We start from the raw sequence: 57,671 nt of genomic DNA, 5'->3' as shown, positions 1-57,671 counted from the left end.
GTGATCTTATTGAAGTGCCTGCAGGAAAAACCTTGACTCTTACAAATATTGAGATAGATGGAAATAAGGCAAATACTGATGCGGCAGGTACAGTAGTAACAGGTGCTCTACTTAAAGTTGACGGTCAGCTAAATTTAAAGACTGATACCACCCTTACAGGTAATAAAGTTCAAAATACTGCTTCCTCTTCCGCTATAAATGTGGGAAGTACAGGAAAAGTAGCGGCAAATGCCGGAACAGGAAGCATAAATATTACAGGAAATGAGTCTACAAATAAGGTCTCAGCGGTAAGTCTTAAGGATGCCATGGCAATTACAGGTTCCACACCTACAGCATATCCTTTCACATTAAACGGTAATGTAAATGTAACGGGAAACACTACGACTGACACGGTTACAAACACTACAACAGATGCAAATATCGGTCTTGGTGCAAATTATTTGTACATACCGAAGGGACCGAAGTTTACAGGTACTATCGGTGTAAACGAGGTTGATGAATCAAGACTTCCTACAGCAAATACCGAGGGAAGTACAGTACTTGATTTTGCAGGAAGAGGCAGCATTGCTTTACCGTATTCGATTGGAAGTATAAAGGCTGATAAAGCCGGACAAACTATTGCACCGGGAAATGTTTCACAACAGGTAAGAACAGGCACAACAATAAATGCTGAAGCTAATCAGATTCAAAATGTTGCCTATCTTAAAGCTCCTGTTTACAGCATAAATATTAACTATGTGGATGAGGACGGAAACAGTATACCGTTTTCAGATATGAATTTCGGAAGCATACCTGTCACAGAACATGTAAATGCAAATCCTTTTACAAAGACATTCCCTGCAGGTGCGGGTATAAAGTATAAATTACCTACTCTTACAGGAACATATACAGGCTTTGTACTGGACAGAGTGGATGTACCAAGTACTGTAACTACAGTTCTTGCAGAGAAGGATGCTTCAAATATTCCTACAGGAAATATTATAGGTACTATGGGAACAACTCCTGTAAATATTACGGTTTACTTTAAAAAGAATGTTGTTCGTTATCATTTTGATACCAAGGGCGGAAATAATATAGCCGTTATGGAAGAGGGTGTAAGCAGCAGTGCTACTGCCACAACTCTTGGGGTAATACCGACTCCTGCAAAATACGGTTATAATTTTGCAGGTTGGACAACATATATAGATACAGATGGTGATGGAGAATATTTGGCAGGCACAGATACTGACGGAACAGCATTTACCGGTGTAGGAGCTCCTGCAACATTCCCGGCACCTACAACTTCAGGAGATGTATATTTATATGCAAACTGGACACCTGATACCACATTACATAATTTTACGGTAACACATAAGAATTCAAATATGACTCTGCCGATAGATTTTGGAACGGAACCACCTGTTACATACAGCTTTACTCAACCGATAACAAAGGATCCGCTTACATCCATTGCAGGATATACCTTTAATACAGGAGTACTTAATCCTTATGCGGCGGGAAATGTAAATCCTACTACAGGTCGTGTTGCCGCCACTATGAATACGGTTGGCGTTGATTTGACATACCACTATAAAGTTGATCCGGGCATTACATTTAACTACACTGTTCATCACCGTGACAGTGCGGGAAATACTTTGGCAGCCGATCAAAGCGGAGCGCTAAATGCTGAACAGATTTTTTCAAGTCAGCCTGATACATCAATTACAGGATATGATTACACATCCTTTAACATAATTAGAGGTGAACATGAAGATTTGACATATCCGAATTATAAAACAGGACTTAACAGTACAGGTTTTATAACATTAAATGATCAGACAAGCGGTAATTTCACTGCACATATGCCTAATCAGGATGTTGAGATAACTTATCTGTATACGGCTGATTCATCAAATAATCTTGTTCGTAGATTTTTTGACAGAGAAGTACCTAACAGTGTACTTGCAAGCAGTGTTGACGGTATAGCACCGGGTTCTGTAATAACAAATATGCAAATACCTGCTATTGGAACTACAGTCGGTGATAAGCTTTACGGATATATTTGGGATGCAAATTCAATTGCCGATATAAATCCGGCAGGATTCACATGGGGAATGGTAAATCCTGCAGACGGAGCATTAAACGGAGCAATGCCGATATCCACTACAGGTCCTATAAGTGTAGACTATAAACTCAGTCGAGATCCGAGTAAGTGGAGAGCTATAAACTTTATGGTTGCGGATACTCCAAATAATGAAGGGAGTATAAGTGCACTTTTACCCGGAGTTCCAACCACATATCTTGGAAGTGACTCAACTGCACTTGGTGATGCGAAGGCGGATACATTTAATAAGCTTAATGCACAAGGAAGTATACCCGCTACAGTAGCAAACAGATATTATAAATTTGACGGTTGGTATATGGATGCAGCGGCTACAATACCTGTCGGACCGACAGATCCTCTGCCAATCGGAAGTACGCCGCTTACATTATTTGCAAAATTTGTAGAAGATCCGGATATGTGGATCGATATAAACTTTGCCGCAAATGAAAATGGAAGTGTTACTACACCGACTACATTGCATAAACCTTTTGATTATAAATGGGGGCAGATACAAAATGATTTACCGAGCACTATTCCTGTAGCAAACTATAATTTCGCATCATGGAGTGACAGTGCGAACAATATAATGACTGTAAATTCCTCCCTGACAAATCATGCTACATACTATGCTAACTTCTCAAAAGATCCGGTTATATGGGGACTTACCATAGGTTCCATAATTCCAAGCGGTCATCTTGGAAGTGACGGAAGCGGTGAGATAAGAATAAATGGTACTAAACCGGGAAATGTATATGTAATAAGCGATAAGAACGGAAAGATTGTTGCAGTTGTGACAGGAAATTCCGTAGGAAGTATTACCAATGTTTCTGATTTGATCCCCGGAGCACATTATGATGTACAGGAGGGTACACCTGATACCATTGCAACAGTCGGAAATCAGACATCAACTATTACAGGAAGCTCTATTTCATCACCTATAGATACATATATTCCTACAGTGGAGAATAATTACAGCATAGGTTATGATCCTGATAATGAGGGAATGGCTCAGATTGTAATAAATCCCGCCGACACGGATGCGGATTATGCTCTTATTGATGAAAAAGGAAATGTATTAAATTATCAGGGAAGTGATAACGGATGGATAGGTTCATCAGGAAATCCTTCTATAGTTACATTTAATAATCTAAACCCTAATGAAACATATACTGTTGTGGCAAGGAAAAAGGGAGATACATCTATTTCCAATCCGCTTAGTAAATTACCTGATGGAAATACTATTATTGCAAATCCCGGAGATATGGCAGATGCGCCTAAATATATTGTAGAGGCTATAAATGGTGAAGTTGTAATGGTCGGAGCAAATACGGTTAAATCAGAAAGCTTTAGTGAGGCAAGGGCGGGAGATCTTGTAAATCTTCATGCCGATCCTGTAAATGCTTCAGGGTATAACTTTAAATACTGGCAGGTTCTTGCAGGAAGAGCTGTAGGAGTTACCGGAAAGATAGTTTCCAATGATTATTCATTTACACTTTCAAATTCAAATATTGTATTTAAGGCAGTATATGATTTACCTAAAGTAGCAGCTGATGATGCGGATGCCGATGAGGAGATAAGAGGCGGCGCGGTAGGAGAGTTCGGACTTAATCCGAATCAGATACCGGCACTTGCACATGAGTTTACAACACCTCAGGATCAATCTTTAATCGGCATAAACGGTGCAAAGGTTGATTACAGAGTAATATTCTCAAAAAGAGAAGCAAGTAATGCAGAAAGTAACTTGGTAAAACCTGTTTCTGTTTCGGGAACGGATCATCCTGATGCTTATACAGCAGCTTATGCACTTGATATAGAGCTTGAGCGCTATGTGGACGGAAGAAAGGTCGGAAGAGCTACAGCATCCAATGCAAGCATTGATGTAGTCGGACAGCTTCCGGCAGCGGATACGGATCAGCTTGATTACGAAATCTTTGATGTAACCACAGGAACACCTGTTTTAGTAAGCTATGTCGGAGACCTTGACAATAATGCCGGACTGTTTAAGTTTAATGCTAATTTAAATCATACCTATATAGTTGTTTACTCAAAGATATTTAAGGTAGTATTTGTAGACAATAAGCCTGTACTTGATTATCAATATTTGAATGATACAAGCAGGAATTTCTATCACAGATTTAAAGTAAGAAGAAAAGAAGCTGTAGAGGATACATATTATTCGCTTGATTACTCTCTTATACAAGCTTATGCTGACGGAGAAAATGCCGGAAATCTTGTAACACCTTTTGAGGATATTTACGGTGTTGAATATAATTATAAAAACTGGTCAAAGAAAGAGAGTTCATTCTCAGTATTTAAACCTGATACAGCCATTACAAAGGCAACTACGGTATATGCTTACTATGAGAATAATAAGCCTAAGGTAGATAAAGCGAGAGTGGATCTTGGAAATACAATTGAGACTGCAAAAACCTTACTTGATGATCCGTATTTGAAGCTGGGAGAAGCAGATGAGATCAAAGCTAAGATATTGGAAGCTATGGATATACTGGCTTGGGCAAGAGATATACCGGATAAAGACGGTGTTGACCACAGAAGAATGGCAAACTATGAAGAATTACAAAAGGCTATAGACGGCTTGCTTGAGATAATAAATAAGTATAGAGATGTTTCTTTTGGAAGAGCTGCCGACAGAGTAAGAAGAACCGGAGGTTCAAGCGGAGGCGGAAATTCTTCAGCAGGTAGAGGTTCAATCCTTCTGACGCCGGGAGAGAAAAATACTGCAAAGAACAAGGCATCACTGGAAGGAAGTAATGTGACAAGCTTTGTGCTTGGAACTGACGGCAAATGGGAGATTAATCCTGTGACAGGAGGTTGGAGCTTTGTGCTAAATGGCGGACTCCCGCTTAACTCTTCATGGGGTAAGATACAGATACCTGATAAAAACGGAAATCTTGTCAGCAGATGGTATTTCTTTGATTCAAAGTCAACAATGGTTACCGGATGGCTACAGGATCCTTCTACAAAGAACTGGTACTATATGAATACGGCAAAAGGTGAATTCGAAGGTCAGATGGTTCACGGATGGGTATTGGATGGCAATACAAATCTATGGTATTACATGGATGAAAACAATGGTGCATTGACAAAGGGATGGCACAGGGATTCACAGGATGGAAGATGGTATTATCTGGATAATTCCGGTGCAATGCTTACCGGATGGCAAAATATTTCCGGAAAGAACTATTTTTTTAATCAGGATGTAGTAAATCCTACATATGAGTGGAATGCCGCTGATATGAGATGGGATTATATAATTACATCTTCCAGACCATATGGCTCAATGTATGAAAATGAAAAAACACCTGACGGCTTTTTGGTAAATGCCAATGGTGAAAGGATTCAGTGATATCGGAGAGAAATATGAAAAGAATACAAAGAAAAATTGCTTCCCTGTTGACGGGAACAATGATAGTAACTCAGCTGGCAACATTGCCGGCATGGGCTGCTACCACGACTCATATTAAATTTAATTTTACGGACTTAAATCCTTCTATAAAAAATATTGTTTCAAATGTGGATATTACAGGTGGTGCATCAAACACTTTAATAGATGACGGAAGCGGGAACTTCCACGGTATGGTGGTGGATACAAGCAATCATTTTGTATATCTGCCATTTGTAAATCCTGTTACCGGCAATCCAAATAACGGAACATTTGATAATACAAAGACATTGGACGGCAAGACATGGGATGTAATGGGGCTTGACGGATATGTTATAAACAGCTGGAGCAGTGCAAAAGAAAACGGATTTGATCTATGGAGGATGGACAGTGTCAATTTTCCTCAGACTGAAAGAACATATTATGCAAAGCTGGGTGCAGATCCTTTAAAGACCTATGATTTAAAAGTAGAGTATAAGTCGGCAACAGGTGTTTATGTACCCGGTATTCCTGCCGATACAACCACATCACAGCATGTACTTGACAGTATTCCTCAGTCACCTGTTATTCCTGAGGGATTTAAGATAACAAATACAAATGTAGATGATACCGTTAAATTCTTTGATCATGGAACTACAACAGCTTTTACAGGTTTTAATGCAAGTGCTGCAGGTTTTTCTATGGATGCAGACTTTAATGTAAGCGGAACCATGGTTAATAAGGACACGAATATTACATTTAATTATGAGGTAAATCGTGATATAAAAAAGACATTGCAGGTAGTGGATGAGATATATCAGGATAATGCTTTGACTACTTTATCAAAAAGAATGAACAGAGCGGGAGGAACATATACCGAGTATGCATTGTTTGATGTAGAGACAAAAAATATAAATCCTAATCAGAATTTACTTGATGCTTCAAGCGGTGCAGCCAGATATATTTTAAAAGAAGTAAAAATAAACTATATTGACAGTGAGAGAAATATTGCAGCCGGAAATGCCGCAGCAAATGATACATTGTTAACAAATGATATTACCACTTCAGCGGGAACATATACAAGGATTAATGCAAATCCTGTAAATGCGGCTACCGATCCGGGTAAGATAAAGGGTAATATGCCGAACCAGGATGTAAAGATAACATATAAGTATTATATTAATCCGACATTTGAAACCACATTAAGGGTGAAGTATGTGGATGACAGAGGTAATGATATTACCGATAAAATAGTTTCAGGTCTGGAAAACGGTACAGCATATCCTACATCATCAACAGGTTTGAATAATGGTGATATTTACAAAGAGGTGGATGGAGCAGGAAAGGCAATATATCTTGATATAAAGGCAGGGTATAATGCAGGTCAGTATGATATTCATATACCTGTACCTGAGGTTCCAAATTACAGATATGGTGCAACAGATCATCCGAAAGCACAATTAAACGGCGGTACAGCTACATGGGGAAGTTCATATCAGACAGCCATAGCAAGTATTGATTCAAGCTGGACAAGTGCAAATCCGTTTTTTGATCTTACAACGGTGGCAACAGGTCCTATAGAATCAAAGGAAATTGTTGTAACATATTCCGTTGATCCTACCGCTGTAGTTCAACTTATACCGATAAACGGAGCAGGTGGAAGCATCAGAGTGGCGAATAATCCGTCAGCTGCAACTTATGATGTAAATACGGATACTGCAATCAATCTGTCAAGAATAAATACAGTCGGAAGCAGCACATATGATGTCAATATAGATCCTTCCGATATGATTTATTATCCTGTTCCAAATGCCGGATATAAATTTGATCATTGGGAAACAGGTGCAGACCTCGGTACTCAGAGGGTAAATTTGAATATCGGAACAACACAGACTCTCACAGGTATACCAAACAGTAAGAATACGATAACATTAAAAGCGGTATTTGAAAAAGAACCTAATAAGTTTAATCATTATCATTTTAATATCGGAAGTCATATAAGTCCTCTTCCGCTAGGTCAGGATGCGGAGATAGCAAATGTGGATGCAAGCGGAAATCCTGTTGCACTCACATTCGGATCACTCAGTGCATATACTGCCGTTACTCCGGATGCAGGATACACAATACAGTGGTATGACGGTACATTTAATCCTATAGATGCCACAACGCCTATCAACAGTTTAAACGGGCAGACTTTCACAGCATTTGCACAGCCTGTAAGTGCACTTGCGGCAAATACACCTGTATCAAGCGGACAGCTTCATCCGGGAAATGCTACACCTTCAATACAGATAGATCCGTCAACTATTGATACAAGACTAAGATATGTGGTGGTAGATCCTGCTACAGGAAATGTAGTCTGTGAGACAAATGGTGCAAATCTGGTTTCAACAGGTGGTGAAATAAATGATCCTGCATTGACACCCGGACAAAACTATCAGGTATATACGGCATTACCTACTGCGGTTATATCAGTAGGAAACCCTATTCCAAGCACTGATGTTTCAGCACCTGCAAGTGCAACTATACCGACCACCGTAAATCCTTTGGTTGAGGTGGATCCAAGCAACAGAGGAAAGGCAAAAATTACTATAGAACCACTGTCTGCAAATACAGATTATGCACTTATAGGTCCGGGTGGAGTGGTATATCCGTTTACAACACCTACAGGAAGCAATCTTGTGTTTGATAATCTTGATCCGGATGTGAATTTCCAAATAGTTGCAAGACCTACCGGAACAAATACTGATCCTTTAACAAGACAGGCGGATACAGTACCTACAGTTGTAAGTACCGCAAATTTAGCTATAAGAAATTCAAACAATGATATTACATTGATATCAGATGCCACTCCACAGTACAGTTTCCTTCGTTTTAACGGAAATAATGTTACAGGAGCAAATCCTCTACAGGGAGTAGCAGAGGGAACACATGTTGAAATAAAGGCTGCACCTTTAGATAATAACAGTAATATATTCCAAGCATGGAATGTGGTAAGAGGTATCAGAAACTACACAATACTTGGTGACAGAATTTCATTTAATATGCCTAATGTTCCGGTTACCATACAAAGTGTATTTGCTTCACCTACAGGAAATACCTGGGCTAAGGATTATATTGACAATTTGAATTCAAATCAGGATGTCGGTGTCATATACCCTATGGTAAATGACAGTGGTGAATTCAGAATTCAGATTATAAAGTCAAGTATGCCTACAGCTACAAGAAATGAAATTGCAGCAGAAACTGATGACAGCTTCAGACCTGTATTTTTAATAACATTTAATATTCAAAAGAAAAATCCGGCTACAGGTATATGGGAGAATTATACAGATCCAAGCGGAGCGAATATAAGCTTTGATGTAAATATCGAAACAGGAGCACTTTTAAGTAATAGAAATTATGCCTTCTATGAACTTGGAGGAAGTTTTGCTTCACCTTCAAATGCAGGCAGCTCGGTGATAAATCTTTACACAGGAGTGGACTTTACGTCAACCTCATATACAGGTGATTTTACACTTACTGTTTTAAACGGTTCAACATACGGATTCGGATATACTCTTCCTGATGATGTGAAAACGGTCATTGTAAGAGATGCAAGAGATAATCGTCTTGTTTCTACACTTCATATTGCATCTACAAAGGTGATAGAAGATTATTCGGCTTTATACACAGCAAATCTTACAAGAGAGTATGTAGATAATAATGGTATTACATGGCATTATGAAGGCATAAGTGATGACAGAAATTCCTTTGTACCTACCGACACAACTGCAAGAGTACTTGCAGATGCCACAGTTTATTTGTATTTTTCAAATGACAGAGCGGACAGAAGCAAGGCTGTTGATGATTTGGAGAAACTTATACAAAAAGCAAATATTGAGCTACCGGGAGTTGCAAACACAGATATGCTTCAAACTGCAATAGATGCTGCAAGAGCGGTTCTTGCACAAATAAACAGAAAAGCTTCTACAGCCGAATTAAAAGCTGCCTATGATGCACTGGAGCTTGCATTAAAAAATACAGGTAAAAAGAGCGGTGATAATCCTTCACCAAGTGCACCAAGTAATTCAAATAGAGGCAGCTCAGGCAGAGGAGGAAGTAGCTCCGGAGGCTCAGGCGGAGGAAGAAGCAAATCCAATTCATTGTCTACAACAGCACCTGTAGTTGTAGGAAGCAGTGGAAACTGGGAGCTTATAAATCCTGAAGAGGCTTCAAGTAATCTTGACAATTCTAAATGGATATTTAAGTTAAACAATGGTGAGAGAGTAAAGGGATGGCAAAAACTCAGCTATACTTATGAAGGTAAAACCAAGGAAGAATGGTACCATTTTGAAGAAGACGGTATTATGAACAGCGGATGGTTTCTTGATAAAAATACTGATAAATGGTATTATCTTTCAATGGATCATAACGGATTTTTCGGTGAGATGGTTAAGGGCTGGCATTATGATTCACAGGATGCAAGATGGTATTTCCTTGATAAAAATGACGGACATATGTTTATTTCATGGAATAAGATAGATGGAAAGTGGTATTTCTTTAATCCTACCCCTCCTGCTCAGACATGGTTCTTTGACAGTGTAACAGGTCATTGGAATTATGGTGAGAAGGGAGTGAGATCCCTCGGCTCTATGTACATAAATGAGAGTACGCCTGACGGATATAATGTAAATGCCGAAGGAGTATGGCAATAAAAGCTTTAAAAGCTCAAGCTGATAAGGTTAATCACAAACGCCCCGTCCACGGGGCGTTTTTTATAAGGAGAGTAAGTATTATATGAAGAAGATTTTAGTAATAGGTACAGGCGGAACTATTGCGTCAAAGCAGATGGGAGAGGGATTATCTCCTGCGCTTTCGGCACCTGAGATTTTAACCTTTGTGCCTGAAGTAAAAAAATATTGTGAGATAGATGTACTTCAGGTTTGCAATATAGACTCGACCAATATAACTCCTGCAGTATGGCAGGATATAGCAAGAACAATAGAAAAAAATTACGATTCCTATGACGGGTTTGTTATACTTCATGGAACGGATACCATGGCATATACCTCAGCGGCACTTAGTTATATGATACAAAATTCCAGAAAGCCTATAGTTATCACGGGAGCACAAAAGCCAATAAATATAGACGGTACGGATGCAAAGGTAAATCTAAGAGACAGTATTCTTTATGCATGTGATGATTACTCTCAAAATATTGTTCTGGTCTTTGACGGTAATGTAATCGCCGGTACAAGAGCAAAAAAGATGATGGCAAGATCCTTTAATGCATTTCACAGTGTAAACTTTCCTGTACTTGCAAGAATACAGGAGGAACATATAATCAGATATATACCATATATACCTATGAGGGAAAGAGTCAGATTTTTCATAGAACTCAGTGATTCGGTATGTGTATTAAAGATGATTCCGGGTATGAAGGAGGATATGCTTGCATATCTGTTTGAAAACTATGATTGCATTATTATAGAGAGTTTCGGTGTGGGTGGAATTCCTGAAAATATGCTGGATAAGTTTTACGGGGAGATGGAAAAATGGCAGGAGATGGGAAAATTTATAGTTATGGCGACTCAGGTGGTAAATGAGGGATCAAATATGGAGATTTATCAGGTCGGACAAAAGATAAAAAAGGATTTCAATCTTATAGAAGCTTATGATATGACCTTGGAAGCCACCATTACAAAGCTGATGGTTTTACTGAAAAGATATTCCTCATACCCTGACCTTAGAAGAGCTTTCTATGAGGAAATAAATTATGATATACTATGTGCTTTTGAGAGATTATAGGTTTTAATTCAGCTTTGCAAAAAATATTGAAACTTGGTAAATTTTATGTTTATAGTTGTTAGCCAGAAGTGTTTTTGTAAATATTTTAAATAAAACAATTGACAAACATATAGAAAGCTGATAATATAAACAATGTTGAAAGAAAGCAGGTTCGCCTCACCTTAGCACAGGAGTGACTTTGGTTCATATAAACATTTTTGTTAGACATTTTGTTTTTGATTAAAATGCTTATTTGGCGGATAGTTTTCTATCTGCCTTTTTATATTGGTAAAGAAAATGGAGGTATAAAGGTATTAGCGAACAATTGATTAACGAACAGATTAAGGTTAAAGAAGTTCGTCTTATTTCATCAGAGGGTGAACAGTTAGGTGTAGTTTCAATAAATGAGGCAAGGGAAAAAGCAGAGGAAGCAGGTTTAGATTTGGTTCTTATTGCTCCAACAGCAAAACCCCCTGTTTGTAAAATTATTGATTATGGTAAATTCAGATATGAGATTGCCAGAAAAGATAAGGAAGCAAAGAAAAAACAAAAGACAATAGAAATAAAAGAGGTTCGTTTATCTCCAAATATTGACACTAATGATCTTAATACTAAAGTCAGTTCTGCAAGAAAGTTTCTTGAAAAGGGTAATAAGGTTAAGGTTACACTAAGATTTAGAGGTAGAGAAATGGCAAGAATGTTTAAATCCAAGTATATATTGGATGATTTTGCCGAAGCTCTTTCAGAAGTGGCAACAATTGACAAACCTTCTAAGGCGGAAGGAAGAAGTTTGGTAATGTTTTTATCAGCAAAGAAGGCTTAGAGATATTGTAATAAAAGGAGGATTCATCATGCCAAAGCTAAAGACAAGTAGAGCAGCAGCTAAGCGTTTTAAGAAAACAGGAACAGGTAAGCTTGTAAGAAATAAAGCTTATAAGTCACATATCTTAACTAAGAAGTCAACAAAGAGAAAAAGAAATCTTAGAAAAGATATCGTAACAGATGCAACAAATGCAAAAGTTATGAAGAAAATTTTACCATATCTATAAGTTGACGAAAGGTTAGGAGGTTTTTAAATGGCAAGAGTTAAAGGTGCTTTAAATGCAAAAAAAAGACATAATAGAGTTTTAAAACTTGCAAAGGGATATAGAGGAGCTCGTTCAAAGCAGTACAGAATTGCAAAGCAGTCTGTAATGAGAGCTTTAGCAAGTGCTTATGCAGGTAGAAAAGAGAGAAAGAGACAGTTCAGACAGCTTTGGATCGCTCGTATCAATGCAGCTGCCAGAATCAACGGACTTTCATATTCAAAGCTTATGCATGGACTTAAGCTTGCAGGTGTTGATATGAACAGAAAGATCCTTGCAGATTTAGCTGTAAATGATGCGACAGGATTTTCAAAAATTGCAGAACTTGCAAAATCTAAGCTTGCATAATATTAAATATTGTATTATACTTGCCACGTAAGAAAATTTATGTGGCAAATGAGCAGAAATGGCGGAATTGGCAGACGCGCACGGTTCAGGTCCGTGTGATAGCAATATCATGAGGGTTCAAGTCCCTTTTTCTGCATCAATCTATCTGAATATTAAGAGGTAGTTCATTTAAAAGATTGTACATCATGTACAATTTTTTTTTATTAAAGAGAGGAGAGAAATATGTTAAAAGTACTGGCAAAATATATTAAAGAGTATAAAATTGCTTCCTTGCTCACAATTGTATTTATAATAGGTGAAGTGGTATTTGAATTGCTGATCCCATATATGATGACCTTTATAATTGATAGAGGTGTGGCAATTAATGACTTCAATGCGGTAATAAAATACGGTTCAATAATGATAGTGCTTGCAATTCTTGGACTTATTTGCGGAATAGCTGCCGGTATTTACGGTGCTAATGCCTCGGCAGGATTTGCTAAAAATTTACGAGAGGGCATGTTTAGAAATATTCAAAATTTTTCATTCTCAAATATTGATAAATTTTCAAGTGCCGGTCTTGTTACAAGACTTACAACAGATATAACCAATGTTCAAAACTCATATCAAATGATACTTAGAATGTTGATGAGAGCTCCTGCTACACTCATTTTTGCTCTGATTATGACTGTATCTATCTCAAGAGATATGTCGGTTATATTCTTTGTTGCTATTTTCTTTTTAGCTACTGCCCTTGCCCTTATAATTGCGGTGGCTTTTAAACTCTTTAATCAGGTATTTGAAAAGTATGATGCTCTAAATGCGAATGTACAGGAAAATATCTCGGGTATAAGAGTTGTAAAATCATATGTACAGGAAGATAAAGAAATATCTAAGTTTGATAGAGCTATAACAAATTTATATAAGTTGTTTGTAAAGGCGGAATCACTTGTTGCAATAAACAATCCTCTGATGATGTTTACGGTATATGCATGTATAATTGCGCTGTCATGGTTCGGTGCAGAAAGAATTGTAGCCGGAGCATTAACAACAGGTGAGCTTACATCTCTTTTTTCATATATAATGAGTATACTTATAGCTCTGATGATGCTTTCATTTGCATTTGTAATGATTACTTTATCTGAGGCAAGTGCAAAGAGAATTACGGAAGTCTTACAGGAGGAAAGTGATATAAAGACAAAGGAAAATGCGTCCAAAGAGGTAAAGGACGGCAGCATTGAATTTGATAATGTAAGCTTTTCATATAAAGCAGGTATCGGAAAGCCTGTGCTGTCAAATATAAATATTCGTATAGCGTCAGGTCAGACTATAGGAATAATCGGTGGAACAGGTAGTTCAAAGACATCTTTGGTAAATCTTATTCCAAGACTTTATGATGCCACACAGGGAAAAGTATATGTTGGTGGAAAGAATGTAAAGGACTATGATATAAAGAGTCTTAGAGATGCGGTAAGTGTGGTATTACAAAAAAATGTCCTATTCTCAGGCAGTATAATTGACAATCTTCGCTGGGGGAATGAGAATGCTTCACCCGATGAGATAAAGCGAGCCTGTGAACTTGCTTGTGCCGACGAATTTATAGAAAGAATGCCTGAAAAGTATGATACATGGATAGAGCGTGGCGGAAGTAATGTATCAGGTGGGCAAAAGCAGAGGCTTTGTATTGCAAGAGCTCTTCTAAAAAAAACAAAGATATTGATCCTTGATGACTCTACATCTGCTGTAGATACTGCTACAGATGCAAAGATAAGAAGAGCATTCAAAGAAGAGATACCGAATACTACAAAAATTATTATCTCTCAAAGAATATCTTCCATAAAAGAGGCTGATAAGATTATTGTAATGGACAACGGTAAGATTGTGGGATTTGATACACATGAAAAATTACTTGAGACTAATGAGATTTACAGAACTACAGCAAATGCGCAGTCTGAAGGTAATGCAGATTTTGATAAGGCAGGTGCATAATGTCGGGAATAAATAGAGAAAAAGGCGGTATAAATCAAACTATACAGGTTGTTGCAAGTGACAGCATGAAAAGAGTAATATCACTTGTATTAAAAAATTATAAAAAGAGTATCTTTATTGTAATTATAGGAATACTGATATCAGCGATAGTAAGTTCTATCAGTGCTTCCGTTATGCAGGATATTATAGATAATTATATAATTCCTCTTACAAAAGAAAGTAATCCTGATTTCACACCATTGGCAATTGAGATAGGAAAACTTATTTGTATATTTTCGGCTGGTGTATTGGCATCATTTGTTTATAACAGGATAATGGTAAATGTAGGAGAGGGAACCATGCGTGAGATAAGAAGAAATCTTTTTGCACATATGGAAAAACTCCCTATAAGATATTTTGATACACATTCACATGGCGATATAATGTCCATTTATACCAATGATACAGAAACATTGCGACAGTTTATAGAAATATCTTTTCCACAGCTTGTTGAGGCTTTACTTTCTTTAATTGCTGTATTTATCACAATGCTTTTATTAAGTCCTATGATGACTTTAGTGTCTGTTATTATGATTATTATATCTGTACAGGCTTCAGGTAAGGCGGCAAGTATTTCAGGTAAATATTTCGGAATACAGCAGGCTACTCTTGGAAAAGTAAACGGATATATAGAAGAGATGATAAGCGGTCAAAAGGTTGTAAAGGTATTTAACTATGAAGATAAGAACATAAAAGGGTTTACAGTCATAAATGATGAACTCTGTGATGCCGCTTCAAAAGCAAACGGATTTGCAAATATACTTATGCCGATAGTTGCACAAATTGGAAACTTAAGTTATGTAATAATAGCTGTGGTTGGTGGCTACCTGTCTATAAACGGTCATTTCGGTGTAACCATAGGAACTATAGCTGCATTCCTTTCACTGGTAAAAGCATTTAACAGACCATTTATGACTGTATCACAACAGCTCAATGCCGTAGTTATGGCGGCTGCCGGAAGTCAAAGAGTATTTGCACTTATGGATGAAACTGTAGAAGAAGATGAAGGATATGTTACACTGGTAAATGCAAAGATAGACGGTAAGGGTAATATATCAGAGTCAAAATCAAGAACCGGTATCTGGGCATGGAAGCATGAGCATGCTGATGGAGAAATCACTTATACAAAACTTGAGGGTGATATTGTATTTGAAAATGTCGACTTTGGATATGATCCTGAAAAGATTGTATTACATGATATAAATCTCTTTGCAAATAAAGGGCAAAAGATTGCCTTTGTAGTTTCTACAGGTGCAGGTAAGACAACTATTACAAACCTTATAAACAGATTCTATGATATTCAAAAGGGTAAAATCAGATATGACGGTATAAACATCGAAAAGATAAAAAAGGATGACCTAAGAAGATCTTTGGGTGTGGTTCTTCAGGAAACAAATCTCTTCTCAGATACTGTTATGGAAAATATTCGTTATGGTCGTCCTGATGCTACAGATGAGGAATGTATGGCGGCTGCAAGACTGGCAAATGCTGACGGTTTTATAGAAAGACTTCCTGACGGATATAATACCTTCCTGCATGAGGGAGGGGCAAATCTTTCGCAAGGTCAAAAACAGCTCCTTTCTATTGCAAGGGCTGCACTTGCAGATCCGCCTGTGCTTATTCTTGATGAAGCTACATCATCAATTGATAGCAGAACAGAGCAGCTTGTACAGGCAGGTATGGATTCTTTGATGAGTGGTAGGACAACATTTGTTATAGCACATAGACTTTCAACGATTAAAAATTCTGATGTAATAATGGTACTAGAACAGGGAAGAATAATAGAGCGTGGCTCACATGAGAGTCTGCTGGAACAAAAGGGAAGATATTATCAACTTTATACGGGAAAAGTGGTATAATAAAAATGTAGTATATATTTTCAGGTCTATAATTTAAAGAGTTTACATATATGTTTTGTTCAAATTGCGGTAAACAGATTGAAGATGGTGGTAAAGTATGCGGTTTTTGCGGCGTACCTGTACAAAGTGAAAGCAATGTTATATTAAGTAAAGATAATCCTGATAAAACACATAGTAATGCAGAAAAAGACGGCAATATAGAAATACCGAGCTATATCAAAAAAGTAGCTTTAGTTTCGGCAGGTATTTACATCTTATCTAGATTTATGATTTATATTGTTGACGTATTTGACAGTTCAAGAACAATGATAGGTGTTCCGTTTTATATTTCATTGCTATGTATTATTTCTTTAGTAATGATAGTAGGGCTTTTAGTTCTGAATTCAAAGAACAAAATAATATTGGCTGTACCGAAGATATTCCTCATCATTTCATCGATACCGACGATACTTCTTTACTACCAATATTTTAGAAGTGGATTTTTGTTTTCTGATTTTTTAAAAGCTGTATTTATATATTCTACAAATTTTGTAGCCGCAATTGATGACTGTATCGTATTTGTTGTGCTATGTATACTGGCATTAAGTAAAAATAAAACACTTGTTAAATTTTGCGGATTTATATTGATTTTAACAGTATTGCGCCATATGGTAAGTACAATTTATCTTACTTGCTACGAATTTACTACGATATTTGAGGACTTATTCAGTCTTGCAAGTTTAAGTACTGTTTTCCGGATTATAGTGACAATATCTTTTTATGTATATGAAGTCTGCATATTCTTCATCATGTGGAGTATGAGTGCATGCGGAAAACAAGCTGTAAATACAGCAGGTAGAGAAAACAAAATAAGAAATGTATATAAAAAATCAAAAGTCGCACTGAAGGTTGCTTTAATAGGATTTTTAATTTGGACTGTATTAAGATTGTCTATAGACTTTATAGTTTATTGGATGATTTCGAATATGCACTAATAATTATTGATGTATGAAAATTAATATTTAAGATAGGATAACGGTCGAAGCGGTTTGCTTTGGCTGTTATTTTGTTGTTATGGCAGGGTCCTGTTCTCGAAAGAGAACAAATATAGGGGCTGTCGGTAAATGTAGAGAACTATTTTATTATACATAGTTATATAAGTAATGGTCGTACAGATTATAACACATTAATTCCTGTTCCCATAAAGTATAAGGAAGCATTTGGAGAAGTACTTGAAGAAGTGACATCAGACAGCGGTTATTGTAGTGAGAAAAATCTCTTATATTAAAAGAAAATAAGATAGACAGTATTATAGAAAAATAAAATATCCTAACAAAGTCACAGAGCCAAAACACCTTGTATTTGTCAGGATATTTTATTCTGCGGGAAGTAAAATCACTTATTTCCCGAAAATTTCTTTTTATTTTAGGAAAATATTTTTACGGTACTTTTATTTATTATCATCAAATGTACAGTCTATAAATTGGATATCTTCATTGCTTTTTGTCTTATAGCTGTTATTTTTGAAATTACAATTTTTAAATACTATACCGTTAGATCCGGATGATGCTATAAAAAGTTTTTGCATATCTTCGGCTTTATTTCCTGTGATTTGACAATCTTCAAAACTTATGTTGCCACAGTAGTTCATCTCGAATTGATTATAGCCCTCACTGTCACGCAAAACACAATTTTTAAATGTGGAGTCATAAGTGTTATTAAGTTCCAATAATCCATAGCTGCATTCGTAAATTTGAGTATTTACAACAGATATATTTGATACACCGTTGGAGCTTATACCATAAGTACCGCATCCAAACAGATTACAATCCTCGATTCTTATTCCGTCACAAGATGAGAATGCAAGCACATTTCCGGTACAAAAACCTTTTTCAACATTATGCCCGAAGGTCAGACCTTTAAAGCTTATATCATTTCCTCCAAAAAATTCAATTACATTACTTGTGGAGGAATTTGTAAGAATACTTACCTTGGCTCCATCCTCGGCTTGAAGCCTTATATGATCCGTATATAAAAGATAGTTGAAATAATTACTTCCTGAGTCCGATTCACTGTATTCATCAATACTTGTATCCGAGTCAAGATCGGAGAAATTATATGTACCTTCTTTCAGTATGATTTTTGTATTGGAATAAAGATTTTGTACAAGTTCATTTATATCGGAAACAGTAACTACTTGGTGGTAAAAATAGTTTTCTCTGTCCTCATATTCCTTTGTACCTTTTCTTAGATAAACCAGTGTAGGATATCCGTCAAAATCCGATTCCGGATCTTCTTCAATCAATAAAAGCTTATTATCCCCTACAAGGGTAAAATTTACATTCAGTTTTATTTTCTGATCTGTACCCTCAGGTATTACAGCCTTATTAAAGCTTGCACTCCAAAATTCATTGAGGCAGTTTAATGTCAGCGGTTTTTTATTAAAGGAAATACCCATTTGCTCTATATCGTTTTTACCGGAACCCTTCTCTCTTATAAAATGATAATCCGCATACATTTTATCATTTTTCTTATATATATTCAGAGTGGATCCAAACTCTTCTCCCTCATCCGCAGTCATATCATGAGGTGAATAATCACCACATGCAACAAGTTCCCATTCTCCTATCAGCTTGTCGGAATCCTCCTCTATGGAAGTGAGCTTAGGCATTTTATCCTGCTTTATAAAGGTGAGGCTCTCCTCAGAAATTTCAAACATATCGGAACATCTTATTTTATCACCCTTATTTAAAATCTGAGCGTAAAAAGTCACCTTTTTATGTGGATTATCCGTATTAAATTCAAGGTCTATCATATCTGAGTTTTGAATCCATGTATAGGAATCGGCATCAACATGTGAACAATATGAGTCAATATCACCACCAGTTATTGATCTGCAATGAAAACTTCCATCCTCATTAAATATAAGCTCGACACTTCTTTTCCAATCACCATCCTCCTGATTTGCTATCCAATATGTATTTTTTATGGAAGAGTTTTTGTTATTTTCGGATTTATCATTTGCAACAGATGAATTATTATCTGTCTTATTTTGCTTACCACCTCCCGAACAAGCAGTTGCAATAATAGCCACAGATAAAAATAACGATATCAATATTTTCTTTTTAAACATTTTTATACCTCCCGAACATTATAATATACTTCTTATGTAGCATATTTTCACACAAAAGTATATTATCAAATGAATACTTTTTTAAAAAAATGAGGAAATTATCCGTCGGATACCTATAAAATGTCTAAAAATAATATCTATAAAAAGAACTTATATAAATATGTATGCACTAAAATAATTTTATGATAACTCTATCGGCTTTCCGATAGACATAAAAGAAAATATCCCTACTGCAAGTTCTACATCATCCTGGTCTGTAACGGATATACTATAAACAAGTATTTTCTTTCCTCTTTTAATTTCTGTGGTTGTTGCAAAAAGCTTTTTTGTATTTATACCTGCTCTCAGATAATGAAAGTTTCCATCTATTGTGGTCACATGAACACCATAGGAACTTGCGGCAGCACCTCCTGCTATATCTGCAATTGTATATAGACAACCGCCATGCAATGAACCAATTGGATTTAGCAATTCAGTCTTTATATCCATTTCAGCCTTTGCATAACCTTCGGAAATTTCCGATAACTTTATACCGAGTAAATTCGCAAAGTTGTTTTTTATATTACGATATAGTCTAAGCTTTTCAAAATCCATAATCTAATCTCCTTAGTTTTTCTACAGTTGTTAAATTATACATTAAGCTTGTCTATATGAAAAGTAAAGAAGATATAAATTTTTATTTCTTTATAATTTATTTCTAAATATTCATATTGGCTAAATTGATAATTTGTTGTAGAATATAAGACAGTGTGTTATAGTACCTGACTTCCGTCGTTTCTCTCAAAACCTAGTACTCTAGGTATCCAAGAGCATGCAGTTTTGAAAGAAATTGTCGACTTCAGCTTTGGTTAAATAGAGGGCATCAAGGTTACTAAAGCCAACCAATTTTTTAACCTTTTCGTTAACGGCCTGGTCTCTTGATATATTGATATATGTATTATCACCTTTATTTACCACCCTAAAATCACGCATAAAGTTAATCAAGTCATAAGAGTTTATTTTATTTTTGAAGCACTTGATTTCTAATACTCTTAAAAGAAACAAGCTAAGGTAGCATATCAAAAAATGCCCATAGATTGTTTCTTTTTTCTGTAAATAAACAGGCCTGGCATCCAGGTATGATTTTGTAAGTCTAAAAGATTCCTCGATTTTCCATAGGCTATGGTATGTTTTATATACCTGTAATGGCTCCATATCTATCTCGGATGTCACTAAAAGATTATATCCTGCATATTTAAGATCTTCATCAATCTTAGATTTATTTAAATCTATTATAGGCTTTATTTTCTTGCCTGCACTATCTTTCGTTATGATGTCTACATATTTAGCACAATCTCCAAGTTCATCTTTAGCGATATTTTTGTATGTAGAAAACTTTGAAGCTTTATCGACCATTTTCATTATTTCAAGCTTTTGTTTCTTTGCAAGGTTAGGATTATAAGAGACGATACGCTTTTCTTTTATAGAGAACCTTGTAACACTCTCTTTTCCTGTTTCCGGATCAATCTCTTTAAAACTGTAATCAAAGCTGTCAATACAGGATTTAAGACGAAAAGATATATTATCTCTTTCATCAGTGTAATTAGAAAAGACATTTGTATCATTCTCAAGTAGAACCCATTTCTTTTCCTTTTCACTTAGATTCTTACCATGTATTGATTTTGAAAATATATAGCCATCATTAGCTTCTTTAACTGCAGCATAAATATTTCGTGCACAATTAAGTCCTTTATCAGCCACCTGAATCGTCTTGCCTGATACGTTGTGTCGTTGCTTCATTTCTTCAATAACTTTTCTAATATATGGCTTTTCCGATTCATTTCCTGGATACATTTGCATGGAGACAGGTACGAGATTAGCATCTAAAAGTAAAGCTTGCCCTATTATCGGGGAGTGCCTATTCTCTTTTGAAGGTCCCTTTTGCTTGTCATCACTAGGGATATCAATTTCAAAGTAATAATTAGTGCAATCAAAAAATACATTGCTTAGATCCCTTTTAGAATAGCTTTCATAAGAGTGATTAAATAAATCAATGTACTTTTTATAAGACTCTCCTATGAAAGAACAACCGTCATATACTTGGTCTTCAGAGATTGTTGAGCTGCCATAAAGGAATGGAAAGACATGAGAGGCTGTCTTTGACTTAGAGCATGGTGATATAACCCTTGCATAAATAAGTTGAGTAATTAAGTCAAATACAGAGAACTGAAAACGCATTTGAGAAGCAATTATATCAATAGTTTCTTTAACATCAAGCTCATCAATTAATGAGTAGAGCAAGAAGTGTCCTATATTAAGTTCAACAGGGGTGGAAAATGCACGAGGACGGGATTCTTCAGAAAGAACTTTTGTTCTATTCTCGTTTTGCTCTTTTACATAGTCACTGTAAAATTTAACAGGATCCGGAATCTCACCTGAAATCAAATCCTCAACATAACCAAAAGATTTTACATTTTTTGTTCTTGGTTGCTTTTTATTCTTATCCCAAAATGATTCATACATCTGAAGATAAGTACCTTTTTTCTTCTTTTCTTTTCTCAAAAAATAAGCCATAAACACCTCTAAAAGCAAAGTACTATGAAGTACTATGATTATAACATACTCTAAAAATTTTTTCAAATTTTTTCAAATATTTTTTATGTCAGAAAAGCCTTTAAAATAAAGGCTTTAAAAGAATTGCACAAAATCAAATAGTTTATTAGAAATTTAAAACGTCGGAACTTTCATAGTACTTCGACGGAAGACGGGAAAAGTAAAGAAGATATAAATTTTTATTTCTTTATAATTTATTTCTAAATATTCATATTGGCTAAATTGATAATTTGTTGTAGAATATAAGACAGTGTGTTATAGTAAAATTATTATTAAGTAAGTTTGGAGGAGAATATGTTTTGGTTTACATCCAATGACATTGGTATAGATCTTGGAACAGCAAGTATCTTGGTTTACATAAAGGGCAAGGGTGTTGTTTTAAAGGAGCCCAGTGTTGTAGCTATAGATAGGGAGAACGGCAAAATACAGGCCATAGGTGAAGAAGCCAGACTTATGATCGGAAGAACACCTGGCAATATAGTTGCTGTAAGACCGTTGCGCCAGGGTGTTATATCAGATTATACAATCACTGAAAAAATGCTGAAATATTTTATCGACAAGGCTGTCGGAAAGAGAACTTTCAGAAAACCGAGAATTGCGGTATGTATACCGTCAGGTGCTACCGAAGTTGAAAAGAAGGCAGTTGAGGATGCTACATATTCAGCAGGTGCAAGAGAAGTAAAGATTATTGAAGAGCCTGTAGCTGCCGCTATAGGTGCAGGTATCAATATCGAGAAGGCTGTCGGAAATATGATAGTTGATATCGGTGGCGGTACAGCAGATATCGCTGTTATATCTCTTGGAGGTACTGTGGTAAGTACATCAATAAAGATAGCCGGAGATGACTTTGACGAGTCAATTGTAAGATATATGAGAAAGAAGCATAATCTTTTAATCGGTGAAAGAACAGCTGAGGAAATCAAGATAAATATCGGTGCGGCATACAGAAGACCTGAGGTTCTTACTATGGAAGTAAAGGGCAGAAATCTTGTAACAGGTCTGCCAAAAACAATAGAGGTAAACTCAGATGAGACATTGGAGGCACTTAGAGAGCCTGCAATGCAGATTGTGGATTCTGTACATAATGTTTTGGAGAGAACTCCTCCTGAGCTTGCAGCGGATGTATATGACAGAGGTATTGTACTTACAGGAGGTGGTGCATTACTTTCAGGTCTTGATGCCCTTATTGAAGAAAAAACAGGTATAAACACTATAGTTGCGGATAATCCTCTGACTGCTGTAGCTATCGGTACAGGTAAGTTTATCGAACTTAAAAATTTCGCTAAGGGAGATTCTAAAAAATAATATGTCAACAGTATTGGGCTATATTGAGAAAATCATTTATAGAAATGAGAACAATGGCTATACTGTACTTAGTGTGGAGTCCGATGATGATGAATATGTCCTCGTCGGTACATTCAACTATATTGCTGAAGGCGAATTTATAAAGGCAAATGGAAATATGAAGCTGCATCCAAGTTATGGAGAGCAGCTTTTTGTTGATGAATACGAAATTGTTGAGCCGAGAGAACTTGACAGTATTCAAAAGTATTTGGCTTCTTCAGCAATAAAGGGAGTCGGTGAGGCACTGGCAAAAAGAATTGTAAAAAAATTCAAAATGGACACCCTTAGAGTGATGGAGGAAGAACCGGAAAGACTGGCTGAAGTCAAGGGAGTCAGCGCCAAATTAGCCAAGTCTATAAGTGAACAGATACAGGAAAAAAAATCCATGCGTGATGCTATGATTTTTTTACAAAAATTCGGCATCAGTATGAAATTGGCTGCAAAAATTTATATGGAATACGGCAGTAAAATCTATACAATTATAGAGACAAATCCCTATAAACTTGCTGATGATATTGACGGAATCGGTTTTAAAATCGCAGATGATATTGCAAAAAAGGTAGGTATTACGGCTGATTCAAAGTTTCGTGCAATTGCCGGAGTGGAATACCTGCTTTCAAATGCTATGTTATCGGGACATTTATATTTGCCGGATAGGGTATTGGAAGAGGAATTTTTAAATCTTTTTGGAGAAAATATATTTGACTTTAATTCTTTATTATCGGAAATGCAGATGGAAAAAAGAATTGTGGTAAAAAGAAGTGAAGAAACAAATGTATATCTGTCGGGATCTTATTACACAGAACTTGCAGTTGCAAAAATGCTTATAGATATAAATATAAAAGCTAAGTATGATATAAGCAAAATAGAAGACAAAATACGAAAAATAGAAGATAAAGAAGGTATCGTATTGGATGATTTGCAAAGACAGGCTGTAATAGAATCTATAAACAGCGGGCTTATAATCATCACCGGAGGTCCGGGAACCGGAAAGACCACTACAATAAATACCATTATTAAATATTTTGAGAGTGAGGGGGAGAGCATATCTCTTGCGGCACCTACCGGCAGAGCGGCAAAAAGAATGTCGGAGGCGACATCCTATGAAGCAAAGACAATTCACAGATTACTTGAAATTACACCGAATATAAGTGAAAATTCAAATAATATAGGAACTCATTTTGAAAGAAATGAGGACAACCCGCTGGAAGCGGATGTGCTTATTATAGATGAGGTCAGTATGGTGGATATTTTCCTGATGAATGCTCTATTAAAGGCGGTAGCTATCGGAACCAGACTTATTCTTGTAGGAGATATAAATCAGCTTCCAAGTGTGGGACCGGGAACGGTATTAAAAGATTTGATAGAATCAAACTGCTTTAATGTAGTCAGATTAAATAAAATATACAGGCAATCTGTCAGAAGTGATATTGTGGTAAATGCCCATAAGATAATGACCAATGAAGACATTGATCTGTCTAAAAAAAGTAATGATTTTATATTTATTAAGCAGAATAATCCCGAACATGTGATGGATTCCATTATTACTCTTATGAGAGATAAACTGCCGGGATATGTGAATTCTACTATCAATGAATTGCAGGTAATGACACCTATGAGAAAAGGTCCGCTGGGGGTGGAGTTACTGAATTCATTTTTACAAAATAAGCTTAATCCGACAAGTAAGCAAAAAAATGAAAAAGAATATGATGCCACCGTCTTTAGAGAAGGCGATAAGGTAATGCAGATAAAAAATAATTACCAAAAAGAGTGGTATATATATAATGAAAAGCATTTCCCGGTGGATAAAGGGCTTGGAGTATATAATGGTGATATCGGTGTAATAAAAGAAATAGATATGTTTTCGGAAAGCTTTACCATATGCTTTGATGACGGAAAGGTTTCAAAATATGAGTTTTCAGAATTTAATGAGATTGAACTTGCCTATGCCATCACGGTGCATAAATCACAGGGAAGTGAATACCCTGCCGTTATTATACCTATATACAAGGGACCTGCAATGTTGATGAACAGAAATCTTATATATACAGCTATCACAAGAGCTAAAAGATGTGTTGTGCTTGTGGGTGTTCCGGAAGCATTCTATACAATGATACAAAACACTAAGGAAATGGCAAGATATACAGGATTAAAATCCAGAATACTTGAACTTGATATATTATCCAAGGAGGACTGAAAATACTAGATAATTTAATAAATATTGTTTATCCCAGACGCTGTCCGGTATGTGAGGAAATAGTAAAAGATAAAAAATATCTTATATGCAGAGATTGTGTAAAAAAACTTCCCTTTGTAAAATCTCCATACTGTATAAAATGCGGGAAGGAGATAATTTCTGATGACAATGCCTACTGTGAAGAATGTACAAAAGACAGAGAGTTTATATTCGGCAGGGGACTTTGTAATTATACCGATGATATGAGGCATATTATTTTAAAGATAAAATATAACAATAAAAGAGAGTATCTTGAAGGTTTTGCAAAGCTTATGGCTATTCGCTACAGGGAATTGATAGATAAAAGTAATATAGATTGTATTATACCTGTACCGCTTCATAAATCCAGGCAGAGGGAAAGAGATTTTAATCAATCAGATATACTGGCAAAATATTTGTCAGTATATTTAGATATTCCTGCATACTCGGAGTATCTTAAAAGAATTAAAAAAACAAAGGATCAAAAGGGTTTAAACAAGGATGAAAGAAGGCATAATCTTGACAATGCCTTTATTGCAAAAGATATTCCGGTATATATCAAAAATGTTCTAATTGTTGATGATGTATATACAACAGGAACAACTATAGAAAAATGTGCTATAGCATTAAAAAAAGCCGGAGTAAAGAATATTTATTTCTTAACTGTATGTACAGGTGAAACTAATTTATAGTAAAATAATAATACAATATTTAGTTTCGGAGGATTATCTTATGAGAAAAAAATTGTTTTTAATACCCTTAATTCTTTTATTGTTTAATGCTTGTGGCAGTAAGCAAGTAAATACAGTGGAAAATTCAACAAAAATAGAAAGTTCTGAAGAAAAAACAGAGTCACAAAATTACGATAAATCAGAAAGTAAAACAACTATGGAAAATACTGAAAAAATAGAAAAGGATTTTGGTACATTTAATATACCTGAGGGTTGGGGTGAGGCAAAGGAGCAGTCAGGACATGGAAGGTATTTTTATGTAGTAAAAGGACATGAACATGATGCCATGCCTAATAATATCTCAATAAATATGGGGCATCAAAATTATAATCTGAATGAAAGTGAGAAGTTTGCAGAGTCAACCACTATGCAGCTTGGCATGCAGATAAAACAATCGGGAATAGATGCTACGGTTTCAGGTTCATCGGGAAAAACGGATGCCGGAGATATAATGTATATCTTTGATATTAAGATCAATAACACCGATGAGATAGATCGTCAATACTATATTTTAAGGGATAAAAAGTTTGTAATGGTCTTTATGACAAATTTTGACAATGATGAAGAGGTTAATAAGGCAGCTGAGCTTATGGCAAAGAGTTTTGAGTGGAAATAATCTAAACCTTGTTAAGAAATTTAAACATTGTATAAGCATTTCCCCTATGGTATACTTGGTACAGATATTTCAGTAAAGGGTAGAAGAATCTATGCAAAATAAAAGAGTAATGTTGAAACTTAGCGGTGAAGCACTGGCAAGAGCTGAGGGCGGCTATAATGAAGATAAGGTAAGAGATATTGCAAAACAGTTAAAGCCTTCCATTTTGGCAGGAATTGATATCGGTATAGTGATCGGGGGAGGTAATTACTGGAGAGGTCGTACATCTGAGGCTATAGACAGAACAAAGGCTGATCAGATCGGAATGCTTGCAACTATAATGAACTGCATATATGTCTCTGAGATATTCCGCTCTGAAGGGATAGATACTGCTATATTCTCAGCCTTTGTTTGTGGAGATATAGCTGAGTTCTTTTCAAAAGACAGGGTAAATGAGAGATTTGCAGAGGGCAAGGTAGTATTCTTTGGTGGAGGTACCGGACATCCTTATTTTTCGACAGATACAGGCATTGTTTTAAGAGCTATTGAGATGGATGCAGATATGATACTTTTGGCAAAATCCATTGACGGAGTCTATAATGCAGATCCTAGAATAGATCCCAATGCGAAAAAATATGATACACTTACTATGCAGGAGGTAATTGATAAGAGACTTGCAGTAGTGGATTTGACAGCATCTGTTATGTGCCTTGAGCATAAGATGCCGCTTGCGGTATTTGATTTGAATGAAGAAAATTCTATAAAGAATGCCTTAGAGGGCAAAATAAACGGAACAATTGTGACAGTATAAGCTTTTGCTTATCTATATGCATTTAATAAACATGAAATTAAGGAGATTTTATGCAGGAGAGTATTAAAAAATTTGAAGAGAAGATGAATAAATCTATTGATGTTTTGCTGGAAGAGTATGCGGCTATAAGAGCCGGAAGAGCGAACCCTCATGTACTTGACAGAATAAAAGTGGACTACTACGGAACAGCTACACCTATACAGCAGGTGGGAAATGTTTCAGTTCCCGAGCCAAGAATCATACAGATTTCACCATGGGAGAAGTCTCTTTTAAAGGAGATTGAAAAGGCTATAAATATGTCTGATCTCGGTATAAATCCTACAAATGACGGTTCATGCATAAGACTTGTATTCCCTGAACTTACAGAGGAGAGAAGAAAAGAACTCGTAAAGGATGTAAAGAAAAAGGGTGAGGCATGTAAGGTCGCAATCAGAAATATCAGGCGTGATGCTATAGATGCTGTTAAGAAGCTTGAAAAAGTCGGTGAATTTACAGAGGATGATGTAAAAGACGGCGAAAATAAAATACAAAAAATGACAGATAAGGCTATTGAAAGAGTAGATAAGGCTATTGAAGACAAGTCAAAGGAAATATTAACAGTTTAATTAGCCGACTTCATATTAGTAGGAACAAAATTTCCGGATTTTAAGAAGGTGGGCTTCCACCTTCTTGTTTTATAATTTAAAGTTAATGGAGTACAAATTGGAGAATTTAGTTATACCAAAAAGCATTGCCATAATACTTGACGGCAATGGAAGATGGGCACAAAAAAGAAATTTGCCAAGAGCAATGGGACATAAGGCAGGCTGTGAAGCGCTGGAAAAAACTGTAGAGGATTGTGTACGCCTGGGGGTGGAATGTCTGACCGTATACGCCTTTTCAACGGAGAATTGGAAAAGGTCATCGGTTGAAGTCGGTGCATTGATGAAATTGCTTAGATTTTATATGGTAAAGCTTATTGATGTTGCCAATAAAAATAATGTAAAAGCTGTGATGATAGGTGATGAAAGCAGATTTGAACCTGATATAAGAAAAGGGATAAAAAAGCTTGTAGATGCTACAAGTAAAAACACCGGAATGACATTTGCCTTTGCCATAAACTATGGCGGCAGGGATGAGATAAGAAGAGCAATAAATAATATAGTGGACGATACCGTATCGGGAGCTATATCAAAGGATGATATAAATGAAGAATTGATTTCTTCATATCTTGATACCAAAAATTTGCCCGATCCGGACTTACTTATCCGTACCAGCGGAGAGCTTAGAGTTTCAAACTTTTTGCTTTGGCAAATAGCCTATAGTGAGTTTTATATAACTGATACTCTTTGGCCGGATTTTGATAAGGAAGAGCTACTGAAAGCTGTTGAGAGTTATAGCCAAAGGCAGAGGAGATTTGGAGGTCGTTAATGTTTTTTACAAGGCTAATAAGTGGAGTAGCATTGCTGATAGCGGCTGTTTTTGCCTTTTATATCGGGAATTTGCCGCTTATAATATTATCTGCATTGATTTCTGTCATAGGACTTTTTGAATTTTACAGAGCATTGGGGTTTGAGAAGAAAAACATAGTATATTTGGGATATATATATTCAATTATATATTATTGTCTGATTTATTTTAAATTAAATCAATATATTTTCTTTTCGGTAATTGCCTTTTTGCTGGTGATTTTTGCGATATATGTATTTACCTTCCCAAAATATAAGACAGAAGAGATCTCTTTAATATTTATGGGGGTAATGTATATTCCTATATTATTTTCTTATGTATACAATACAAGGACATATGAGGATGGAAAATATCTGGTATGGCTGATACTGATATCCAGCTGGGGTTCTGATACCTGCGCCTATGTTGCCGGTTCTCTTTTCGGGAAACATAAGATAGCGCCTGTTTTGAGCCCGAAAAAGTCGGTGGAAGGAAGTATCGGAGGAGTGTTGGGAGCTGCTCTTATAGGAGGAATAGTAGGATTTATTTTGTCGGGGCATTTTAAAAGTACAATTTCGCCTACATTTACCTGTGCCGTTTCATGTGGTATAGGCTCAATAATCTCACAGGTTGGAGATGCACTTGCCTCTGCCATAAAAAGAAATCATAATATAAAGGACTATGGCAATTTGATTCCGGGGCATGGTGGAATACTGGACAGATTTGACAGTATGATTTTTACCGCACCTGCGATTTTTTTTGCAATATATTTTTTAGGTTAAATAAATGAAAAAAATATCTATTTTAGGATCTACGGGATCCATTGGAACTCAGACAATTGATATCGTAAGATTAAACAGCGATGTAGAAGTTGTCGGACTTTCCGCACATAAAAACATTGATTTGCTGGAAAAGCAGATTAGAGAGTTTAAGCCGCAAGTTGCATCTATATGGGAAGAAGATGATGCTAAACTGCTTAAAGACAGAGTAAAAGATATTGATGTAAGAATTGTCTTCGGAATGGAGGGACTTATTGAAGTTGCCTGCATCAATGAATCGGATATAATAGTAACTGCAGTTGTAGGTATGATAGGCATACAGCCTACTATAGCTGCAATAAAAGCAAAAAAGAATATTGCACTGGCTAATAAGGAGACTCTTGTATGTGCCGGACATATTATAATGCCTCTTGCAAGAGAAATGAATATAAATATATATCCGGTGGATTCGGAGCATAGTGCTATTTTTCAATGTCTGGATAAGAATAATCCAGTTAAAAAGATTTTACTTACAGCATCCGGAGGTCCGTTTCGAGGCTTTACCAAGGAAGAATTAAAAAATGTAACTTTAGAGGATGCTCTTAAGCATCCGAACTGGAGTATGGGCAAAAAAATCACCATTGATTCTGCTACAATGATTAATAAAGGGCTTGAAATTATAGAAGCCTCACATCTTTTTGATATGGATATTGACGATATAGAGGTGGTGATACAAAAGGAGTCCATTATCCATTCCATGGTGGAGTTTAAAGATAACGGAATTATAGCGCAGCTTGGTACTCCGGATATGAAGCTGCCTATTTCATATGCTTTATTTTATCCGGAAAGAAGATATATATCTGAGGCAAGAGTGGATTTTAATACATTAAGTACTATAAATTTCTCAAAACCGGATCCGGAAGTCTTTGAAGGGTTAAAGATGGCTATATCGGCAGGTAAGAGGGGTGGAAGTGCTCCTACGGTTTTGAATGCCGCAAATGAGTGGGCTGTAGATAAATTTTTGAACAATAAAATAAAATTTATAGATATACCATATCTTATAGGTATGGCTTTAGATAATCATGAGTTCACAAAAAATCCATCTATTGAGGATATTCTATACTTGGAAAAATGGACTGAAGAGTTTTTGGAAAGGATAAAGATTTGAATATAGTTATAGCATTTATTATTTTTGGAATAATAGTTTTAATACATGAGTTTGGACATTTTTTATTTGCCAAACTTTCAGGAGTAAAGGTGATGGAGTTTTCGGTAGGCATGGGACCGAGGATTTTTTCCGTAAAGGGTAAGGAAACCAAATATTCTTTAAAGCTCTTGCCGCTTGGAGGTTCCTGTGCAATGTATGGGGAGGATGAGGATGAAGATGCTCCGGGGAGTTTTAACAGCGCACCTCTTCTTGGAAGGATAGCAACCATTGCCGCCGGACCTGCCTTTAATTTTATTTTGGCATTCTTAGTTGCGATATTTATAGTTGCAAATGTGGGAGTGGATAAACCTGTGATAAGCGGATTTATATCCGGACTTCCGGCTGAGAGTTCCGGGCTTATGGTAGGTGATGAAATAAAAGAAATAAATGGCAAAAATGTTGATTTTTACAGAAACGTATCAACATATCTTTTTTTGAATCAGGGAAAGGATATTGTACTTACTGTAAAAAGAAACGGTAATGAAGAAAAAACTGTAAATATAAGCCCTGTATATAATGAAGAACATTCACAATATATGATCGGGATACAAAGCTCGGGCTATCAAAAGCTTAATAATCCTTTGGAAATCATAAAATATTCTGTGTTGGAAGTAAAATTTACTATATCAATGACTGTAGAATCACTGGCACATCTTATAAAGGGTAAGGTTGATGTAAGTGAGGTCAGCGGACCGGTAGGTATAGTATCTATGATTGGGGATACTGTAAATGAATCAAAACCTTACGGGATATTTGTGGTACTTTTATCATTATCACAAATGGTTTTACTTCTCAGTGCAAATCTTGGCGTGATGAATTTGCTGCCGCTGCCTGCTCTTGACGGAGGCAGACTTATATTTTTATTCTTGGAGGCAATCTTTAGAAGACCTCTTAACAGAAAAGTAGAAGGCTATGTTCATCTGGCAGGCTTTGCTCTTTTGATGCTTTTGATGGTCTTTGTTATGTTCAATGATATAAGAAAGATATTATGATGATACTGTCATAGGAGTCAAGTAATGAGGAAAAAAACAAAATTAGTACAAATAGGGGATAAACAAATAGGTGCAGGTCTGCCTATACTTATACAGTCTATGTGCAATACAAAGACTGAGGATGTAAAGTCAACGGTAGAGCAAATACTTAGGCTTGAGGATGCGGGCTGTGATATAATAAGAGTTGCGGTGCCAAATACGGAGGCGGCATCAGCAATAGCTCAGATAAAAAAACAAATACATATACCGCTGGTTGCGGATATTCATTTTGATTACAGACTTGCACTGGAAGCTATAAAAGCGGGCTGTGACAAAATAAGGATAAATCCCGGGAATATCGGCAGTACAGAAAGAATAAAAGCTGTGGTAGATGCCTGTAGGGAAAGAAATCTGCCTATAAGGGTAGGAGTAAATTCAGGCTCTTTGGAGAAACATCTTATTGAAAAATACGGCGGAGTGACTGCAGAGGGTATAGTGGAGTCCGCACTTGATAAAGTAAGAATAATAGAGGATATGGACTATAACAATATGGTTATAAGTATCAAATCCTCAGATGTAATGATGTGTGTAAAGGCACATGAACTTATTTCAGAGAAAACAGATTATCCGCTCCATATAGGTATTACCGAATCGGGAACTGTAAAAAGAGGTATGATAAAATCATCTCTTGGACTTGGTATTATTTTATATCAGGGTATCGGTGATACTATAAGAGTTTCGCTCACAGGTGATCCGGTAGAGGAAATATTTGCAGGAAAGCTGATTTTAAGCAATTTGGGGCTTAAAAAAAGCGGTATAGAGGTAGTGTCCTGTCCTACATGCGGAAGAACAAATATCGACCTTATAGGGCTTGCAGGCAAGGTGGAAAAGCTTGTGGAAGATTATGACCTTAATATAAAGGTTGCAGTAATGGGCTGTGTTGTAAACGGACCGGGAGAAGCCAAGGAAGCCGATATAGGTATTGCCGGCGGAATAGGTGAAGGACTTTTGATAAAAAGGGGCAAGGTTGTAAAAAAATTGCCTGAAAGTGAACTTTTAAAAGCTTTGAAAGAGGAGCTGGATTTATTGTCAAAAGAGGCATAGGATGTTAAAAAAATTCAAAGATGTTTTTCAAAGTTTAGAATGTTCAAATCATATAAATGAACTTTTAAACTTTGTTTTTGTGGAAAAAGTAAGCGCCAGCAGTGATATGTCATTGATAAAAATAAATATCATTGCCGAGAGAATAATAGAGAAAAAAACTATACTTGAATTGGAAATGCTTATAAAGGATAAGATGTTTCCAAAAAAGAATATTAAGATAAAAATATTTGAAAAATTTAAACTTTCAAGCCAATATACTGCCAAAAATCTTTTTGAAGCTTATAGGGAAAGTATTCTTTTAGAAATTAAAAATTATAAGATATCGCAGTATGTTATTTTAAATAATGCATGTATAAGCTTTGAAGGCTCATACATGGATATGACTGTGGAGAAAAATCCTTTAAATGAGAGTGTTATAGATGAGCTTGTAAGAATACTTGAAAAAATCTTTAATGAAAGATGCGGAATACTTTGTACAGTCAGACATAAGTTTATTGCAAGAAAAGAAAGAGAGGAAGTAGTAGAATATGCAGAAAGAACCTTTAACAAAAAAGCGGATAACAGCGAATTTGTAAACGGAAATGCCAATGCAGCTTGGGAAAGCAATGATAATGCAGACTCTACAAAGGGATCAAAGGAAAAGGAAGTTGCAAAGAAAAAGTTTGATAAGAATGGCTTTGATAAGAAAGGGTTTGAGAAAAAAGGCTTTAACTCTAAGTTTGTAAAGCAAAAGTCAAATAATCCGGATGTTATTTACGGCAGGGATTTTGAAGATGATTTTATAAAGCTTTCAGACCTTATAGGAGAAATAGGAGAGGTATCCGTTCGTGGTAAGATAATAGAGGTTGACAGCAGGTATCTTGAGAGGAGTGATTCCACACTTTATATTTTTGCAATAACGGATTTTAGTGATTCGATTTATGTAAAGATGTTTGTTCGAAGCGAACAGCTTGATACAATAAAGGAAAATATAGTAAAAGGAAATTATATAAAGGTAAACGGGCTTGCTCTGATTGATAAATTTGACAGCGAGCTTACCATAACTTCCGTAAAGGGAATAAAAAAATGCGAGAAGTTTGAAGAAAATATCAGAACGGATAATGAACCTCTAAAAAGAGTGGAGCTTCATTGCCATACAAAGATGAGCGATTTTGACGGTGTTTCTTCCGCTTCAGATATAATAAATCAGGCTAAAAACTGGGGAATGGATGCAATTGCCATTACAGACCATGGAAATATTCAAGGATTTACCGAAGCAAGCCATGTAAAAAATCCTCCAAAGATAATATATGGTGTGGAAGGGTATCTGGTAGATGATTTAAAAGAACTTGTGACAAATCCAAGGGATAAGACTCTTGATGACGGCTTTATTGTATTTGATATTGAGACCACCGGTTTTTCTGCCAAAAATGATGCCATCACTGAGATTGGTGCGGTAAAGGTGGTAAAGGGGGAAATAGTTGACAGATTTTCAACATTTGTAAACCCAAGAAGACCTATACCTTTTAAGATAGAGGAACTTACACATATCAGTGATGCAATGGTAATGAATGCGCCTTTTATTGAGGATATACTCCCGAAATTTTTAGACTTTTGTGAGGACTATATTATAGTTGCTCATAATGCAGGATTTGATACAGGATTTATCCGTGAGAATGCAAAGAAGATAAATAAAGAATATAATCCCTCCATAATAGATACGGTAGCAATGGCAAGGCTTCTTTTACCGGAGCTGAACAGATTTAAGCTGGATACTGTATGTAAGGCTTTAAATATATCTTTGGAAGGTCATCACAGAGCTGTAAATGATGCGGAAGCTACCGCACAGATCTGGGTTGAATTTATAAAAAGATTAAAAGATAAGGGAATAAGTAAACTTTCAGAGGTGGCAAGCCTCGGAGAGACAAATGCGGATATTGTAAAGAAAACCAAGTATAATCATGTTATTATACTTGCAAAAAATGATATAGGCAGAATCAATCTTTATAAGTTGATTTCATTATCACATATTGATTTCTTTAATAAAAGGCCGAGAATACCCAAGTCCATTTTAGCAAAAATGAGAGAGGGACTTATTATAGGCAGTGCCTGTGAACAGGGTGAGGTGTATAAGGCATTATTAAATGATACTACTGATGATGAACTGAACAGAATAGTATCATTTTATGATTATCTTGAAATACAGCCCATTGCCAACAATATGTTTCTTATAGAAGATGAGCAAAATGATATTCATTCAATAGAGGATTTGCAGGAAATCAATAAAAGAATAGTGGAGCTTGGAAATGTTTATGAAAAGCCCGTTGTCGCAACATGTGATGTGCATTTTTTAAATCCTGAGGATGAAATATACAGAAGAATTATATTCTACGGTAAGGGATATAAGGATGCAGATACACAGCCTCCTCTATATCTTAGAACCACAAGAGAAATGCTTGATGAATTTGAATATCTTGGAACTGAAAAAGCTTATGAGGTGGTAGTTACAAACAGCCGTATGATAGCGGATATGGTGGAAGTGATATCACCTGTAAGACCTGATAAATGTCCTCCTGTTATAGAAAACTCCGATGAGGATCTGACAAATGCCTGCTATAAAAAGGCACATGAGCAATATGGTGAAGTATTACCGAAGATAGTGGAGGACAGGTTAAAAAAGGAGCTTAATTCCATTATTTCAAACGGCTTTGCCGTAATGTATATTATTGCAAAAAAACTGGTGGAAAAAAGTAATGAGGACGGTTATCTTGTAGGTTCAAGAGGTTCTGTAGGTTCATCATTTGCCGCATATACCTCAGGAATAACGGAAGTAAATCCATTGCCTGCACATTATTACTGTGACTGTAAATATGTGGATTTTGATTCACCTGAGGTAAAGGCTTTTGCCGGAATGGCAGGCTGTGATATGCCTGATAAAATCTGTCCAAACTGTGGCAGAAAGTTAAAAAAAGACGGATTTGATATACCTTTTGAGACCTTCCTCGGATTTAAAGGAGATAAAGAGCCAGATATAGACTTGAACTTCTCGGGAGAATATCAGCCGAATGCCCATGAGTACACAGAGGTAATATTCGGTAAAGGATATACCTATAGAGCAGGAACGGTAGGTACTTTGGCAAATAAAACCGCCTACGGTTATGTAAAGCATTATTTTGATGATAAAAATGAAAGTAAGAGAAAATGTGAGATAAACAGACTTGCGGTGGGATGTGAAGGTGTAAGAAGAACTACAGGTCAGCACCCGGGAGGTATCATTGTACTGCCTCATGGAGAGGAGATATATACATTTACACCGGTACAAAGACCGGCAAATGATATGACCACAAAGACCATTACAACACATTTTGACTATCATGCTATTGATCACAACTTGTTAAAACTGGATATTCTCGGGCATCAGGATCCTACTATGATAAGGATGCTGCAAGATCTTACAGGTATTGATCCTGTAAAAGATATTCCACTGGATTCAAAAGAGACTATGAGTCTTTTCCAAAATACATCAGCACTGGGAATCGAGCCGAAGGATATACTGGACTGTCCGCTGGGGGCATTGGGTGTACCTGAGTTTGGTACCGACTTTGCTATGCAGATGTTAATTGATACCAAACCTCAGGGATTATCAGACCTTGTAAGAATTGCAGGACTTGCACATGGTACAGATGTTTGGCTTGGAAATGCACAGACTTTGATACTCGAGGGCAAGGCAACCATCAGAACCGCCATCTGTACAAGAGATGATATTATGATTTATCTTATAGAACAGGGGCTTGATGAGGGAGAGTCTTTTAAGATAATGGAGAGTGTAAGAAAGGGTAAGGGACTTACAGATGAATGGGTGGAGCATATGGAGGAAAAGGGTGTGCCAGACTGGTATATCTGGTCCTGTAAAAAAATAAAGTATATGTTCCCTAAAGCTCATGCAGCAGCCTATGTTATGATGGCATGGAGAATTGCATATTGTAAGATATTTTATCCATTGGCATATTATACGGCATACTTTACAATAAGGGCTACAGGCTTTAACTATTCCCTGATGTGCATGGGAAAGGATAAGCTTGAGTTTAATATTGCTCAGTATAAGAAAAATCCGGATACTACAGCAAAATATGCCGATACCCTGCGTGATATGAGAATAGCACAGGAAATGTATGCCAGAGGCTTTGAATTTGCAAAGATTGACCTCTTTAAAGTACATCCTACCAAGTTCCAAATCATGGATGACGGTAAGATAATGCCTTCACTATCAAGCATTGAAGGCTTGGGAGAGACCGCTGCAAGCTCAATAGTAAATGCTACAAAAGCAGGACCTTTTATTTCAAAGGATGACTTTATGTCCAGAGCCAAGGTCGGAAAGAGTACTTGTGAACTGCTTGACAGCTTAAACTTACTTGGAGATTTACCGGAGAGTAATCAGATATCGTTTTTTGATTTGATGGGGTAGGAATAGTGATTGGTGATATATTAATCAATATTTAATATAAAATATATTTTTTGAGTCTTATTTTAATAACTTGGGTGTTGTAAAAAAACGAATAATATGCCATAATTTAGGTAAGCAAATGTTAGCCGTTTCTCATAGGACGGGATATAAAATTATGAGGTGTATTCAGCCACTTGCCGATGGTGTGGGATATAAGTAATTCGGTGCGTAAATGTAGCCACTTACTATATGGGTGGGATATAAATAATATAGTGCGTAAATCCCTCTAATCGAAATGATAGAGGGATTTTTTTGTTAGGGCAAGGCCCTGTTCTCGCAAGAGAACAAATAAACCACCTGCTATGCGGGTGGTTGAAATAGCTTTAGCGTTATGTGAAAAACCCCCAAATTTGATATAATATAAAAGGTTCGCCAACCAATAAATATATCAAAGGGGGTATCCAAATGGATAGTAGTAGTTTATCACATACATCATGGGCTTGAGATATAATAGGGATACAGAGAAAAAAGCTTGATAAATAGGAGCTTTCAACACTGTATCTCTATTTTTATTCCATAAAAGTTAAATACTATTAATTGAAGGAGGTACTTATGGCAGAAATTATCACCGTTGCCAATCGAAAAGGTGGAGTCGGCAAGACAACTACAACATTAAATCTTGCTTACTCTATAAAAGAACTCGGCAAAAAAGTATTAGTCATAGACCTTGATCCACAAGCCAATCTTACAAGGTGCTTTGATGTAGAAAATCTGGAAAATATAAAAACCATAGGTCATTTATTAATGGCTGAGCTGGAGGAAGAAGAAAATTATTCGGTAAAGGATTATGTCATATCTTATGATAAAATAGACCTTATACCATCAAGCATTTACCTGTCAGCTACAGAAACACAAATGAGGTCGGAAACAGGTAGTGAAAGAATATTATCAGAAATTATTGAACCGGTAAGAGAGCATTATGACTATGTCCTTATAGACACTTCACCGGCACTTAATATTTTAACTATAAATGCTCTTTGTGCTTCAGACAGTGTTCTTGTAACAGCAGATACTCAAATGTTTGCAGTTGTTGGAATAAATGAACTTTTAAAAACAGTACAAAAAATAAAAAAGAGAGTTAATTCCGGGCTTAAAGTGAAGGGTATCCTGCTAACTATGTGTGATAACAGAACCAATCTGTATAAAACGCTTACAGAGCAGGTAGAAGAAATGTTTCAAGGAAGAATAAAGGTCTTTCAAACTAAAATTCCTAAAACAGTTAAGGTTGGTGAAGCCATATACAGCGGTCAAAGTATAAAGAAGTATGCAAAAGACAGCAGTGTAGATGTGGCGTATGATAACCTTGCAAAGGAGATTTGCTATGAGTAAGAAATTTATAAAAAGGGAAATAACGGATGCAGTAGATTTTTTACTTAATGACATAGATATCGCAGAGCAGAAGGATATACAGAACATAGAAATCAACCTGCTTGAAAATTATCATGACCATCCATTTAGCCTTTATACTGGAAAAAGGCTGGAGGATATGGTTGAAAGTATCAAAGAAAATGGAATACTAAATCCGGTTATTGTTATGAAAAAAGAAGCCGGAGCCTATGAAATACTTTCAGGGCATAATAGGGTAAATGCAGCAAAACTTGCCAATCTAAAAACAGTTCCTTGTATCATGAAAGAAAATCTGACTCAGGAGCAAGCTTATACCTATGTAATTGAAACCAATCTAATGCAGCGTTCTTTTTCAGACCTGTTGCCAACAGAAAAAGCTGTCGTACTAAAACTTAGATATGAAAAAATAACAAGTCAAGGAAAGAGAAATGACCTGCAAAAAGAACTGAACAGACTTAATGACGGTATTGTTGTGAAAAAGAATAAAAGAGCTGAAGATAAGTTGGACAGCAGAAAAAACATAGGTAAGGAATACAATTTATCAGGGGCATCAATTGCAAGATATTTAAGATTAAATTATTTAACAGATAATTGGAAACAAGCCGTAGATAATGATGAAATCGGACTTATGATGGCAGTTGACATATCCTATCTTCTTACAGAGCTGCAAGATTATTTATATAAGGAATGTAAAGAATGGGGGCTATGTTTAAAGCCAAGTGATGCTAAAGCACTTCATCTGATGGATAGGAAGGAAGCTCTTAATAAGGAGATGGTCAATACATATTTACTGAACCTGGAAAACTCAAAGCCTAAGGAATATCAGAATATCAAGTTATCTCAAAGTGCTTATAAAAAGTTCTTTAGGGATGAAAGTAAGGAAGAGGTGGAGAAAATTGTAGAAAGGGCTTTAGCAATGTATTTTAGAGAAAATAAACAGGTTTTATAAAATCATACATAGGAGTATAATAAGGACATAAGATATTGACAGGAAATAAATTATAAATATAAAGGGTTAAGTCAATGGATGAAATAAAGCTATATGAAAATAAACAAATACGCTCCGTTTGGGATGAGGAAAAAGAAGAATGGTATTTTAGTGTGGTGGATGTCGTAGGAGTGCTTACAGAGCAAGAAAGTGCAAGAGGCTCAAGCACTTATTGGGCGGTGTTAAAAAAGAGACTGAAAGAAGAGGGAAACGAACTGCTTACAATTTGTAAGCAGTTGAAAATGAAAGCGGCAGACGGAAAGATGCGTTTAACGGATGTAGCGGATATGCAAGGTATTTTCCGTATTATACAGTCCATTCCATCACCTAAAGCAGAACCGTTTAAGTTATGGCTTGCAGAGGTTGGAAAAGAGCGAATTGATGAAATCATTGATCCGGAACTTACAATAGACAGAGCCTTGGAGACCTACTTAAAGAAGGGTTATAAAAGAGAGTGGGTAAATCAAAGACTGCAAGCCATTCAAGTCAGAAAAGAACTTACAGATGCATGGGATGATGCAGGAATCCAAAAGGGAATAGAGTATGCAATCCTTACAGATGAGATTACTAAAGCTTGGTCGGGGATGACAACAAGAAGATATAAAAATCTTAAAGGACTGAAAAAAGAAAACTTAAGAGACAATATGACAACTCTTGAAATCGTTTTGAATATGCTTGCAGAGGCGACCACAACAGAGCTTACGAAAGCGACTAACCCTAAAGGCTTGGAAGAAAATAAGAAGGTGGCAAAAAAAGGTGGTAGTGTAGCAGGAAATGCGAGAAAGGAAATTGAAAAAGAAACGGGAAAACCTGTTATTACATCAAAAAATGCTATGGATTTGTCAAGACTTATTGAAGATGTAGTGAAAGAACCTATAAACAAGACAGAGGCTAACAAAGAAAAAAATAAATAAAAACATTCATTTGGAGATAGCAAAAAGTGGCTATCTCTTTTTAATATCATACAAGTGTAGTTGCCGAGGAACAACCAGCTTAAACAGCTACACTTATTTTAATGCTTAAAACATATAAGGAGGTAGAGAGCATGGGTGTAAAATTTAACTACTATTACGGAAAAGAAGCTGAAGCTTTCTCATTTTTTCGTATTCCGAAATTGTTATTTACTGATGAAGCATTTAGGATTCTGAGCAGTGATGCTAAAGTGCTGTATGGAATTTTACTTGATCGAATGAGTTTATCCATGAAAAATGGCTGGATTGATGAAGAAAATAAAGTATATATTATATTCACTATTGAGGAGATTGCCCAAACCATGTGTTGTGCCACCCAAAAGGCAACGAAAATACTACAGGAATTGGATGATAAAAAGGGCATAGGACTTGTTGAAAAGAAAAGACTGGGACTTGGCAGACCCAATATACTCTATGTGAAGAACTTTATTGTTCAATCATCTGATGAAGAAGGTATTGAAAAAGATGAAGATTTTACAGGTGAAGAAGAAATCATAAATCAGGAATTATTAAATTCACAACTCAAGAATTATGAAAATCACAATTCAGGAAATGTGAAATTCACAAAACAAGAATTGTTAAAATCACAATGTAATAAGACTAATATTAATAATACTGAATATAATGATACTGATTATAATAATACCTCCCCCATATCCCCCTCAAAAGAGAACTTGGTAAGAGGAAGTCTTTATAATCAGGATAAAGATATGGAGGTGGAGTTGATAAGGAAAGTAATTAAACAAAAAATAGAATATCCGGTCTTGATAGAGGAGGAAGAAAAAGAAAGGATTGACCTTATCATAAATCTGATGACAGAGGCAATTCAAAATAAGAAGGATATAAAAGTAAATCAAAACAGTGTGAACTATAAAACAGTAAGGGAACGGCTTTTATCGCTAAAAAAAGAGCATATAAAGTATGTCCTATCAGTTTTAGGGAAAAACAGACAAAATATAAAAAACTTAAGAGCCTATCTTATTTCTCTGCTTTACAATGCACACTCCAATATTTTAGGAATGACAATATCGGAAACAGCTATAGAATCATGTACAACGGATTACAGTAAAGACCGGCAAATATGGCAGGATTTTTTAAATACAACTTAAAAGTGCAAAGACAGTAGAGATAATAAACAGTATAAAAAAATCAAATTATTGAAGCTGAAAATATTTTAAGAAACGGATAAATTCATGGAAAAAGCAGGAAATGCTTTTATCGGAGTATCTGATAGCTTGAAACAAGCTCTATTAAACGAAGAAATCAGAGATCATATAGGTGATAAAGACGAACTCATTTATTGTGGTTTATATAATACACCGAAACAGCAGATAAGTATTGTACCGGAAGTTTCAAGAAAAATGGTTGAAAACCATACCTGTAGGGAGGAGAAATTGAATAAGGAAAGTGATAGGTGGAAAGATTTTGAAAGGATGAGCAGAATTGCTGAGCTAAGAGAAGAAGCCTTTGATGACAGGCTTTTATCAGAGCAGACATTTAGAAAGGATGACGGCAGTTTGGAGCATAAAAGAACAGGGCAAAATTATGTAGAAAAATTTGAAGAAATGGAAAAAGAAAATATCGGACTACTGTTTACGGGACCGGTAGGAACCGGGAAAACCTTTTTGGCATCAGCAATAGCCAATGCTCTCATTGAAAGGGAAATTTCAGTGAAGATGACCAACTTTGCCGTTATCTTGAATGATATGATGAACCTTGAAATTAATAAAAATAAGTACATTGCAAACTTAAATGAATATAGACTGCTGATAATTGATGATTTTGGAATGGAAAGAGATACGCCATTTGCTACAGAGCATATATTTAATGTTATTGACAGCAGGTATAGAGCAAATAAACCAATCATTTTAACAACCAATCTTAGTGCAACTAAACTTACAGCTCCAATTAATCTGAAAGAACAAAGGGTTTATTCAAGGATACTTGAGATGGCAGTACCGATTGTTTTTTCAGGAGAGAATAAAAGAATTGTAAAGATGAAGGAGAAAGTAAGAAAAGCAAATACACTTTTAATAAACGGATAGAGGAGGTAAACTATTGATCAATGAAGAAGTAAGCAGACAGGTTATTGCCATGGTAGAAAGAGGAAACATAAGAACAGCCAAAATGGTAATAGACCTTATGAAAAAAATGTTAAATATGGCAGCCAAGAAAGGGAAAAGTCTAAAGGAATTTATAGAAGAAAAGAAACCGACAACCGTAAAAGATTTGGTGAAGAAAGGGAAGGTTGAAACCTTAGAACTAAATGACCTTGATTTTAAGGGCTTAAAAAGAGAGCTAAATAAAAACGGAGTAAAATTCAGTATAAAAAAAGATCTTACAACAGGAAATAATATCATCTTCTTTCAGGCAAAGGATGAAAAGGTCATGGAGCAGGCGTTTAAAGAAGCAGTAGAAAAATTTGCCGGAAAAAATAAGAAAAGAGAATCGGTAATGGGTAAACTAAATCAATTTAAAGAAAAGGTGAAAAAAGCACCAAAGAAAGATAAAATCAAGGAGAAACTTAATGAGCAAAGTTTATAGAAATATGTCTTTTAGCCAAAAGAGGAATATATAAAAGAAAGTACAACAAAGTTTTTCAGTTTATCTTCTCCCATGAAAAGTAGGATCATTTGCAATAATGAAAACAAAAGGATGGAATATTCGGTGGAATTAAGTAAAAAGTGATATAATTATAATATTGAAATAATGATAAAGAAAGGAAAGCTGCCTACAGTGAAGAAAAATTTATGTCCAAGATGTAATCGTAAGATGAAACAACAGTTTATAGGACTGTTACATTGTAAATGCGGTATGAGCTATCATAAAGATATGGGATATTTTGAAAGAACAGGGAATATGATTTTTGCATTAGAAAAGAAAAAGAGAGGTGAAAAAACAAAGCAAGTTCCTGTAATTAGGTATAAAGATGAGTAAGTCAGGAAGGAGGGATCAATACGAAGATTGTAAAAGGGATACTAAAAGATATAAAAAATATATTTCGTATAAGAGATAAGAAAAAGTTTGTAATTCAAAACTTACCTTATCTCTTTTTATTTTATCCGGGAAACATCCTATCAGCACATGTCAGAAGTTATATGGGCGGAGATATTTTAGATAAGATTTTTAAGGCGATTTTAGAAATTGGCAAAATAAGTTTCATCCCAAGTATTCATTTAATAGATATAATGGTGGGAATAATAGTAGCAGCCCTAATCAAAGTAATTGTCTATACCAAAGGAAAAAATGCCAAGAAGTTTAGGCAAGGAAAAGAGTATGGATCAGCAAGATGGGGGAACTCAAAAGATATAGAACCGTATGTAGATGAGAAGTTTGAAAACAACATACTTTTAACTGATACGGAAAGACTTACCATGAATGGTAGACCTAAAAACCCTAAATATGCAAGAAATAAAAATATACTTGTGGTGGGAGGATCAGGAAGCGGAAAGACCAGATTTTTTTTAAAGCCCAATCTTATGCAAATGCACTCATCCTATGTTGTAACAGATCCAAAGGGTACCGTTCTCATAGAGTGTGGAAAGATGCTTGAGAAAAACGGCTATGATATTAAAGTGCTAAATACCATAAATTTCAAAAAATCCATGCACTACAATCCCTTTGCCTATCTGAGAAGTGAAAAAGATATTCTAAAGCTTGTACAAACCATTATAGCTAATACGAAAGGCGAAGGAGAAAAATCCAGTGAGGATTTTTGGGTGAAAGCAGAACGCCTTTATTACACCGCACTGATTGGATATCTTTATTATGAAGCACCGGAGGAAGAGCAAAACTTTGAAACACTGCTTGCTTTTATTGATGCCAGTGAGGTAAGAGAAGAAGATGAAAACTTTAAAAATGCAGTTGACTATATCTTTGATGCACTGGAAAAAGAAAAGCCGAATCACTTTGCTGTAAAGCAATACCGTAAATACAAGCTTGCAGCCGGAAAAACTGCCAAATCGATTCTTATAAGCTGTGGTGCAAGGCTTGCTCCATTTGATATTGAGGAGCTTAAAAACCTTATGGAGTATGATGAGATGGGCTTAGATACTATAGGAGATAAGAAAACAGCCCTATTTATTATTATTTCAGACACAGATGACACATTTAACTTTGTAGTGGCAATGATGTATACTCAGCTATTTAATCTACTTTGTGATAAGGCAGATGATGTCTATGGCGGCAGACTTCCCGTTCATGTAAGGTGTTTATTGGATGAGTTCAGTAATATCGGTCAGATTCCAAAGTTTGAAAAGTTAATTGCAACCATTCGTTCAAGAGAAATATCCGCAAGTATTATACTCCAGGCAAAATCACAACTTAAAGCTATATATAAAGACAATGCCGATACGATTTCAGGCAATTGTGATAGTGAATTATTTTTGGGTGGAAAGGAAGGAACAACCATAAAGGAGTTATCCGAGAACTTAGGAAAAGAAACCATAGACCTGTATAACACATCGGAAACAAGGTCAAATCAAAAATCTTTCGGACTTAACTATCAAAAACTTGGAAAGGAACTGATGAGCAGGGATGAACTTAAAGTGATGGATGGTGGGAAGTGCATACTGGAGATAAGGGGAGCAAGACCTTTTTATTCAGATAAGTTCGATATTACAAAGCATAAAAATTATAAGCTGCTTTCAGACTACAACAAGAAAAATGCCTTTGATATAGAAAAATATTTAAGAAGAAGAGATAAGGTCAACTTAAAAGAAGAAATGAGGGTAAAAGTGGTGGAGGTTGATAGGTAAACTAGGAATAACTTTAGTTCAAAATGAGCAGAAGTTAATATCAAACCGAATTTTTGAAAGGATTAGTAAATGGATGAATGGGAAAAGATAGAAATGAGAATTAAAAAAGCAGGGAAGAGGTTGGGGCAGATAAAATACAGAATAAACATATTAAATCAAAAGCTTAAATATATAAAAACGAAGAATGAATTTCATAAAGCATATAGCAGCCAAAGTAAAGGATTAAGATAAATCAAATCTTAGTCTTTTTTTGTTGAAGAAAAGGAGAAATGGTTAAGTGAAAGCAAAGGTAAGAAGCCCTCCGACTTTAGTTCAAAATGAGCAGAAGTGAAAGACATAAAAATATGGAGTTTATAAAAGACTTTGTGAGAATAGAAAAGAGGTGGTGTAAGTAGTAGAAATAACACTTGGAAGTTTGTTTGATGGAATAGGGGTATTTCCCTTAGCGGCAAGAAATGTGGGAATAAATACGATATGGTCAAGTGAAATTGATAAAAACGCCATATCCATATCAAAACGGCATTTTCCGGAGGTTGAGCAGTTGGGGGATATAACAAAATTAAGGGCAAAGGATTTAAAACCTGTGGATATAATAACCTTCGGTTCTCCTTGTCAGAATTTTTCAACAGCCGGAGATCTGACAGGACTTACCGGAGAAAAATCTTCTCTTTTTCATCATGCAATAAGATTTATAAAGGAAATGAGGTATGTAACAAATGGTAAGTATCCAACTTTCGTTATTTGGGAAAATGTCTGCGGAGCTTTTGTATCAGGAGATAGGATGGATTTTAGAGCCATCCTCGAATCTTTCAGTAGCACCCAAGTTCCAATGCCTAAACTTAAATGGGCAAATGCGGGAATGGTGCGAGGGAGAGAATTTGAGCTTTGTTGGAGAGTATTGGATGCCCAATATTTCGGAGAGCCTAAGCTCCTTCAAAGAAGAAAGAGAATATTTATTGTATTCGATTTTGGAGGATTTCGTTCCCACAAAATATTATATAAGCCCAAAGACTTGCTCAAATATTCTGAAACGATCGGAAATGTCAAAGATAAGGATACCAAGTCCAATCGAAGAGATCTTGATAAGGCAGGGAGGCAGATACCAAACATCAGACCCTTTCAAGACAGACAAATGCGGGAAGGAGCAAAAAGAAAAAATGAAACCATCTTCAGGAGCAGTTTCGGAAAATCAAATGAACCTTTTCCAACTTTATTAGCATCAAACCCTATAATGTTTGCTTGTTGGGTAGAGGGAAAAGAAGAAGAAGGCTGTATCAGATATTTGACACCGGTGGAATGTGAAAGATTGATGGGGTTACCTGACAATTATACAAAGTATGGGGCGGATGGGAAGGTTATAATTGACAGTGCAAGATATAAGGCACTTGGAAATGCAATTGCCCTACCTTGTGTGGAGTACATTATGTCAGGAATAAAAGAAGAGATGCTGACTTTAGATAAAAAGGAGCAGGAGTCGGGATGAAAGCGATAAAATTAAATATAAAAAATATATACAAGACTATGACTAATTAAAAAGAAGTTGTGGTCTTTTTTTGATTAAATCAAATAGAAAACGGAGAAATTATATGAAGAAAGAAATGCTTAACATCAACGGAAATCTGATTAATGAGGTGGAGATAAAAGTTATTAAGGGTAAGGATGGCGAAGTTAAAGCTGCTAACTTTACCCTCTTTAGAAAGATGGGAAAGGTAGGAGAGAAAAAGAAGGAGTATATAAATTGTAATGTTTATGGAGAAAAAGCCGAGCTTACGAAGGACTTTGAAAAAGGGGATTTTATTCATGTTTTCGGATATTTTAAAGAGGTTAAAAAGGAAGATAAAAGTTATAGAAACTTTATTGTAAAACATCTTAACAAGGCAGATAAGACAAAAAGCACAGTAAATGAGGAGGAAGAATAATGGCATTTTTTACACAGGCGGTAGATGTATTAAAGATTTTGGTAACAGCAATAGGGGCAGGACTTGGAGCATGGGGAGTCATAAACCTGCTTGAAGGTTATGGAAATGACAACCCCGGAGCGAAATCACAGGGAATAAAGCAGCTTATGGCAGGGGGAGGAATAGTTTTAATAGGGCTAAAATTAATTCCGCTACTTGCCAATGTACTTAATTAAGATGTTGGATTTATTTGGAAAAATAGATGAGTTTTTCAAGAATATCATGATTGATGTAATTAAGGATAATCTCTCGGCAATGCTTTTAGATATTAATGAGAAAGTGGGGACAGTTGCCGGGGAGGTTGGCAAAACTCCGAGTTCATGGAACTCGGAGGTATTTGCCTTCATAAAATCGATCAATGAGAATGTCGTTTTACCCATAGCAGTAATAATCCTTACAGCAATCTGTTGTATTGAATTAATTCAAGTGGTAATGCAAAAAAACTCCATGCATGATACGGACACCTTTGAGTTTTTCAAATACATCATAAAGATGTGGATAGCCGTATGGCTTGTATCTCACGCCTTTGAGTTTTCCATGGCGGTCTTTGATGTTTCACAGGAAATGGTGGGTAAAGCAGCCGGAGTTGTTGGAAGCAGTGCGAATATTGCACCGGGAGATTTTGATGCTATGGTTGATGCCCTAAAGGAAAAAAGTGTTGGAACACTCATCGGAATTTCACTTGAGACAGGACTTGTTAAAATCTCTTTAACAATACTTTCTGTTTTAATTACAGTAATCTTATACGGAAGAATGATTGAAATTTATATTTACTGTTCCGTAGCAGCTATCCCTTTTGCCACAATGGGAAATAAGGAATGGAGCAGTATAGGAACAAATTATATAAAAAGTTTATTTGCACTTGGACTTCAAGGACTGTTTATTTTAATATTTTTCGGAATATATGCGGTACTTGTAAAAACCGTAAACTTTACGGATATTCATGTAAGTATTTTAAAGGTGCTAGCATACGGAATGATACTTGGGGTAATGATGATGAAGTCGGGAAGTATCGCAAAGGCTATTCTTAACAGTCATTAGGTGACTTTTGTTCAAAATGAGCAAAAGTAAAAGACAAAAAGATCAAAACAGTGGGTTTAAGTAAAAATATAAGTGCCGGGAGGTAGCAATGAAAATATTAAATAAAAAAATGAGAATAATATTAGAAACAGGAGTAATGCTTTTTATAGGGGTGTTGCTTGGAAAGATCATAAGCAGGAAAAAGCAGGATATATCAGTACCTTTAGATAAAGATTTTGACTTTGTAAAAATAAAGGATGATGAAAATATCTTATGCAAACCTGATTTTGAACTTGCAGAAGAATTAGAGAAGGTAAAAGAGGAAATCATCTCACTTTGGGAACATATAGAAGCACTTTCAAATAGCGAAGAATCAAGGGAGAAAAGTTTATGGCATATGTAAAAGTACCGAAGGATCTTAGCAAAGTAAAAACAAAGGTAGCTCTTAATCTTACTAAAAGACAGCTAATAGGCTTTAGCATAGCGGGACTAATCGGTTTTCCAATTTATCTGTTATGTAAAAATTTTTTAAGTACGGATATTTCCATGATAATGATGAGCATAGTCGTACTTCCGGTTTTATTTGCGACACTGTATGAAAAGGACAACCTGCCCTTTGAAAAGCATTTGGCATATATAGTAAGGTTTCATAAGGCTGAAAAGATAAGGGTCTATAAATCGAAGAGTATTTATAATACGGATAAGAAAAAAGATGAAATAAAAGGCAGAACGCCTATACCTATAAGCAAGATGAGATTAAGCAGTAACGGGAGGAGAAGAATTGAATAAGGAGAAGAAGAAAAAACAAGAGCAAAGAATACAAAGGGATGAAATGGAGCTTAGGAAAAACAGTAAGGAATTATCCGAGTTAAAAAAGTTAAGCAGGAAGAATACAAGCAATAAAAAAGATGGGAAATCATTCATAAAAAAGGGATGGTTTCCTTTTCCTATTAAGGCTAAGAAAAAGGAAACGATACAGGATACAATTCCCTATAAAAGAATGTTAAAGGACGGGATATGTCAGGTTGAAAAGGATAAATACAATAAAACCATTCGCTTTTTTGATATTAATTATAGACTTATGGAAGAAGAGGATAAGGAGGGGATATTTGCTGACTTTTCTTCTTTTCTTAATTTCTTTGATTCAAGTGTGGAAGTGGAATTTAACTATATCAACAGTATAGGTGAAAATGAAGAAAGGAAAGAGCTAATTAATATCAAAGAAACCGAGGATGATTTTAATGAAATAAGAAATGAATACAGACAAATGCTCCTAAATCAAAGTAGCAAGGGAAACAATGGACTGTCAAAAAATATGTATTTAACCTTTACCATAGAAGCCGAGGATTTAAAACAGGCAAAAAGCAGGTTAGAGAGAATAGAGTCGGATATATTAAATAACTTTAGGCAGATGGGTGTAAAGGGCTATGTTTTAGACGGAGAAGAACGCTTAAAAGTCATTCATGATATATTAAATCCTGAGGACAGGTTTATTTTTAACTTTGAAGATTTGAAATATAGTGGGCTTACAACAAAGGAATATATTGTACCGACTTCCTTTAATTTTTCCAAGTCTACATATTTTAAGATGGGAGGAGTATTTGCAGAGGTAAACTTTCTACAGATTTTAGCATCGGATATAAAGGACGAAATGCTTTCAGAATTTTTAGAGGTGGAAGAAAATATGATCGTAACCTTTCATATCAAAGCTGTTGACAGGATTGAAGCGATTAAAAATATAAAAAGAAAAATAACCGACCTTGATAAGATGAAACTTGAGGAAAATAAAAAAGCAATCAGAGCAGGATATGATATAGATATCCTGCCAAGTGATCTTGTAACTTATGGTGCGGAGGCAAAGAACTTACTTTCTGAGCTTCAAAATCATGATGAAAAGATGTTTTTAGTAACGATCCTTATTATGAGTACAGGTAAAAGTAGGACTAAGCTTGAGAATACCGTATTTACATTAAAATCCATTGCAAACAGGCACAACTGTAACCTTAAAAACTTAAACTACAGGCAGGAACAAGGGCTTGTTGCAAGCCTTCCGCTTGGAATAAATGAGGTGGAAATAGAAAGAGGACTTACCACAAGTTCGGTGGCTATATTTATTCCCTTTACAACGGAGGAACTCTTTATTAAGGGTGAAAGTTTGTATTACGGCTTAAATGCTTTAAGTAGAAATATTATCATGGCTGACAGAAAGAAACTTAAAAATCCGAACGGGCTGATACTTGGAACGCCGGGTAGCGGAAAGTCTTTTGCAGCAAAGAGAGAGATTACCAATGCCTTCTTGATTACGGATGATGATATTATTATTGCAGATCCTGAGGCTGAATATTCTCCGCTTGTTAATGCCTTAAAAGGTCAGGTTATTAAAATATCACCGATTTCAAAAGACTATATAAATCCCCTTGATATCAACACCGACTATGCGGATGAAGACAATCCGTTGTCATTAAAATCTGATTTTATACTGTCCCTTTTTGAGCTTGTAGTTGGAGAGAAAAAGCTAAGTGCAGAAGAAATCTCAGTTATTGACAGGTGCTTGCCAATTCTTTATAAAGCCTATTTTGAAAACCCTATACCTGAAAATATGCCTATACTTGAAGATTTATATAATCTTCTTAGAAAACAGGAGGAGAAAATAGGAAAGAAACTTGCAGTAGAGATGGAGATCTATGTAAAGGGAAGTCTTAATGTATTTAATCACAGAACGAATGTAGACACAAACAACAGGGTGGTTTGCTATGACATTAAAGAACTTGGAAAACAGCTTAAAAAAATAGGAATGTTAATAATACAAGATCAGGTTTGGAATAGAGTAACAATAAATAGGGCAAGTAAAAAAGCAACAAGATATTTCGTTGATGAATTTCACCTTCTTTTAAAAGAACCGCAAACAGCCAACTATTCTATAGAAATCTGGAAGCGTTTTAGGAAGTGGGGAGGTATGCCGACAGGCTTAACACAAAATATTAAGGATCTTCTTGCAAGTCCGGAGATTGAAAATATCTTTGATAATACCGACTTTATTCTGATGCTTAATCAGGCGGGAACGGATAGAGATACACTGGCTAAGAAGCTTAATATTTCAAAGCACCAACTTTCTTATGTAACAAACAGTAATGAGGGAGAAGGTTTAATCTTCTATGGAAATACCATTGTACCTTTTATAGATCAATTTCCTAAAAATACAAAACTGTACTCACTGATAACAACAAAATTAAGTGAAACGGGAAAAGATAAAAAGTGAGAAGCAGTATGCAGAATCCAAGATAAATACAGAATATACGGGGCTTGCAAGAAAGACAGAAAGTGAGGTAAAAAACTTGAGAAAGAAAAATAATATAAGGTATAAAAACTGTAGAGAAAAACCGTTAAATCAAGAGATACAGTCTTTTCCATCTAAAAATCAAACAGGTTATAAAAAAGAAGATTTTCAAAATCAGGGTGTTCTTATTAAAGATAATATGCCGACTGAAGTAAAGAAATCTTCATCTAAGAAAACATTTATAAATCATACGGATAGGGAAAATAAATATAAGGACTTAAATAAAGGCAGTGATTCTTATGAGATACCGGGTAAGGGAAATATAAATTATGACAAATCTTTTCTTGAGCCAAAAAAGGATAAAAAGGTCAGGCAAAAGCAGATAGGCAGATTTCATCAGAAAGAAAAAGAAACCTATGAAGATTTATCTAAAGATACGGATAAAAACATAGCTTCTAATCAGTATGATATGGGCTTTAGGAATGATAAAGCTTTACAAAAGGCATTAGACAAGGAACAAAGGCATAAAGAAAATGCTGCAACCATACCAACTGATAAGTCTAAAAATAAGGTAAGAGCAAATAGGAAACGATATAAGAAAATCTTAAAAGAAAACCATGAGAAAGAAGATTTAAGCTTAAAAGACCACTCAAAGAAGTATTTTAAAAGTAACTTTGAAGATGAAGAATTTACAAGGACTAAGAATAAGAAAAATCCTCTAAACACAAAGGATGGAGTAAAAGAAAAAAACGATAATAAAGGAGAAATACCGGATAGTTCAAAGCCTAAGCCTAAAGAATATTCAAAAAAAGCCAATGATAAATTTAGAAAACAGGAAAAGAAGATTTTAAAGCTTCAGCATAAAAAGCAAAGCTTTGAAAAGAAACTTGAAAATAAGGTTAAAGACAGCATATCTTCTAAAAGTGCAATAGTTGCGGTAGGAGCGGTAAACAGGTATCTTGAAAGTGGGAAAGAGGATAATGCCGGTGTCAGTGCCGCTCATAAGACAACAGAAGGCATAGAAAGTCTTGCAAGAAAAGCCCACAATCATGGAAAAGGTAGGGCATTAAAAAGACAAAAAAGGATAGTAAGGCTTGGAAAAGATATTGAAAAACAAGAAAAAAAGCTGTTTTTTAAGAAAAATATGGAAGAATTTAAGAAGAGTAGTGAGTATCAAAATACTTCAAGGTTAAGACAGTTTTTTAAAAGGAGACAGTATAAAAAGCAACTTCAAAAGAAATACAAAGAAAGGATAAAGAATGGGCTTAAAAAATCCTTAGCAAAGGGAAGCAAAAAGTTTGCAGAATTTATAAAAGAAAGAGGTAAAAAGATAATGTTCCTAATACTTTTGGTAGTAGGAACATTCTTTATGCTCTTTCAGGCAGGAAGCATGGTGATGAATATAGGAACAGGAACAATCAGTGATACCGTTTCTACAACTTATCTTTCCTCAGAAGAGACCTTAAGGAATATCAATCAGGAATTTTCTTCTTTAGAACAGGGACTGCAAGAGGAAATGGAAAGCGTAGAAGAAACCAATCCGGGATATGATGAATATATAATAAACGGAAAAGAAAAAATCGGTCATAATGTCCATGAGTTGCTATCATATATTACATCTCGATATGGTGTGGTAAAAGAAGTATCTGAAATAGCCGGGGAAATACAACAGCTGTTTAATCAAATGTATACATTGACCTATGATGAAGAAATTGAAATCAGATATAAAACCGTTACATCAAGCTATATTGATGAAGCGGGGAATGAGCAGACAGAAAGCCATGAAGAAGCTTATGAATATAAAAAACTTATTGTAAACTTAGAAAAAAGAGAGATGAACGATATCATAAGAGAAGTATTTAATTCTTATCCCAACAATTTAGCTCACTATGAAGCACTGCTTTCAAGTAAAGGTAATATGGAGCTTGTTTTTGGAAGTGGTAACGGAGATCTATCGGAGATTATAAACAATCCAGACTTTTCAAATCCGGGAATTGCCTTTGATGATGTAACGGTTAAGGCACTGTTTAACGAGGCGGAGAAACATATAGGTAAAAAATATGTATTTGGAGCAAACGGACCGAATAACTTTGATTGTTCGTCCTTTGTATGCTGGAGTTTCACACATTCAGGAGTTAAAAATATGCCAAGAACCACTGCTTGGGGGATTTATAAAACTTATTGTAATCCTATATCTCCAAGTGAAGCAAAGGCGGGAGATATTATCTTCTTTAAAAACACTTATAACAGTAAGAGTCCGATATCCCATGTAGGTATCTATGCAGGAGACGGAATGATGATACATGCAGGCAATCCTATTCGCTTTGTAAGTATCAATACACCTTACTGGATAGAACATTTCTATGTTTTCGGTAGAGTTAAATAACAGGAGGAAGAGGTTGAATAAAAAATATCAAAAGAATATCGAAAATCAAAAAGCGATAGAAGAAAAAATAGAAGAACTTAGGCTGAGGCAGGAAATACTTAAAGAAGAGCAGGAGGAAATGGAGCAGGTTGAGGTTCTAAAAGAATACAGAAGCATTGATATTTCACTTGATGAGTTTTTAGAAATGATGAGAAAGTACAAAAAGGAAAGGCAAAGTGAAAAGAAAATGAAAGAGCCGGAAAATTCTAAAGAAGTAGAGGAAAACAGAGAAAAAATTATGGAGGATACAAATGAAGGAAATTAAATCTAAAAAGAATAGGGTGAAAAGATTGGTAGGAGTTATTTGCTTACTTGTGATGTTTATTATAGGGAATATTTACCCTACACATATTTTTGCACAGGTTAATGAAAGTGAAATAGAAAGTGAGGCGATTAAGGAAACAGCATTAGAAAAAGATAACGGGGAAAGAGAAGTACGCTTTCCGAATAAACTGGAGGCAAAAGAGCCTCCAAGTGATAATCAAGGTGGGAACAGCCAAAGTGATGGTATAAATAAAGGTATTCCTACAGCAGAAGGAAGTGCAAAGGCGGAACTTATAGAAAATGTAAATAATGCCAATCAGTACTATCCTATTCATCATGGAGAAAGTACGGGGGATGAAAGTGGCAAATATTTTGCAGATGCCAGACAGTTCATTACATTTAAAACAAAGTCCGGAAAGACCTTTCATCTAATCATTAATTATGATGAAGAAGGGCAAAATGTCATGCTGCTTACAGAGGTTAGTGAAGATGATTTACTAAATATGGTTGAAGCAAAAGAAAAACCTAAAGAGGAAGTAAAAAAGATAGAAGAGGTACCGCTACCAACAGAAGCAACAAAAGAGGAACCGGTAAAAGAGGAGCCTAAAAAGAAAGAAGAAAGCAAAGGAGCAGGGCTTTATATATTTTTAGGATTGCTTGTCATGACAGTTGTCGGAGCAGGATATTATTTTAAGATTTATAAGAAAAATCAGGAAGAAAGTGAGGATGAGGAGGATTACAACGAGCTTGAGGATGATTATGAAAGCGAGGATAGGAAGAAATACCGGAGGAAGAGGAACAGGAAGAAGTGGAAGATATGGCAATAGATACTTATGAGGATGATGATGAGTAAAAAAGGATAAATAATATAGTGTTCTTTTTTGTTTATATATAGTATGATATCTACAGAACTTGTATTTGATACAAGTAGTCAACAAATTAGAAATTGTTTGAATACGTCTTAGATGGAGAAGGCGAATAAAAAATTGTTTATCCTGTGAGAAGTGCGCAGTGTGTGGCATGGCAGAGTAAAATTCTTAGCTGCGAATTTACATATTGTGCTTTTAAATAGCAGAAAATTTATATATTAAAGTGTTCACTAAGGAGGATGTAGAAGAGGATGTATAATAATAATTTTTCTATAGTCGATTATCAGAAATCTGAGGATGAAAATAAAGCTATTCAAAAACTGGTTGAACATAGAGACATTAAGCTGATGGTTAAAGAGATTGGCGAGGAATATGGAATAGATATTCAATCTACAGAAGGAAATTCACATTTGGGTGATTTTAGCTATCCAAAGGAATGTGAAGAAAATTTGATTTCTATTCTTGATAGTTATTTAAAAAATTAGCGAAGATAATAAATATAAGCAGATGATTGGAGGGAGCTGGGAATGGCTGAAAAAGGTTATGGAGAAGTTAAAGCAAGAGCAAACATTTTTCCAAGTGATATTGATAAATTCAGTGAGCAAGGAGTTGCAATAGTTTTAGTCCAAGCTAAAGCTTCTCACAAAACGAAACAAAAGGCTGAAGCAAAAGGGATAAAACTTTACGATGACCTGTCACCCAAAAAAGTTAAAGAAGTTCGTGAAAAAGTAAAAAAAGGGGAAACTGGAGGTAACAACAATGCTTGATATTACATTTTACAAAAAGCAAAATAATGATAATTTTACTCCTTGTACAATAGAACTGTGCGAGGAATATTACGAAAAACTAATTGTTTTAAATTTTGCAAAAAGCTTTCACTCTGAAAAACAATGTTTAATAGTGGAAGAAGAAGAATACTCTATAGATGCTGTGTATTGTGATGCTGATGTTTTGAAGGACGCTGAAGAAATTTGTAATAGATTGCTGCTTGAAGAACTTGAGGAAGTAAAAAAATACTGTAGGAGAATTGAAGGAGAAACTATACACAAAAGCAAGTTGAATTTTATGTTTGTGCTAAGAGATGTGTTAAGTAATCTCGGCAAATGTCAATATTTTTCATACATTTAAAATAGAGGTGGGTTGCATAAACGCACAATTCCAGCTTATGAAGCTTATATGAAATAGCCCCAAAACTCTGCAAGAAAAATCTGAAGATAGAAATTCAATCAAAGAGCCTGGAAATAGGCAATAATATTAAAAAAGTAAATAGTAAAAACCAAAAGGTAATCAGAAGGAAAAACTCTGGTTGCCTTTTTTTATGCAAAAAAAGGAGGAATTACAAATGAATTTAGTGATATGTGAAAAGCCGAGTGTTGCAATGAGTATTGCAAAGGTTATTGGTGCAACCGGCAGACAAAACGGATACTATGAAGGAGGTGGATATATTGTAAGCTGGTGTGTGGGGCATTTGATACAGATGGCAAGTCCTTCAGCTTATGATGAAAAGTACAGTAAGTGGAGATTGGAGGATTTACCGATTATTCCGGGTAAGTATAAGTATGAGGTTGTAAAGGCAACCAAGGGGCAATTTAACACTCTTAAAAAGCTGATGAACTCTAAAGAGATTGAAACGGTTATTAACGCCTGTGATGCGGGGCGTGAGGGAGAGTTAATCTTTAGGCTTGTGTATGAGCAGTCAGGTTGTAAAAAGAATATCAAAAGACTTTGGATCTCATCAATGGAGGATGTGGCAATTAAAGAAGGCTTTAGGCAGCTAAAAGAGGGAAAAGAGTATGAAAATCTATACCAATCAGCTCTTGCCAGAAGTAAGGCGGATTGGCTTGTCGGTATGAACATGAGCAGGTTGTATTCACTTATTTATAATCAAAATTATTCTGTTGGAAGAGTACA

46 protein-coding genes, 1 tRNA gene and 3 pseudogenes (1 of these 50 only partly in view) are annotated in these 57,671 nt (G+C 35.5%); 47 read left to right on the top strand and 3 right to left on the bottom strand.

Features of this window, described 5'->3' with window-relative positions; genetic code table 11:
* The 11 genes and pseudogenes from J4O15_RS07565 to J4O15_RS16445 all read left to right on the top strand — a co-directional run.
* A protein-coding gene (locus J4O15_RS07565) for an InlB B-repeat-containing protein (protein ID WP_208100319.1) crosses the window boundary here: on the top strand, positions 1-5,450 show its 3' portion. It extends 1,471 nt beyond the left edge of the window; 5,450 of the gene's 6,921 nt are visible here — the last part of the coding sequence; its start codon lies off the left edge, out of view; it ends in the stop codon at positions 5,448-5,450.
* Positions 5,451-5,464: 14 nt separating this feature from the next.
* On the top strand, positions 5,465-10,162 hold the full coding sequence (locus J4O15_RS07560; RefSeq protein WP_208100318.1) for an N-acetylmuramoyl-L-alanine amidase family protein: 4,698 nt from the start codon (positions 5,465-5,467) through the stop codon (positions 10,160-10,162).
* An 82-nt stretch (positions 10,163-10,244) separates the two neighbouring features.
* On the top strand, positions 10,245-11,255 hold the full coding sequence (locus tag J4O15_RS07555) for an asparaginase (protein ID WP_009218629.1): 1,011 nt from the start codon (positions 10,245-10,247) through the stop codon (positions 11,253-11,255).
* Positions 11,256-11,559: 304 nt separating this feature from the next.
* Positions 11,560-12,057: a translation initiation factor IF-3 gene (gene infC / locus J4O15_RS07550; RefSeq protein ID WP_009218630.1), complete on the top strand. Its 498-nt coding sequence runs from the start codon at positions 11,560-11,562 to the stop codon at positions 12,055-12,057.
* Positions 12,058-12,085: 28 nt separating this feature from the next.
* Positions 12,086-12,283 carry a 50S ribosomal protein L35 gene (gene rpmI, locus J4O15_RS07545; protein ID WP_002603682.1) on the top strand — a complete coding sequence of 66 codons (198 nt, stop codon included), beginning with the start codon at positions 12,086-12,088 and terminating at the stop codon, positions 12,281-12,283.
* A gap of 27 nt (positions 12,284-12,310) precedes the next feature.
* Entirely contained in the window at positions 12,311-12,667 is a 357-nt protein-coding gene (gene rplT, locus J4O15_RS07540; RefSeq protein ID WP_009218631.1) for a 50S ribosomal protein L20, read from the top strand.
* Between the two features lie 52 nt (positions 12,668-12,719).
* Positions 12,720-12,803, top strand: a tRNA-Leu gene (locus tag J4O15_RS07535).
* A gap of 86 nt (positions 12,804-12,889) precedes the next feature.
* Positions 12,890-14,635: an ABC transporter ATP-binding protein gene (locus tag J4O15_RS07530; RefSeq protein WP_208100317.1), complete on the top strand. Its 1,746-nt coding sequence runs from the start codon at positions 12,890-12,892 to the stop codon at positions 14,633-14,635.
* Positions 14,635-16,533 carry an ABC transporter ATP-binding protein gene (locus J4O15_RS07525; protein ID WP_208100316.1) on the top strand — a complete coding sequence of 633 codons (1,899 nt, stop codon included), beginning with the start codon at positions 14,635-14,637 and terminating at the stop codon, positions 16,531-16,533. Before J4O15_RS07530 ends, J4O15_RS07525 begins: the two co-directional genes overlap by 1 nt.
* 50 nt (positions 16,534-16,583) lie before the next feature.
* Positions 16,584-17,507, top strand: coding sequence for a zinc ribbon domain-containing protein (locus tag J4O15_RS07520; RefSeq protein WP_208100315.1), 924 nt, complete (start codon positions 16,584-16,586; stop codon positions 17,505-17,507).
* Positions 17,508-17,626: 119 nt separating this feature from the next.
* Positions 17,627-17,829 (top strand): annotated as a pseudogene (locus J4O15_RS16445) (IS1182 family transposase); the annotation flags it as partial.
* A gap of 133 nt (positions 17,830-17,962) precedes the next feature.
* Here J4O15_RS16445 and J4O15_RS07515 read toward each other — a convergent pair.
* The 3 genes from J4O15_RS07515 to J4O15_RS07505 form a co-directional block, all read right to left on the bottom strand.
* The gene (locus J4O15_RS07515; protein ID WP_208100314.1) at positions 17,963-19,645 is read right to left on the bottom strand and encodes a right-handed parallel beta-helix repeat-containing protein; all 1,683 of its coding nucleotides are present in this window, start codon (positions 19,643-19,645) and stop codon (positions 17,963-17,965) included.
* A gap of 180 nt (positions 19,646-19,825) precedes the next feature.
* Positions 19,826-20,239: a PaaI family thioesterase gene (locus J4O15_RS07510; protein ID WP_208100313.1), complete on the bottom strand. Its 414-nt coding sequence runs from the start codon at positions 20,237-20,239 to the stop codon at positions 19,826-19,828.
* Positions 20,240-20,440: 201 nt separating this feature from the next.
* A complete protein-coding gene (locus tag J4O15_RS07505; protein WP_208100312.1) occupies positions 20,441-22,198 on the bottom strand; it encodes an IS1634 family transposase in 1,758 nt (585 codons plus the stop codon).
* A 333-nt stretch (positions 22,199-22,531) separates the two neighbouring features.
* Here J4O15_RS07505 and J4O15_RS07500 point away from each other — a divergent pair, with 333 nt between their 5' ends.
* From J4O15_RS07500 to J4O15_RS07330, 36 genes and pseudogenes are all read left to right on the top strand, one after another.
* Positions 22,532-23,542 carry a rod shape-determining protein gene (locus J4O15_RS07500; RefSeq protein WP_208100311.1) on the top strand — a complete coding sequence of 337 codons (1,011 nt, stop codon included), beginning with the start codon at positions 22,532-22,534 and terminating at the stop codon, positions 23,540-23,542.
* Position 23,543: 1 nt separating this feature from the next.
* Positions 23,544-25,778: an SF1B family DNA helicase RecD2 gene (gene recD2, locus J4O15_RS07495; RefSeq protein WP_208100310.1), complete on the top strand. Its 2,235-nt coding sequence runs from the start codon at positions 23,544-23,546 to the stop codon at positions 25,776-25,778.
* Positions 25,760-25,954: pseudogene (locus J4O15_RS16440) on the top strand (double zinc ribbon domain-containing protein); the annotation flags it as partial. The gene recD2 and the pseudogene J4O15_RS16440, both read left to right, overlap by 19 nt.
* A gap of 66 nt (positions 25,955-26,020) precedes the next feature.
* Entirely contained in the window at positions 26,021-26,488 is a 468-nt protein-coding gene (locus J4O15_RS15925) for a ComF family protein (protein WP_243762008.1), read from the top strand.
* A gap of 40 nt (positions 26,489-26,528) precedes the next feature.
* Positions 26,529-27,143: a hypothetical protein gene (locus tag J4O15_RS07485; RefSeq protein ID WP_208100309.1), complete on the top strand. Its 615-nt coding sequence runs from the start codon at positions 26,529-26,531 to the stop codon at positions 27,141-27,143.
* Between the two features lie 91 nt (positions 27,144-27,234).
* Entirely contained in the window at positions 27,235-27,933 is a 699-nt protein-coding gene (gene pyrH, locus J4O15_RS07480) for a UMP kinase (protein ID WP_208100308.1), read from the top strand.
* Positions 27,934-27,983: 50 nt separating this feature from the next.
* A complete protein-coding gene (frr, locus tag J4O15_RS07475; protein ID WP_208100307.1) occupies positions 27,984-28,538 on the top strand; it encodes a ribosome recycling factor in 555 nt (184 codons plus the stop codon).
* Positions 28,539-28,635: 97 nt separating this feature from the next.
* Positions 28,636-29,343 carry an isoprenyl transferase gene (locus tag J4O15_RS07470; RefSeq protein WP_009218643.1) on the top strand — a complete coding sequence of 236 codons (708 nt, stop codon included), beginning with the start codon at positions 28,636-28,638 and terminating at the stop codon, positions 29,341-29,343.
* A complete protein-coding gene (locus J4O15_RS07465) occupies positions 29,343-30,143 on the top strand; it encodes a phosphatidate cytidylyltransferase (protein WP_208100306.1) in 801 nt (266 codons plus the stop codon). Before J4O15_RS07470 ends, J4O15_RS07465 begins: the two co-directional genes overlap by 1 nt.
* 4 nt (positions 30,144-30,147) lie before the next feature.
* Positions 30,148-31,287: a 1-deoxy-D-xylulose-5-phosphate reductoisomerase gene (gene dxr / locus J4O15_RS07460; RefSeq protein WP_208100305.1), complete on the top strand. Its 1,140-nt coding sequence runs from the start codon at positions 30,148-30,150 to the stop codon at positions 31,285-31,287.
* On the top strand, positions 31,284-32,318 hold the full coding sequence (gene rseP, locus J4O15_RS07455; protein ID WP_208100304.1) for an RIP metalloprotease RseP: 1,035 nt from the start codon (positions 31,284-31,286) through the stop codon (positions 32,316-32,318). The genes dxr and rseP overlap by 4 nt, the downstream gene beginning before the upstream one ends.
* A gap of 24 nt (positions 32,319-32,342) precedes the next feature.
* Positions 32,343-33,401, top strand: a complete 1,059-nt coding sequence (gene ispG / locus J4O15_RS07450) for a flavodoxin-dependent (E)-4-hydroxy-3-methylbut-2-enyl-diphosphate synthase (RefSeq protein WP_208100303.1) — start codon at positions 32,343-32,345, stop codon at positions 33,399-33,401.
* 1 nt (position 33,402) lies between these two features.
* A complete protein-coding gene (locus J4O15_RS07445) occupies positions 33,403-37,845 on the top strand; it encodes a PolC-type DNA polymerase III (RefSeq protein ID WP_208100302.1) in 4,443 nt (1,480 codons plus the stop codon).
* Between the two features lie 591 nt (positions 37,846-38,436).
* Positions 38,437-39,213 carry a ParA family protein gene (locus J4O15_RS07440; RefSeq protein ID WP_208100301.1) on the top strand — a complete coding sequence of 259 codons (777 nt, stop codon included), beginning with the start codon at positions 38,437-38,439 and terminating at the stop codon, positions 39,211-39,213.
* Complete coding sequence (locus J4O15_RS07435) at positions 39,206-40,180, top strand: ParB N-terminal domain-containing protein (RefSeq protein WP_208100300.1); 975 nt, start codon at positions 39,206-39,208, stop codon at positions 40,178-40,180. The genes J4O15_RS07440 and J4O15_RS07435 overlap by 8 nt, the downstream gene beginning before the upstream one ends.
* 74 nt (positions 40,181-40,254) lie before the next feature.
* Positions 40,255-41,133, top strand: a complete 879-nt coding sequence (locus J4O15_RS07430; RefSeq protein WP_208100299.1) for a BRO family protein — start codon at positions 40,255-40,257, stop codon at positions 41,131-41,133.
* A gap of 131 nt (positions 41,134-41,264) precedes the next feature.
* Positions 41,265-42,299, top strand: coding sequence for a replication initiator protein A (locus J4O15_RS07425; RefSeq protein ID WP_208100298.1), 1,035 nt, complete (start codon positions 41,265-41,267; stop codon positions 42,297-42,299).
* Between the two features lie 84 nt (positions 42,300-42,383).
* Positions 42,384-43,235, top strand: a complete 852-nt coding sequence (locus J4O15_RS07420; RefSeq protein ID WP_009221206.1) for an ATP-binding protein — start codon at positions 42,384-42,386, stop codon at positions 43,233-43,235.
* A gap of 13 nt (positions 43,236-43,248) precedes the next feature.
* Entirely contained in the window at positions 43,249-43,734 is a 486-nt protein-coding gene (locus J4O15_RS07415) for a PcfB family protein (protein WP_009221205.1), read from the top strand.
* 165 nt (positions 43,735-43,899) lie between these two features.
* Positions 43,900-44,127: a hypothetical protein gene (locus J4O15_RS07410; protein ID WP_040461895.1), complete on the top strand. Its 228-nt coding sequence runs from the start codon at positions 43,900-43,902 to the stop codon at positions 44,125-44,127.
* 290 nt (positions 44,128-44,417) lie between these two features.
* A pseudogene (locus tag J4O15_RS07405) lies at positions 44,418-45,947 on the top strand (VirD4-like conjugal transfer protein, CD1115 family); the annotation flags it as partial.
* A 69-nt stretch (positions 45,948-46,016) separates the two neighbouring features.
* Positions 46,017-46,178 carry a hypothetical protein gene (locus J4O15_RS07400; RefSeq protein ID WP_208100297.1) on the top strand — a complete coding sequence of 54 codons (162 nt, stop codon included), beginning with the start codon at positions 46,017-46,019 and terminating at the stop codon, positions 46,176-46,178.
* A 184-nt stretch (positions 46,179-46,362) separates the two neighbouring features.
* The gene (locus J4O15_RS07395) at positions 46,363-47,430 is read left to right on the top strand and encodes a DNA cytosine methyltransferase (protein WP_208100296.1); all 1,068 of its coding nucleotides are present in this window, start codon (positions 46,363-46,365) and stop codon (positions 47,428-47,430) included.
* Between the two features lie 103 nt (positions 47,431-47,533).
* Entirely contained in the window at positions 47,534-47,866 is a 333-nt protein-coding gene (locus J4O15_RS07390; protein WP_208100295.1) for a single-stranded DNA-binding protein, read from the top strand.
* The gene (locus J4O15_RS07385; protein ID WP_208100239.1) at positions 47,866-48,081 is read left to right on the top strand and encodes a Maff2 family mobile element protein; all 216 of its coding nucleotides are present in this window, start codon (positions 47,866-47,868) and stop codon (positions 48,079-48,081) included. The genes J4O15_RS07390 and J4O15_RS07385 overlap by 1 nt, the downstream gene beginning before the upstream one ends.
* Before the next feature lies 1 nt (position 48,082).
* Positions 48,083-48,946 carry a VirB6/TrbL-like conjugal transfer protein, CD1112 family gene (locus J4O15_RS07380; protein WP_208100798.1) on the top strand — a complete coding sequence of 288 codons (864 nt, stop codon included), beginning with the start codon at positions 48,083-48,085 and terminating at the stop codon, positions 48,944-48,946.
* A gap of 88 nt (positions 48,947-49,034) precedes the next feature.
* Positions 49,035-49,328, top strand: coding sequence for a hypothetical protein (locus J4O15_RS07375; protein ID WP_009221199.1), 294 nt, complete (start codon positions 49,035-49,037; stop codon positions 49,326-49,328).
* Positions 49,316-49,714, top strand: a complete 399-nt coding sequence (locus J4O15_RS07370) for a PrgI family protein (RefSeq protein WP_208100294.1) — start codon at positions 49,316-49,318, stop codon at positions 49,712-49,714. Before J4O15_RS07375 ends, J4O15_RS07370 begins: the two co-directional genes overlap by 13 nt.
* A gap of 43 nt (positions 49,715-49,757) precedes the next feature.
* Positions 49,758-52,184 carry a VirB4-like conjugal transfer ATPase, CD1110 family gene (locus J4O15_RS07365; protein ID WP_330638788.1) on the top strand — a complete coding sequence of 809 codons (2,427 nt, stop codon included), beginning with the start codon at positions 49,758-49,760 and terminating at the stop codon, positions 52,182-52,184.
* Entirely contained in the window at positions 52,159-54,588 is a 2,430-nt protein-coding gene (locus J4O15_RS07360) for a C40 family peptidase (RefSeq protein ID WP_330638716.1), read from the top strand. The genes J4O15_RS07365 and J4O15_RS07360 overlap by 26 nt, the downstream gene beginning before the upstream one ends.
* A gap of 13 nt (positions 54,589-54,601) precedes the next feature.
* Positions 54,602-54,892: a conjugal transfer protein gene (locus J4O15_RS07355; protein ID WP_208100292.1), complete on the top strand. Its 291-nt coding sequence runs from the start codon at positions 54,602-54,604 to the stop codon at positions 54,890-54,892.
* Positions 54,879-55,718, top strand: a complete 840-nt coding sequence (locus J4O15_RS07350; protein WP_330638714.1) for a CD1107 family mobile element protein — start codon at positions 54,879-54,881, stop codon at positions 55,716-55,718. The genes J4O15_RS07355 and J4O15_RS07350 overlap by 14 nt, the downstream gene beginning before the upstream one ends.
* Before the next feature lie 293 nt (positions 55,719-56,011).
* Positions 56,012-56,245 carry a hypothetical protein gene (locus J4O15_RS07345; RefSeq protein ID WP_208100291.1) on the top strand — a complete coding sequence of 78 codons (234 nt, stop codon included), beginning with the start codon at positions 56,012-56,014 and terminating at the stop codon, positions 56,243-56,245.
* Between the two features lie 42 nt (positions 56,246-56,287).
* Positions 56,288-56,527 (top strand): hypothetical protein, encoded by a 240-nt coding sequence (locus J4O15_RS07340; RefSeq protein ID WP_208100290.1) that lies wholly within the window; start codon positions 56,288-56,290, stop codon positions 56,525-56,527.
* A complete protein-coding gene (locus J4O15_RS07335) occupies positions 56,520-56,888 on the top strand; it encodes a hypothetical protein (RefSeq protein ID WP_208100289.1) in 369 nt (122 codons plus the stop codon). Before J4O15_RS07340 ends, J4O15_RS07335 begins: the two co-directional genes overlap by 8 nt.
* Positions 56,889-57,102: 214 nt before the next feature.
* A partial coding sequence (locus J4O15_RS07330) for a toprim domain-containing protein (RefSeq protein ID WP_243762006.1) occupies positions 57,103-57,671 on the top strand: 569 nt, incomplete at its 3' end.

The organism is Lachnoanaerobaculum sp. Marseille-Q4761 (genome assembly GCF_017565785.1).
Taxonomy (GTDB): Bacteria; Bacillota; Clostridia; order Lachnospirales; family Lachnospiraceae; genus Lachnoanaerobaculum.
The sequence above is the reverse complement of the archived record's forward strand: the minus strand, read 5'-3'. Positions and strand labels throughout refer to the sequence as shown.

Excerpts from the sequence above, each read along its gene's own strand:
- J4O15_RS07560 (WP_208100318.1), top strand. The coding sequence starts at position 5,465 with ATGAAAAGAATACAAAGAAAAATTGCTTCCCTGTTGACGGGAACAATG.
- J4O15_RS07555 (WP_009218629.1), top strand. The coding sequence starts at position 10,245 with ATGAAGAAGATTTTAGTAATAGGTACAGGCGGAACTATTGCGTCAAAG.
- rpmI (WP_002603682.1), top strand. The coding sequence starts at position 12,086 with ATGCCAAAGCTAAAGACAAGTAGAGCAGCAGCTAAGCGTTTTAAGAAA.
- rplT (WP_009218631.1), top strand. The coding sequence starts at position 12,311 with ATGGCAAGAGTTAAAGGTGCTTTAAATGCAAAAAAAAGACATAATAGA.
- J4O15_RS07530 (WP_208100317.1), top strand. The coding sequence starts at position 12,890 with ATGTTAAAAGTACTGGCAAAATATATTAAAGAGTATAAAATTGCTTCC.
- J4O15_RS07525 (WP_208100316.1), top strand. The coding sequence starts at position 14,635 with ATGTCGGGAATAAATAGAGAAAAAGGCGGTATAAATCAAACTATACAG.
- J4O15_RS07520 (WP_208100315.1), top strand. The coding sequence starts at position 16,584 with ATGTTTTGTTCAAATTGCGGTAAACAGATTGAAGATGGTGGTAAAGTA.
- J4O15_RS07515 (WP_208100314.1), bottom strand. The coding sequence starts at position 19,645 with ATGTTTAAAAAGAAAATATTGATATCGTTATTTTTATCTGTGGCTATT.
- J4O15_RS07510 (WP_208100313.1), bottom strand. The coding sequence starts at position 20,239 with ATGGATTTTGAAAAGCTTAGACTATATCGTAATATAAAAAACAACTTT.
- J4O15_RS07505 (WP_208100312.1), bottom strand. The coding sequence starts at position 22,198 with ATGGCTTATTTTTTGAGAAAAGAAAAGAAGAAAAAAGGTACTTATCTT.
- J4O15_RS07500 (WP_208100311.1), top strand. The coding sequence starts at position 22,532 with ATGTTTTGGTTTACATCCAATGACATTGGTATAGATCTTGGAACAGCA.
- recD2 (WP_208100310.1), top strand. The coding sequence starts at position 23,544 with ATGTCAACAGTATTGGGCTATATTGAGAAAATCATTTATAGAAATGAG.
- J4O15_RS15925 (WP_243762008.1), top strand. The coding sequence starts at position 26,021 with ATGAGGCATATTATTTTAAAGATAAAATATAACAATAAAAGAGAGTAT.
- J4O15_RS07485 (WP_208100309.1), top strand. The coding sequence starts at position 26,529 with ATGAGAAAAAAATTGTTTTTAATACCCTTAATTCTTTTATTGTTTAAT.
- pyrH (WP_208100308.1), top strand. The coding sequence starts at position 27,235 with ATGCAAAATAAAAGAGTAATGTTGAAACTTAGCGGTGAAGCACTGGCA.
- frr (WP_208100307.1), top strand. The coding sequence starts at position 27,984 with ATGCAGGAGAGTATTAAAAAATTTGAAGAGAAGATGAATAAATCTATT.
- J4O15_RS07465 (WP_208100306.1), top strand. The coding sequence starts at position 29,343 with ATGTTTTTTACAAGGCTAATAAGTGGAGTAGCATTGCTGATAGCGGCT.
- dxr (WP_208100305.1), top strand. The coding sequence starts at position 30,148 with ATGAAAAAAATATCTATTTTAGGATCTACGGGATCCATTGGAACTCAG.
- ispG (WP_208100303.1), top strand. The coding sequence starts at position 32,343 with ATGAGGAAAAAAACAAAATTAGTACAAATAGGGGATAAACAAATAGGT.
- J4O15_RS07445 (WP_208100302.1), top strand. The coding sequence starts at position 33,403 with ATGTTAAAAAAATTCAAAGATGTTTTTCAAAGTTTAGAATGTTCAAAT.
- J4O15_RS07440 (WP_208100301.1), top strand. The coding sequence starts at position 38,437 with ATGGCAGAAATTATCACCGTTGCCAATCGAAAAGGTGGAGTCGGCAAG.
- J4O15_RS07435 (WP_208100300.1), top strand. The coding sequence starts at position 39,206 with ATGAGTAAGAAATTTATAAAAAGGGAAATAACGGATGCAGTAGATTTT.
- J4O15_RS07430 (WP_208100299.1), top strand. The coding sequence starts at position 40,255 with ATGGATGAAATAAAGCTATATGAAAATAAACAAATACGCTCCGTTTGG.
- J4O15_RS07425 (WP_208100298.1), top strand. The coding sequence starts at position 41,265 with ATGGGTGTAAAATTTAACTACTATTACGGAAAAGAAGCTGAAGCTTTC.
- J4O15_RS07420 (WP_009221206.1), top strand. The coding sequence starts at position 42,384 with ATGGAAAAAGCAGGAAATGCTTTTATCGGAGTATCTGATAGCTTGAAA.
- J4O15_RS07410 (WP_040461895.1), top strand. The coding sequence starts at position 43,900 with ATGATAAAGAAAGGAAAGCTGCCTACAGTGAAGAAAAATTTATGTCCA.
- J4O15_RS07400 (WP_208100297.1), top strand. The coding sequence starts at position 46,017 with ATGGATGAATGGGAAAAGATAGAAATGAGAATTAAAAAAGCAGGGAAG.
- J4O15_RS07390 (WP_208100295.1), top strand. The coding sequence starts at position 47,534 with ATGAAGAAAGAAATGCTTAACATCAACGGAAATCTGATTAATGAGGTG.
- J4O15_RS07385 (WP_208100239.1), top strand. The coding sequence starts at position 47,866 with ATGGCATTTTTTACACAGGCGGTAGATGTATTAAAGATTTTGGTAACA.
- J4O15_RS07380 (WP_208100798.1), top strand. The coding sequence starts at position 48,083 with ATGTTGGATTTATTTGGAAAAATAGATGAGTTTTTCAAGAATATCATG.
- J4O15_RS07375 (WP_009221199.1), top strand. The coding sequence starts at position 49,035 with ATGAAAATATTAAATAAAAAAATGAGAATAATATTAGAAACAGGAGTA.
- J4O15_RS07370 (WP_208100294.1), top strand. The coding sequence starts at position 49,316 with ATGGCATATGTAAAAGTACCGAAGGATCTTAGCAAAGTAAAAACAAAG.
- J4O15_RS07365 (WP_330638788.1), top strand. The coding sequence starts at position 49,758 with ATGGAGCTTAGGAAAAACAGTAAGGAATTATCCGAGTTAAAAAAGTTA.
- J4O15_RS07350 (WP_330638714.1), top strand. The coding sequence starts at position 54,879 with ATGAAGGAAATTAAATCTAAAAAGAATAGGGTGAAAAGATTGGTAGGA.
- J4O15_RS07345 (WP_208100291.1), top strand. The coding sequence starts at position 56,012 with ATGTATAATAATAATTTTTCTATAGTCGATTATCAGAAATCTGAGGAT.
- J4O15_RS07340 (WP_208100290.1), top strand. The coding sequence starts at position 56,288 with ATGGCTGAAAAAGGTTATGGAGAAGTTAAAGCAAGAGCAAACATTTTT.
- J4O15_RS07335 (WP_208100289.1), top strand. The coding sequence starts at position 56,520 with ATGCTTGATATTACATTTTACAAAAAGCAAAATAATGATAATTTTACT.